Here is a 48363-nt window from a genome sequence, read left to right on the forward strand (position 1 = left end):
CACCAAGCCGTTCCCCTGCGGGGGCGCGGCAAGCGGCGCCCCTACGTGCGCATGTCCTCGGTTCGTGCGGGAACACCAAGCCGTTCCCCTGCGGGGGCGCGGCAAGCGGCGCCCCTACGTGCGCATGCCTTGGGCATATGGGAAGACGCTAGGGAATCCTCCGTAGGGGCGCCGCTTGCTGCGCCCTCTTCTTTCGCGGCATAACCCGGCCTGCCGGCCCTCCATCCAGCGGTCAGGGCCCTTGCTATTTCCGGCTTTTCGGGGTAACATTCAAAAGGATGCCCTTTTTTGGTGCTTCGTGCCCGCAATTAATAGAGGAGCAACTGAATATGAACAGGTTTTTTTGTCTCGTGTTTGCCCTGATGGTGGGGACGTGGTGTTTTGCCGCCTTCGGGGAGGGCCAGCCGGCGGCGATCGGCAGCATCACGAAGGTGGAGGGGCCGGTTTCCGTGGTTCGGGGGGACGGGGAGATCGCGGCCGAAAAAGGCGCGCGCCTGTTTCCGTCGGACGTGATCCGGACCGGGGAGGGCGGCAGTATTGGGATGGTGCTGCGCGACGACACCACGCTGTCCCTGGGCCCGTCCAGTGAGCTGAAGATGTCGGAGTTTGAGTTCAAGCCGGCGGAGGGCATTTTTGGCCTGACGCTCGGGGTGGCAAAGGGCACCCTGGTGTATATTTCCGGCCAGATCGCCAAACTCGCGCCCGGCTCCGCCCGCATTGAAACGCCCGCCGGCGTGGCCGCCGTTCGCGGCACCAAGCTCCTGGTGGAGGTGCCCGGGTCCGAAACGGCGAAACAGAAGAAGGGGTGATCGGAATGAAACACCTTTCTTTTCTTGTGATCGGATGCGCGGTGTTTGTTTCGGGATGCGCCACGACGACACCCACGACCAATTTCTACCTCGTGCCCGACCCCGAGGGGCACACGGGCGAGGTGGTCATAAGCAACGAGACCGGCGACGTGACCCTTAACAAGCCCGATGAAACCGTCTCCACGGAATCCGCGGCCACGCCGTTTTCGGCCTCCAGGCAGGCCGACCCGGCTGAGATCCAGACCAAGTTCGGCGCGGCGCTCGCGGTGATGCCGGCGCCCCCAAAGGCCTTCAACATCCAGTTCGAAACGGCGTCAAGCAAGGTGGACGCCGAATCGCAGGGGGTGATCGGCGAGGTCGCGGAGGAGTCCCGGAAACGCGACTCGCGCGACATCAGCCTGAACGGCCACACGGACCGGCAGGGCGACGACGCGGCGAACATGAAGCTGAGTCTGGAGCGCGCCGAAGCGGTGAAAGCGGCGCTCGTTCAGGAGGGAATCAACCCCGAGCACCTCACCATCGAGTACTACGGCGAGAGCAAGCCCGTCGTTCCAACCGCCGACAATGTGAGCGAACCCAAGAACCGCCGGGTCGAAGTGGTCGTACGGTAGGCGGGACCGGGGTCAACGGCAGGGCATTTCCGTGTCATTTCAACGCGGCAACGAGCGGGCGGCCGGGAAGCGGGCGTCCAGGCGCAGGGTCATCGCGCCCCGTCATATCATGCTCATTGGGGTGGGGCTCGTGGCGCTGGGCCTCTATGGCGTGCTGCACCCCCCCTCCTTCGTCGGCGCGCTCGGCTACATGGGCTATGACGAGATGGTGCGGTTTGTGGGGGGGGCGCTGCCCCCTCCGGAGGTGGCCGTTGTTGACGTGGACGAGGCCAGCCTCGCGGCGCTGGGGCAATGGCCCTGGCCCCGCTTCAGGATCGCCGCCCTCATTGACGGGGCGGCGGCTCTGGGCGCCCGCAGCATCGCGGTGGACTTTCTCTTCTCCGAGAGGGACCGCCTTCCCCTGGACGCGGCCGGCAGGCTTTACGAGGAGGAGCACGGCCGTTCCCCCGGCCCCGGCGCGGCCCCGGACGATGTTCACGGCAATGACCGCATCCTTGCCGCGGCGATTGCCCGGCACAAAGCGGTCCTGGGATCGAGCCTGATGTTCGGTGAGGGGGTTCAGGCGACGCCCGGTGACTGCGGGACGCCCCTGAAGGTCGTTCTGCGGGCGTTGCCGGGAACGGACGGGGCGCCGCCGGTGTCCCAGGCGGCCGGGGGCGCGTGTCCTTTGCCGGAACTTGCCGCCGGGGCGCGGTTTGTGGCCGCAGCCAACAGCCTGCCCGACAGTGACGGACGGGTGCGCCGGATGCCCCTCGTGCTGCGTTCCCGGGAGGGCTATGTCCCCGGCCTGGCATTGGCCGCGCTGCTGGCGGCATGGGACGAGGACCAGGTCTCGATTCTATGGGCCGCGGCCGGGGTCCTGGAGCTGCGCATCCGGGACGTCGTCATCCCGACGGATCTCCGGGGAAACCTGCTGATCCCCTACCGGGCGCTGCCAACGGACCGGTTCCGCCACATTTCCGCAGTGGACCTGCTGGAGGGGCGGGTTCCAAGGGAACGCCTTCAGGACAAGATTGTCTTCATCGGCTCGTCCGCCGACGGGCTGCATGACGCGCATCCCACGCCGAACCTGCGGCGCTGCCCGGGGGTTGACCTCCATGCCTTTGCCGCCGACGCCGTGCTGCGCCGGGACTTCTTCGTCGAGCCGGCGTGGGTCACGGGGATGCAGGCGGTGATCGTCCTTGTTGTGGGACTCCTCGTGAGCGCCCTGATGGCCTGGGCGCCCATCACCGTCGGCGCGGGGGTTTCCGGCGCAATGTCGGTGGCGCTGACGGCCGGCTCATGGATGCTGCTCAAACACGGGGGCGTCTTCTTTTCCCCGGTTCCCGGCCTGGGCATGCTGCTTGGCGGATGTCTCCTGCTGACGCTTCTGCGCCTTCGCCAGAAGGAACAGCTCATTCTGGAGGATCTTCGGGAACTGTCCCTCGCGCAGAACTGCGCCCTCCTTGGCCTTGTGTCCATCTCCGAAATACGGGATCCGGAAACCGGCCAGCACATCACGCGAACCCAGCATTTTGTCCGGGTACTGGCGGAGCATCTGGGCAAGACCCCCAAGTACCGCCGCCAGCTCACGGCGAGGAACATCGAAAGCCTTTTCAAAAGCGCGCCGCTGCACGACATAGGAAAGGTCGGCATACCGGACAGCGTCCTGCTGAAACCCGGCCGCCTGACCGATGATGAGTTCAACATCATCAAAGGGCACACCCGTCTCGGGTATACGACGCTCGCACGGGCCGAGAAGATGGCCGGGCTCTCCCACGACGTCTCTTTCCTGCGGTTTGCCAAGGAAGTGGCCCGGTCCCACCATGAGAAATGGGACGGAACCGGGTATCCCGACGGCCTGAGCGGAGAGGAAATCCCCCTATCAGCGCGCCTGATGGCCCTGGCCGACGTCTACGACGCGCTCCGGGCGAAACGGGTCTACAAGGAGCCCATGACGCACGAGAAGGCCCGGGAGATCATCTGCGAGGGCAGGGGCAGGCACTTCGACCCCGATGTTGTGGACGCGTTCCTGGCCCTGGAACAGCCATTCCAGGACATCATCAGCGAACACGCGGATTCCGAGGAATCTGAGGAGCTGTGACCCTCCCGCCCCGGGGGTTCACCTGGCGGAGATTCGAGTAGGCCGCGCCCGCGCTCCCGCCGGACCCTACGACTGCGCGGGGAAGGCCTCCTCGTAGAGCACCTTTCCGTCCACATCGTGGAAACGGGCGGTGAGGGTGGGCACGCCCCCGGGGCGGTCCACCTCAAGGGAGAGAAAGCCGCCGACCACGTTGAGGTAGAGGTGCTCGGGGCGGCGGTCATCGGGGGGCCAGCCGCCGGCGTGCTCGTTGGTGGCCGGGCCGCAGGAGAACTCGCGCAGGCCGGTCTCGGGGTCTTTCGACGTGTACTGCCAGTGGCGGTCGCCGTTGCAGGTGATCATGTTCTTCTGCGACGCGAGGAAGGCGCGCAGCTCGCGGCCCTCGTGGGCGAAGCCGTCGTTGGCGTGGTTGTCGTTCTTGTTGTCACGGTCGGGCCCGACAACGGGGGTGGGGCTGACGAGGACGCGGAAGGTGGCGTCGGACGCGGCGACGGTGCGCTTGAACCACGCCTTCTGTTCGGCGCCCCAGATGCTCTTTTCGGGGCCGTCGCGCAGGTCGTTGGGGCTGCGGAAATCGCGGCCCTCGACCATCCACACCTCGAGGTCGCGGCCCCAGCGGGCGCTGCGGTACGTCTTCTCGCCCATGGGCACCTGCTCGCGGAAGACGCCGAGCCCCTGCCCAAAGGTGAAGGTCCCCATGTAGGGGTTCTTCATGGACGGCCAGCAGTCGTTCTGCCAGGTGTCGTGGTCGTCCTTCATGAAGTACGCCGCGATGTTCCGGTGGAAGGCGACATTGGACGGCAGGCTGTACTGCTGCTGCCAGTGCCAGCGGGCGAGTTCGATGGACTTCGCGCGCTCGTCGTAGTAGAGGATGTCCCCCGTGTGGATGAAGAAGTCCGGGTCGAGGGCGGCCATGGCGGCGTACACCTTGTAGCCCTGGTCGCCGAGGTCGCGCCGCGGGTAGCGGTGGCAGGTGGTGATGATGGCGCGGACCCGCGCGGGGGCGTCGGCGGGCGGCGCGGTGCGGAAGCCGCCGTCCATCGTCTGGCCCGGCGCGCCGTCCGGCCCGCGCGTCTCGACCGTGAGGGCGTGCTTCGTGGCGGGCTTCAGCCCCACGAGGGGGAAGGCGCGCGTGAAGTCGCGGTCCGGGTCCACGGGCAGCCAGTCCGTCGCCGTCGCGTCGCCGCCCTCGGGGGTGACAACCACGCGCGCCTCACCCGGAGCGCCGGGCACCGCGCCCGCGATGGTGTCCACCGTGGACCCGTTGGGGAACTCGACCACGGGGGCGCAATGGCGCAGCTTCTGCTTCTCGTCCTCCAGGAGCCTGCCGGTCTTCGGGTCTTTGTAGCGGAAGACGGGCTCCGGGTGGTCCGAGCCGACGCGCTCGGCGTCGCGCGTGAGGCGCACCCAGACGATGGCGGAATCCGGGGTGACCTCGCCGATCTTGATGCCCGTGGCGAGATACGGCCCGTCGGCAAAGGCGGCGGCGCAGGCCAGCAGGGCGAACAGGGGGAACAACAGGGAGAACAGCACGCGCGCACGCTGGGACCGCCAGGCTCCAGCCTGGCCTCTTCTGCTTATGCGTGAAAAAACGCCGCCGGCATGCCGCCCGGTGAGCCAGGCTGGAGCCTGGCGATCCCAGGGGGGCACCGACCGTTGGCCTTCTTGTGGCTCCGGGCCGTGGGGAACGAAGGGGCGGCAACGAAGGTCTGTGTTCATGGTCAGTTCACCTCGTTGGTTTCGCCGGTGAGGGTGTTCACCGCGTGGTTGGCCACGCGGGCCACGTACTTGTTCGCGCCGTCGTTGACCGCGGCGCGGAGCGCGCCGAGGGCGGGCCGCGCGCGCCGGCCCAGACCGTCCAGCGCGAGGGCCGCCTGGAGGCGTATCCACTCGTCGCCGTCGGCGAGGGCGGCCTTCAACACCTCCAGCGCGGGGGCCGTGTCGTCCGGCATGCGGCGGACAACGCCCGCGGCGGCAGCCACGCGCACCACGGCCAAGGGGTCGCCGAGGGCCTTCAGAAGGGCGGCGCGGACTTCGCGGGGGGCGGCGGGCAGGGTGTCCAGCCCGGTCACGGCCCACCACCGCACGGACGGGTGGGGGCTGTCCTTGGCCGCGGAGAGCAGCTGCATGACGCTCTCGGGTGCGCCCGCCCCCGCCAGCGCCGCCACGGTGCGCAGGGTGTCCCAGAAGGTGGGGTCCTCCGCCGCCAGGGCGGCGTGCACCGCGTACCGCGTGCCGTGCACGTTGCCCAGGCGGTTCAGCTCCGCCTCGGGCAGGAGTCCCAGGTCGCGGCTGTCGGCGGCCCATTTGTCGTGGGCGGCGCGCAGGCGCGCGAGGGTCCCGGCGTGGGCGGGGTCCTCCGCGAGGCTGGCCAGCTCGTGCGGGTCGGCCTCCGTGTCGTACAGCTCCTCGGCGGGCTTGCGGTCGCCGGTCATCCAGGCGGCCCCCTCGGGCAGGGCGCCCTCGCGCTTCAGGCGGTTCAGCTCCTGCTTGACCGGGCCAAGCTCCGCGCTGTTCATGAATTGGTCGCGGGGCTTCCACGGCTCGTAGTTGCGGATGTACTTGTACCGCCCGTCATGCACGGCGCGCATCATGTCGTGGCGCTCGTCCATGCGGTCGCGGCCCGCGTGGACGTGCTCGCGCGGCGGCGGCAGGTCCGGCCCGGCGAAGGGGCGGCCCTGCAAATGGGCGGGCAGGGGCACCCCGGCCAGCCGCAGCGTGGTGGGCGCGAAGTCCACCGAGCTGACCAGCTCGTCGGACACGCTGCCCGGCTGCACGGGGGCCAGGCCGCGCCACTTCTCCGGCACGCGCAGGATCAGCGGCACATGAAGCCCCGAGTCGTAGAGCAGGCGCTTGCAGCGCGCCATGCCGGGGCCGTGGTCCGACCAGAAGAGGACGAGGGTGTCCTCCGCCAGCCCGTCGGCCTCCAGCTCGGCGAGAAAGCGCCCCGCCCACGCGTCCATGCCCGCCACGAGGTCGTAATAATGCGCCCACTGCTCGCGGATCACCGGGGTGTCGGCGTGGTACGGCGGCACGGTCACCGCCGCCGGGTCGGTCTTCGTCCCCGTCTCCTCCGCATCCGCCTTGTCCGCCCCCTTGCCCCATCGGGCCACTTGGCTCTCGTGCGTGCCCGTGTAGTTGAACACGGCGAAGAAGGGCTGGCCCGCGTCCTTCCGGTTGCGCCAGTGGGCCTGCCTGCTGGAGTCATCCCACACGTTGTCCGGACGGGCGAAGTTGTAGTCCTCCTTCTCGTTGTTGCAGCAGTAGTAGCCCGCGCGGCGCAGGAGCGCGGGGAAGCACTCCACCTCCGGCGGCAGCGCGGGCCTTGCGGAGCCTTTCTTCCCCTCGCCGCCCGAGCGCATGTGGTGGGAGCCGAGCGTCGTCGCGTGGACCCCCGTGATGATGGACGACCGGTTCGGCGAGCAGACCGGCGCGGTGGTGTAGCAGTGCGTGTAGCGGCAGCCCGCCGCGGCCAGGGCGTCCAGCACCGGCGTGCGCGCGACGGTGTCGCCGTAGCACCCGAGGTGCGGGCCCGTGTCCTCGCAGGACAGCCAGAGGATGTTGGGGCGTTTCGCGGGCTGCGGCGGCGCTGCGACGCGGGCGGCCCAGGCCGCCCACGCGGCGGAGAGCCGCCCCACCACGTCGGGATGCGCCGCGGCGAGGTCCTTCGTCTCCGTGCGGTCCGCCGCGAGGTCGTACAGCTCCCAGGGGGCGTCCCCCTCGCGCACCGCCTTCCAGTCGCCGCTGCGCACGGCGCGGCTCGTGCCGAACTGCCAGAACAGCTCCCGGTCCGCCGTCTCCGCGCCGCCGCGCAGGGTGGACACGAGGCTCCTGCCCTCGGGCGGGGGCACGGGTTCGCCCCGGTGCTCGGCGGGGTAGGCCGCGCCGGAAAGCTCCAGCGCCGTGGGCATGAGGTCAATGAGGTGGGCCACCTGGCGGACAATGCCGCCTGCGGGGGTGTGCCCCGGCCAGCGGGCGATGCACGGCGTGGCGATGCCGCCCTCGTGGTCGTAACGCTTGAACTTGCGGAAGGGCGTGTTCTGCGCGTTGGCCCAGGGCGGATCCACGGAACGGTAGGAGTCCATGGGGCCGGGCAGGACGTCCGGCGTCTCGTTGCGCAGCTCGGCGCAGCCGCCGTTGTCCGAAAGGAACAGGACCAGTGTGTTCTCCGCCGCGCCCATCGCGTCCAGCTTGTCCAGCACGCGGCCGATGTTGCGGTCCATGCGGTCCACCATGGCGGCGTAGACCGCCATCTTCAGGTCCCACAGGTCGCGGTTGACGGCGTCCTCCAGGGACAGCTTCTTTCCGGCGTAGGGCGCGGCCTTCCAGGCCTCGGGGTTCTCCACGTCGTCCCACGCGGGGATTTCGGGGTCGCGCGGCGAGAGTTCCCAGCGCGGGTCGAGGAGCCCCATGTCGCGCATGCGCTGGAAGCGCGCGGCGCGGACTGCGTCCCACCCGCACAGGTATTCTCCCCGGTACTTCGCGATGTCCTCCGGCGGGGCCTGGAGGGGGTAGTGCGGGGCCGTGTAGGCAAGATAAAGAAAAAACGGCTCCGGTTTTCCGGCGTGGCCGTCGAGGTACTCCAGCGCGGCGTCCGTGAAGGCGTCGGTGGTGTAGAAGTCCTTGTTCTCCGGCGTGAAGGGCTGGATGACCTCCGTGTCCCGCGCCCATTTCCGGGGGTACTTCTGCTCCACGGGCTGCGGTTCTCCGGGGCGCTGTTCGCCGGGGTTGAAGTAGTTGCAGCAGCCGTCCACCAGGCCGAAATGGCGGTCAAACCCGCGCTCGACGGGCAGCTCCTCCGCGTGCCACTTGCCCGCCATGCAGGTGGCGTAGCCCGCGCCGCGCAGGACCTCGGCCAGGGTGGCGCAGTTGCGCATGACGACCGGCGTGTCCGTGCAGCCCGCCTGCTGCGAGTAGAGCCCCGTCAGGAGCGATGCCCGGGTCGGGGCGCACTTCGCGTTGTTGTAGAACTGCGTGAAGCGGGCGCCCTCGTGGGCGAGGCGGGCGAGGTTCGGCGTGTCAATCTCGCCGCCGTAGGGCGCGATGTCCGAGTAGCCCATGTCGTCCGCCATGATGACGACGATGTTGGGCCGGGGGGCGGGGTCCGCCGCCCGCGCGCCCCGCGCGGCCAGCACGCCCGCGCCCGCCAGGGCCGCCCGTTCCAGAAATTCGCGGCGCGTGTGCGCCCGGTGAAAATGCCCGTTCATGGAGAGACCTCCGCGCCGCTGGAACCGTCCAAAAGAAACCGCCCCCTACCATACGGGACGCGGTGGAAAAAGTCCAGCCGGGGCGCTGGCGGGAACGGGATCGCTTCGCAACGAAGAAAGCGCGGGGGTTGCCGGGGCCGCCGACACCATGGGAACGCGGCGGCACCTCTCTTTGGAGTGCGGCGGCAACGACGCCGCTTTGGCGTTCCGAGAAAGGGCCGCCGAGAGGGGGGGGGCGCGTGGATCATCCCCGGCCAAAGCGGTGTCGCCGCTGCGCTCTGCCACCGCACTCCACATAATGGACGGACCCGCCAAGAAAGCGCGGCGTCTCAGCGGCCACGGCCCTTGCGGGGGGTGTTGGCGAGGTGCTTGAGGTGGTAGAGGAGCTGCTGGGCCTCGCGGGGCGAGAGGGCGTCGGGGTCCACGCGCTTCAGCTCCTCCTCCACGGGGCCGGGGCCCGCGTCCTGCGGGGTCTGGAAGAGCCAGAGCTGCTCGGGGAGCCCGGCGGGGGCGGGGGAGCCCGCCTCCAGAGACTCGAGGATGTTCCGCGCCCGCGCGATGACCTCCTCCGGGAGCCCAGCGAGCTGGGCCACATGGATGCCGTAGCTGTGGTCCGCGCCGCCGTCCTCAATGCGGTAGAGGAAGACCACCTTCCCGCCCCACTCGCGCACCGCCACGTTCACGTTCTTCGCGTGCTCCAGCTTGTTCCCCAGCTCGGTCAGCTCGTGGTAGTGCGTGGCGAAGACGGTCTTCGCGCCGACCCGGTCGTGCAGGTGCTCCGCGACGGACCACGCGATGCTGATGCCGTCGAAGGTGCTGGTGCCGCGGCCGATCTCGTCGAGGACCAGCAGGCTGCGCTCCGTCGCCGAGTTGAGGATTTCCGCGGTCTCGATCATCTCGACCATGAAGGTGCTCTCGCCGCGGACCAGGTTGTCCGACGCGCCCACGCGGGTGAAGATGCGGTCCACCACGCCGACGCGCGCCGAGGCGGCGGGCACGAAACTGCCCATCTGCGCCATGAGCGTGATGAGGGCGACCTGGCGCAGGTAGGTGGACTTGCCGGCCATGTTCGGCCCCGTCACGATCCACACGCGCGCGCCGTCCGGGTCGAGCAGGGTGTCGTTGGGCACGAACTGCCCCGACTTCATGAGGTCCTCCACCACGGGGTGGCGCCCCTCGCGGATTTCGAGGACGCCGAAGTCGCCCACCTCGGGGCGGCGGTAGTCGCGGGCGGCGGCGGTCTCGGCCAGCGAGAGCAGCGTGTCGAGCACCGCCAGCGTGTCCGCCGTCTGCTGGATGCGGCGCGCCTGGGCGGACACCTCGTCACGCAGGGCGGCGAAGAGGTCGTGCTCCAGCGTCTGCGCGCGCTCCTGCGCCGTGAGCATCTCCTCCTCGCGCTGCTTCAGCTCGGGGGTGACGTAGCGCTCAGCGTTGGCCAGCGTCTGCTTGCGCTGGTAGTCCGGCGGGGTCTGCTCCGACTGGCCCCGGCTGACCTCGATGTAGTAGCCGAAGACCCGGTTGTAGCCGATCTTGAGTTTGGCGATGCCCGTGCGTTCGCGCTCGCGCTGCTGGAGCGCGGCGATCCAGTCGCGGCCGCCGCGCAGGAGCCCGCGCAGGCGGTCCAGCTCGGGATCGAAGCCGTCGCGGAGGATGCCCCCCTCGTTCATGGCCAGCGGCGGCTCGTCCACGATCGCCGCCCCAATGCGCGCCGCGAGGTCGTCCAAGGGGTCGAGGGCCTCCAGCAGTTCCCGGAGCAGGGCGCATTCCGCGCGCGCCAGCAGGGCGCGCAGCCCCGGCAGGCGCTCCAGCGACGCGCCCAGGGCGCGCATTTCCCGCGCGTTCCCCGCGCGCGACGTGAGCCGCCCGGTCAGGCGCTCCAGGTCGGCCATGCCGCGCAGTCCCTCGCGCAGGGCCATGCGCGCCTCCACGCCCTCCACCAGCTCCTGCACCGCGTCCAGCCGCAGGTTCACCGCCGCGGGGTCCACCAGCGGGTGCAGGATCCATGCGCGCAGCTTGCGGCCGCCCATGCTCGTGAGCGTGCGGTCGAGCACGCCCAGCAGCGACCCGCGCCGCCCGCCGCCCGCCAGCGTCGCCGTCAGCTCCAGGTTTCGCTGCGTGTTCTCGTCCAGCACCACATAACCCGAGGGGCTGTAGCGCCGGGGCAGGCGAAGGCGCGGCACGCCGTCGCGCTGGGTCTCGCGCACATACTGGAGCCCCGCGCCGAGGCAGCCCAGGGCGTTCGGGGCGTCGTCCAGCCCCACGCCCTTCAGCGTGCCCAGGCCGAACACCGCCATGACCAGCCCGCCCGCCGTGTCCGCGTCAAAGCGCTCCGCGGGCCGCGCGGTGAACGAGATGCCGGGGAAAATCCGGCGCAGCTCCGCCAGCAGCGGCGGGTCCAGGTCGTCCGGGTGGAGCACCTCCAGGGGGGCCATGCGCGTCAGCTCGTCGCGCAGCGTGCGCAGCGCGCCCGGGCCCAGCTCCGCCGCCAGGGTTTCGCCCGTGCTGATCTCCAGAAAGGCGGCGCCCCCCGCCGTGCCGTCCGGCGCGGCCGACAGCGCGCACAGGTAGTTGCTCGCCCGCTCGTCCAGCAGTTCCGGCTCCAGCACCGTGCCCGGCGTGATCGTGCGGACCACGGCCCGCTTCACGATGCCCTTCGCCGCGCGCGGGTCCTCCATCTGGTCGCACAGCGTGACCGTGCGCCCCGCGCGGATGGCCTTCGCCACATACGCGTCCACCGCCCGCACCGGCACGCCGCACATGGGCGCGCGCGCCGCCTTGTCCGCGCTGTCGCGCGAGGTCAGCGTGAGGCCCAGCAGCTCCGCCGCCTCCAGGGCGTCTTCGAAGAACAGCTCGAAGAAGTCCCCCATGCGGAAGAACAGCAGCGAGTCCGGGCATTCCGCCTTCGCCTGCAAATACTGCCGCACCATCGGCGTGATCTCCGACGGGGACAGGTCTTCCACTTTCGCCCACACACTGGCCATGCGCGCGATTATAGCAAGCGGCGGGGGGTGGACGGGATGGACGGAATGGACGGAGTGGACAGGGGTGCCGCCAAGGCCTCCGGGGGAGAACGTGCGAAGCACCTTGGAGTGCGGCAGCTTGCTGACGCCTTTCTTCGCGCGGGCTTGCCCGCGCGCGGCGCCCCGCGACACCCGCAAAAAACACGGTTACCCAGGGGTGTCACAACGCCCCGGTCTCGAAGGCGGCAGCAAGCTGCCGCACTCCAAGGCGCGCTCCGCGCGCGTTGCCCGCAGACGACCGGGTGATGAAACCCCTTGTGGCCCGCGCGCCGCCCGCGCGGCTTGGGGTACACTCCCCGCATGGTCGAACCCCCGGGAACGCCCCATGCCTTTGGTGTACATAGACGCCGACGCCTGCCCCGTGAAGGGCGAGACCTGCCGCGTGGCCGCGCGCCACGGGGTGGGGGTGCGCGTGGTGGCGAACACCTTCATGGCGGTGCCCGCGGGCGCGGAGCTGGTCCGCGTGGGCGACGGCTTTGACGAGGCGGACGACTGGATCGCGGCGCACGCGGGCCCCGGCGACGTGGTGGTGACGGACGACATCCCCCTGGCGGGGCGGTGCCTGGCCGCCGGGGCGCGCGTGGTGGGGTCGCGGGGCCGCGAGTTCACGGAGGCCTCCATCGGCGACGCCCTGGCCACCCGCGAGGTGCTTTCCCAGCTCCGGGAGCACGGACTGGTCAGCGGCGGCCCCGCCCCCTTTGGGCCGAAAGACCGGTCGCGGTTCCTCGACCGTCTCGACACGATGCTCCGGGCGGCCCTCCGGGGCGGCTGAACCGGGGCGGACTATTTCTCGAACTGGGCCTCGAAGGCGGTCTTTCCGGCGGGGAAGGTGAAGATGAGCCAGCGGTCGCCGGCCTCGGCCTTGACGCGCTCGCCGCCGGCCTTGACGGTCTTGGCCTTCCAGCCGCCCGCCAGGGCAATGTAGCCCCGGGTCTCCCGGGAAAGGGCGGCGGTGAGCGAGAAGGTGAGGATGCCCTTTTCCTCGTTCCACGCGAGGGACTTGGTCTTGTCGAGGCCGAAGGAGCGCCCCTCGCCGAAGCCCATGAACGTGGGCCGCTCAAAGGTGGGGCAGAGGCCGAAGGTGGTCAGCTCGTTCACCGGGGGAATCGTGCCGTCGGGGAAGGTGACAACCTTGTCGCCTTCGGGACGCCACAGGAGGGCGTTTTCGGCATTGTCGGCCTCGAGGCTGGCGACGGGGGCGGGCTCCGCGCCGGGGAACGCGAGGACGACGGCGCCCAGGCTGCCCACGGTGGCCGCGTAGATGCGGGACACCCACAGGAGCGGCGCCGTGTTGTCCGTGTCCTGCGGGGAGGCGTAGAGCACGTCGGAGGAGAGGGCGCGCGTCAGGGCGGACCCGGCGCCGGGGGCGGGGTCGCCCAGGAGCTCCACGGGCCCGCGCCACAGGCGGATGGCGGTCTCCACCTCGGGGTCGAGGCGGGAGAGGCCGGCGACGTTGAACCGGACCGGGCCGGCGTTGAGGCGGTAGTCCACGGCGCGCCCGAGGACGGCGGAGGCCTCCAGCCAGGCGTCGCGGGTGGCGTCGAGGGTGGTCTCGGCGGCGGGGAAGACGGGCAGCGGGCGGCCGCCCTGGGCGGCGGCGGCGCAGACAGCGCCCAGGGCGCGCCAGTCGGCCTCGACACGGCTGACGCCGAAGGCGGCGAGCGCCTCGTCCGGAATGCGGGACGGCTCGACAACGAGGAAGCCGAAACCCTTCTCCACCAGGACGGCGGCCTGTTTGCGGGCGTATTCCGCGCCCTCGGGGTGGACGGGGTTCACCCAGGTCTGCCCGTCGGCGGACTTTACGGTCCAGGCGTCGCCGCCGCCCTGCACGGCGAGGGGGTCCAGGGTGACGCCGGGGGTGCAGCCGAGGCTGCGCAGCTCCTTGGCCACCTTCGCCATGTCCCTGGGCCAGCGGGGCGCGCCGCCCTCGCGGGTGCCGGGGCGGGCCTCCCATCCGGCGGGGACCAGGGCATGCATGACGCCGAGGGCCATGGCGTCGGTGGCGGCTTTCTTGAGGGCGTCAAAGCCCTCCGTGTCGGGCACGGCGGCCCAGGCGCGCGGGCTGCCCTCGGCGGCCAGGGGGAACCCGGCCGCGTGCAGGGACTGGCTGTACAGGCGCTCCATCTTCACGGGGTCCGTTTCCAGGGCGAGCCAGACCGGGTCCGCCTCCAGGGTCTCGCCCGGGGCCACGACATGCCCGGGGGCGTAATCCGCCGTGACGAAGCCCTGCCAGGTGCCGCCGCCGGGCGCCAGCTCCACCCCGGCCGCGCTGCGGCCGTTCGGCACCACACCGACGGTCAGGTCCAGGCCCGACGCCGTGTCGTGGAAGACCATGCGCGTGGGCTTGGCGTCCCTGTCGTACAGCGGGAAGCCGCCGGTGACCCGGAGGGCGCGGCCGGCCGTCTCGACGGACGGGGAGAATCCGGACATGCTGCCCGCGTTCAGGGCGGCGGTCACAATGCGCTTCACCGTCACGGGGGCCTCCGTGCTGTTGTGCAGCGTCACGGTCATGGTGACAAAGGGCCAGCGCTCATAGGAGGCCATGTGGTGGGTCACGATGAGGCCGTCGGCCGGGGCGAAGTTCACTTTGTACACTGTGCCCGGCCCCAGCAGCTCCGAGGAGAACTTGTCGCGGCTGCAGACGGCGGGGCCGCGCAGGCCCAGCTCGTCGTGCTTCAGCACGCGGCCGTCGGCCAGCTCGATGAAGAAGCCCGCCTCGCGCACCAGCAGCGACGGGTTCAGCAGGTCCTCCTGCTCCTGCACCCGGCGGATGCGCCATTCCCCGTCCGCTTCCGAGTAGTCCAGGCTCAGGTCGCCCACGGTGATGGTGTATCGGGACCGCAGATTCCAGGGGGCGCGCTCGGGCTTGGCCGGTTCGGGGGCCTTTTTCGCGGCCTTCTTCGGGGCGGCATGGGCCGGGGGGACGGCGGCCACCGCCAGGAAAAAAGCCGTCAGGGCCGCGGCCGCACACCACGCCAAGCGCTTCGGAAACTGGTTCATGGGGTTATCCTCATGGGTTGTTCGGAGGGGACTCCCGGGGTAACGCCGGGCTCCCCCGGATTTCTTCCTGGGCGCGGACTGCGCGGCCAAAAGTATACCCCAAATCCCCGCGCCGGATGCCGGGCGGAAGACACGGACCGGCACGGACGAAACACGGACGGACACGGACAGGGCGCGTCTGTCCTCGGCGTCTTTGTCCTGTCCGTGCGCGTCCGTGTCTGTCCGTGTCGGTCCGTGCCGGGGCGCGGGGCATGCTGTGCTACAATCGGCGTGTCGGCCCCGTAGGGGGGCCGCGAACCATGCGGGGGTTTTCCAGGGCGATGGACGACGCCGGGAACACACGGCCGGACGGGGATGAGACGGCCCCGCGCCGTCCTTTCCTGGACGCCTTTTTCAAGCCGCGCTCGATCGCCGTGGTGGGGGCTTCGGAGCGCCCGGGCACCGTGGGCCGCAAGGTGTTCCGCAACATTCTGGACAGCCGTTTCGGGGGCGCGGTCCACGCGGTAAACCATGCGCGGCGGCAGGTCTTCGGCCTGCGCGCCCACGGCCGGGTGTCCGACATCGGGTTTCCGGTGGACCTGGCGGTCATTGTCACCCCGGCGCCGACGGTGCCCGCGGTGCTGGACGACTGCATCGCGGCGGGGGTTCCCGCCGCCGTCATCATCTCGGCGGGCTTCACGGAGACGGGGGAGCGGGGCCGCGCGCTGGAGGGGGAAATCCGGGCGCGGGTGCGGGCGGGGGGCATCCGGGTGATCGGTCCGAACAGCCTGGGGCTCATGAACCCGATCCTCGGGCTGAACGCGGCCTACTCCTCCGAGACGGCGCTGCGGGGGTCGGTGGGCTTCATCAGCCAGAGCGGGGCCATCTGCGCGTCCGTGCTGGACTGGAGTTTCCGGGTGCGGACCGGGTTCAGCGTGTTCGCCTCCTTCGGCGCCATGGTGGACGTGGGCTGGGGCGACCTCATCTACTACCTCGGCAACGACCCGAAGACCAAAAGCATTGTCATCTACATGGAGTCCGTGGGCGACGCGCGGTCCTTCCTGTCCGCGGCGCGCGAGGTGGCCCTGGTCAAGCCCATCATCGTCATGAAGGCCGGCCAGACGCCCGAGGGCGCCCGCGCCGCCCGCCATTCCGCCTACACCTCCGCCGACACGGGGGACGACGCGGTGCTCTCCGCCGCCCTCATGCGCTGCGGCGTGCTGCGGGTGGACGACGTGGAGACGCTGTTCTCCCTGGCCGACGTGCTGGGAAAGCAGCCGCGCCCCCGCGGGCCGCGGCTGGCCATCGTCGGCAACGCGGCGGGGCCGAACATCCTGGCGACGGACGCGCTGGCGCGGGAGGGGGGCGCGCCCGCGGCCCTCTCGCCGGCCACGCTGGAGGCGCTCAACGGGGTGCTGCCCCCCTACTGGAACCATGCGAACCCCGTGGACGTGGTGGCGGACGCCGACTCGGAGCGCTACGCGGACGCCGTGGCGGCGCTGGCGCGCGCGCCCGAGACCGACGGCGTCCTGGTGCTGCTCGCGCCGCAGACAACCACGGACCCCACGGGCACGGCGGAGGCCCTCGCCCGCCTGGACCGGGACCACGGCAAGCCCCTGCTGGCGAGCTGGATGGGCGGCGACGCCGTCGCCCAGGGCGTGCGCATCCTCAACGAGCACGGCATCCCCGCCTTCCCCTACCCGGACACGGCGGCGCGCGTCTTCGCGGCCATGTGGCGCTACAGCTATGTCCTGCGCGCCCTCTACGAGACCCCGCAGTCCCTGCCCCCGGAAACCGAGGCGGGCCGCGCCACGGCGCGGGCCGTGGTGGACGCCGCGCTGGCCGGGGGCCGGGTCGTCCTCACGGAGACCGAGGCCCGCGCGGTGCTCGCGGCCTACGCCTTTCCCGTGGCCCCGGCGCCGCTGGCGCGCACGGCGGACGAGGCGGCGGCCCACGCGCGCGCCCTGGGTTTCCCCGTGACGGTGCAGGCGAACGCCGCCCCCGCGGTCTGCGGCCTCGGCGGCCCCCCGCATTTGCAGGCCCTGGTCTCGGAGGAGGAGGTGCGGCGGGCCTTCGGCGTCCTCGCGGCGGCGGCGGGAGGCGATGCGGGGGTGGTGGTGCGCCCGTCCGTGCGCGACCAGGGCTACGAGCTGCTGCTGGGCGCCTTCATAGACCCCCAGTTCGGCCCGTGCGTCGAGTTTGGCGCGGGGGGCGCCCATGCCCATGTGCTGCGCGACCGCGGCATCGGCCTGACGCCGCTCACCACGACCCTGGCCCGCCGTGTCATCGAGCGCTCGCACACGGGCCGCGCCCTGCGGGACGCCCCCGGCGGCGTGGCGGTGGACCTGGACCGGCTCGAGGGGCTGCTGGTCCGCCTGGGCGACCTCATGATCGAGCAGCCGCGCATCCGCGAGATCGGGATCAACCCGCTCTTCGCCGGGGCGGACAAGATCCAGGCGGAGGACGTGCGGATCGTGCTGCACGACGCGGAGGTGCCCGACGCCGCCCTGCCGCGCCCGGCCATCCGCCCCTACCCCGCGCAGTACACCCGCGCCGCGGCCCTGCGCGACGGCGCCCCCGTGACGCTCCGTCCGGTCCGCCCGGAGGACGAGACGCTCATGGTGGACTTTCACCGCGGCCTCTCCAGCGACACGGTCTACTTCCGCTACCTGCGCCTGCTCTCCCTCGACCAGCGCATCCAGCATGAGCGCCTCAGCCGCCTCTGCTTCATTGACTACGACCGCCAGCTCGGCATGGCGGCGGTCACGGGCGGCGACACGCCCCGCATCCTCGCCATCAGCCGCCTCGTCAAGCTGCACGGCGACCGCGAGGCCGACTTCGCCGTCGTTGTCAGCGACAGCGCGCAGGGCCGCGGCCTCGGCGAGGCCATGCTCCGCCACCTGGTGGACGCGGCGCGCAGCGAGGGCATCATGCGGATCACCGGCGTCATCCATTCGGAGAACACCCCCATGCAGCGGCTCTGCCGCAAGGTCGGCTTCCATCTCCTCAAGCCCGCCGGGGACGATGTCATCGCCACGCTCGACCTGTGACTGCGGGCCTTATAGGCGGACAACGGGGTGGTCGCGCAGGAGAGGGACGCCGCGGAGGCGGTCGGTGACGGTGACGAGGAGGCGGCGCTGGCCGTCCACCTGGAAGGCGCAGAGGAAACGCTGGGCGTCTCGGCCCGTGTCAATGGGGGGGTCGGCCTCGATGAAGGTGGGGTTGTCCCGGTTGAGGCAGATGAAGACGTTTTCCGTGGCGACGCGGGTCTCGTCCGCGGCGGCGGCGCCGGGGCGGGAGAGGGAGACGGCGGCGGCGCGGCGGCGCATCCGGGAGACCTCGAAGATGCGCAGGCCGACGCGGGTCTGGCCGTCGTAGGCGCCGCGGCCCCACAGGCGCACGGTGTCGGGGGGGGTGGGGTATCCTGTGCCGTGCGGGAGGAGGGGCTGAAACTCGTAGGCGTCATGTGCCGGGTTGTAGCTCTCGATGGCGTAGTCGTGCTGGAGCAGGGGGATGACCACGGCGGCGCAGGCGCCGCGGGCGACGGTGTCGAAGGGCCGGTCGAAGAAGACGCGGTCGCCGAAGCGGGCGCGCAGGAAGCGGCGCAGGGCGGGGATGAGGCTCGTGCCGCCGGTGACCAGGACGCGCTTCAGCTCCACGTCCGCGCCCCCGTTCGCCGCGCGGGCGTTCTCCAGGGCGCGGGTGAGGGTCGCGTCGAGGACGGCGGCGAACCCGCCCGCATCAAGGAGGCAGCCAAGGCAGGCGCGGTCCCGGCCGGGATGGCCGCCGCGTCCGCCATCGCGGCAGGCGTCGCAGTCGCGGGCGTAGACGGTGCGGTGGACCACGGGGGCGGGGCCGAGGTCGTTGACCAGGGTGAGGGGCTCCTCGGCGATGTCGGGGTTCGACAGGGCGATCTTGCACTGCTCGGCCAGGCGCAGGAGCATGGGCTCCATGGCGCGCAGCGCGGCGGCGTCGAGGCCGTGCCGCGCGCGGAAGTCGTCGGCGATCCAGTGGTCCACGTCCATGCCGCCGAGGTTTTCGCCCGCCCGGCCGAGCTGGACCGCCTTCTTCTCCGTGGCGGAGGAGGGGTCCATGCGCACCACGGAGACGTCGAGGGTGCCGCCGCCGAAGTCCACGACCATGAAGGCCTCGCCCGCGCCGGGCAGGCCCTCATAGCCGAACACGCTGGCGGAGGCCTCGTCGAGCAGCCGGCAGCGCCCGGCGCCGGCGCGCGCGGCCGTCTCGCGGAGCCAGTCCTCGAAGTCCTCGAAAGACTCCACCGGCGCGGTGAAGGTGACCTCCCCCGAGTCCAGCGGGAGGGCCTCGCCTGCGTAGCGCAGGGCGAGCAGCAGGAAGTCGGACGAGGCGTCCACGTACCCCTTGTGGCCCTGGGGGGTCTTGCGGCGGTCGGTGTTGCGTCCGGCGACGGCGCGCTTCATCCAGCGGAAGGTGTCCGGGTGGTCGAGGAGGCCGCGCGCGAGCACCTGGGCGCCGATCAGGGTTTCCTCCGCGCCGTAGTGGATGAGGGAGGGCACGACATGCACCGTGAGTTCCGGCGCGTCGGCGGAGGCGCGGTAGACGACGGGCACGGTGATCCCCGGCAGGGCGACGGTCTCCGTCTGCCCGCTGCTCTCGTTCACCCGCGCGAGGAGGGTGTTGCAGGTTCCAAAATCCACCGCGGCGAGGGCCATGGGGCGTCTCCTTTCAGGGTTTTCGCGACACCACGGCCTTCAGCAGGGTCCTGCCGTGGGTGCGGTATCCGGGAACGCGGACGACCACGGGCGCGCCGCAGGGAATGGGCGACCCGTCCATGGACTCGTGCGCCGTGTCGTCGTAGGCCGTCTCGGCGCCGGCGGCGCCGATCCGCTGGAGCCCCTGGCGTTCCAGTTCGTTGCGGAGCTGCTCATGGACCGTCCGCACGTCCTCCGGGGAGGCGGGCCGCCCGGCAGCGGCCAGGTCCATGAGCATGTCGAGGTTGGCCAGGGGCGGGGCGAGGCGGGCGAAGAGGCGGTCGCGCTCGCGTTCGGCGGCTTCGGAGACCTGGCGGGTGCGCTCGGACTCGAGGCGGGCGTACTCCCCGCGCATGGTGTGCATGCGGCGTTCCCGGTCCTGCAGCTCCATGGCGAAGTCGGCCATGCGCGCGGTGCGGTCCAGCAGCTCGGATTGGAAGTCCGGCGGGGGCGGGGGCGGGGTGTTCCACAGACCCGCGCGGTCCAGCAGACGCCTCAACCAGTAGGGCACGATCATGGGGCGGTCTCCCCTTTCGCGCCCCGGGGGGGCGCAAATTCACCGTCCTTGATCAGCACCAGATCGAAGGAGCCGGCGGTGATGCGGAAGGTCAGCAGGGCTTCCAGGATTCTCCGGACCCGGCCCGCCGCGCCGAGGCGCGCCTCGGCGGGGGCGCGGCGCAGGATGTCCAGGTCGGCCGGGGTGGCGTGGGCGGGCCAGAACTCCATCAGGTGACGCGCGCCGAGCAGCATGCGGGAGAAGAGGACGGGCTCGTGCGGGGGCGGCGCGCCGGGGTCGAGGGGCGTGAGTCCGGCCACATAACCCGCCAGGCGCACCAGCCAGTGGGGGTGCGCGGCCACGGCGTCAGCGGCCCCCTCCGCGCCGCGGGCGGCCAGCGCGGCGGCCAGGCGGACGGCCTCGGGCGGGTCGGCTTCGTGGAGCCGCCGCAGCAGCTCCTCCGCGGGAACGGCCGCCAGTTCCGGCCCCGCGCCGTCGGCCAGCCAGGCGGCGAGGGGGCCGCCGGAGGCGTCGGCGCCGGCCCCGCCCGTGTCGCGGGTGATGCGGTCAAACAGGGCGGCGCGGTCCGGGTCCGCCGGCCGCCAGCCCGATTCCGCGAGCCCCCCCATCAGGGGAAGGGTGAAGTCCAGGGGGAGTTCCAGCAGGGCCTGGAAAATGCGGGGCCAGTCGCCGTGGCGCACGGCGGAGTCGAGGGCGATGCGGATTTCCTGGTCCGTGCAGTCGGGCAGGCGCTTGCGCGCGCCGAAGAAGCCCATGCAGCGCAGGTCTCCGGAGTTCACCAGGGCGCGCACGAGGGCGCGCACGGGCTCGGCGGCGCGGTCGTAGGCCTGGCGCAGGTTTTGAAACTCGTAGTCCTCGGCAAAATACGCGTCAAACTGGCGCGTCACGAAGAGGTAGAGGCAGCAGTCCTCCGGGTCCGCCGGCCGGTACCCCTCGCGCAGGCAGAGGGCCGCGGCCGCGCCCGACGGGTCCTCCACGGCCAGGGCGCACAGGGCGTCGCGGTTCTCCGGCCGCTCCAGCGACGAGAGCAGCGTGTCCGCGCGGCGGGCGACCACGGGGTCCGGGTCGGACAGGGCCCCGGCCAGCAGTTCGACGCCGCCGGGCATCTCGGCGAGGCGGGTGGAGACGCCGGTCTTCAGGGCGGACAGGAAGTGCAGTTCCGGGGGCGCGTCGGCGACGAAGTTTCCCTGCTCCATGAGCTCGCCCAGGACCGGGTGGCGGGTTTCGGCCCAGCGCCGGCACAGCAGGTTGACGGCCTCCTGCGCCTGGAGCAGGCGCAGGCAGCCGGCGGCGCGCCGGGCCTCCTCCGCGTCCGCCCCCCCGGCGATGGTAATCAGGATCCCGGCGGCCTCGGGCTCGTCCAGAATCTCCCGCTCGCGGCCCGCCTGGAACGCGGAGCGCACGCGGAGGAGGGGGGGCGCCGAGGCCACGATGCGCGCGCCGGCGATGATGCCGCCGAGGCGGGGGTCTTCCGTCCGGGCCCACAGGGCGCACAGGGCGTCGGCGGCCTCCTGCCGCGCGGGCCGGCCCAGGGCCTTTTCCGCCCCCGCGCGCACGTCCGGATCGGGGTCGTCCAGCAGACAGGCCAGGACGCGCGCGTCCTCGGGGGTGGCCGCGAGGCCGTCGGTCCGCCCCGCCCACACGGCGGTGAGCACGCGGAGTTCCAGGGGCGCCCGCGCCGTCATGGACCGCGCCCGCAGCACCGCGCCGAGTTCCGGGTCCCGGGTTTCGGCCCAGACCGCGCACAGGGCGTCCACCGCCGCAGGCTGGCGCAGCGCCGCGACGGCCTCCCGCGCGCGCGCCGCCATTTCCGGGTCGTCCCCGCGCAGGATGTCCAGAAGCGCCGCGACCCCGGCCTCGTCGGTGACGCAGGCGTCGGGCGCCTTCGCCAGGAGCGCGGAGAGGACGCGGACGGGCAGCGGCTTGCGGGCGATGTAGTTCGACCGGGCGATGTACTCGCCGAGCCGCGGATCGCGGGTTTCGGCCCAGACCCCGCACAGGGCGTCCACCGCCACCGGGCTGGTCAGGGACATGAACATGGTCCTTGCCTGACGCGCCCAGGCCGCGTCCGGGCTGTCCAGAAACCCGGCGAGAATGCGCACCGCCTGCTCCCCCTCCACCACCCAGCCGCCGAGCCCGGCCCGCAGCGCCGAGGCCAGACGCACCTCCAGCGGGCGGCGCGCCACCTGCCCCCCGGCGACAACCTCCTCCAGCGCCGGGTCGCGCGTCTTCCACCAGAGGGCGCAGAGGGCGTCCACCGAGTCGGGGTTCTTGAGCGAGTGGATCGCGCGGCGCGCGGTGTCCCGCACCGTCGCGTCCGGATGGTTCATGGCGGCGCACAGGACCGGGACCGTTTCGGGGCCGGCGTCCTCCGCGAGCCGCCGGCAGGCCTTGCGCTGCAGTGCCGTCCCAAGCACGGGGACGGTGCTCTGCAGTTGGCGCTCGCACTGCCTGACTTCTTCCTCGCGCATGCCGGAACAGCCTCCCTAAGGTTCTTCCACGGGACGCGCCTGCAGGGCCGCATACCATTATGCCCGTTTTTGGGGCGGGTGTCCATCCGGCGCGTCCAGCCCGGGGGAGGCTCTGGGGGTTGGGGGGGGGAGGGGAAGCGCGGGATGACCGCGGAATGTGCGCGGTTCTGGAAAGGGGTGCGCCACGCGGACCGAAGAGCAGTCCCCCCCGGGCCGCATGGTTTCGTAAACATCCGCCTGGCGCAGCGTCCCGGCAAGCCCCCGCATGCCGTCAGCCCCCCGGCGGGGCGGGGCGGGCGCCGGGCACGGTGCGGACGGTTTCCAGCCGCAGCTCCCCGCGGGGGCCGTCGGCGCGGACGATGAGCACGTCGCGCGGGGCGCCGGAGAGGTTTTCCAGCGCGAAGCCGCCGTCCGCGGCCGGGGTCACGCGGACGCTGTCCACGCCGAAGCCCAGGCCGCGCGCGGGGTCGAGGTACACGTCGCCGTAGTGGTCGCGGATGCGGTTGCGGGCCTCGGCGGCGGCGCCGTTGCCCCAGTCGTAGATGGTGAACTCGCCGATGCCCTCGCCGTCGCCGCCCGCCGCGCCGCCGTGGCCGTAGTTCTCCATGGTGAAGCCGTGGTCCGCCGGGCCGAAGAAGGGCCACACCTTCTCCCACAGCCGCTTCGCCCGGGGGTTTTCCGGGCAGTACATCATGACGAAGGAGGACTTGAGCGCGGCGACGCCCCGCTCGAAAAGCTCCGCCTCGCCGGTGGCGCGGTAGTAGTCGAGGAACAGCTCGGCGAAGAGGCACTGGCGCGAGTCGTTCCACTCGCCGTCGCAGTTCATGACGCCGAAGCCGCCCAGCGCGGGGATGTGGATGAACGGCGGCTGCCACGTCTGCTGGAGCATGGACAGCTCGTCCAGGGTGCGCCGCCCCCACGCGAGCCAGCGCGGGTCCCCCGTGGCGCGGTGGGCCGCGAGCAGCGCCTCGGCGGTCCAGAACATGGAGAAGCTGCACTGCTTGTGCAGGGCGTTGCGGGGGATCTTCTTCCCGACGAACTCGTCGCGGCCCCAGCCGCAGCAGGACCAGAAGGTCTCGAAGTCCTCCCAGCGGCCCTGGGGCACGGCGTCGGCGAGGAGGGCGTCGAGCGCGCGGAGCGCGGCGTCGCGGTACTTCGCCTTGCCGGTCACGTCGGCGAGTTTCAGCAGGAAGGTGGCGCTCATGCTGTTCTCCGGCGAGTCGCGCAGGATGTCATGGGGCTTCTGCGTCTCCGGATGCAGCCACGCGGGGAAATACCCCCTGTCGTCCTGGAGGGTCAGCAGGCGGTCGCCGTAGGCGCGGGCGTGGTCCAGCAGCCGGGGGTCGGGGTCCAGCTCCCCGTGCCAGCGCAGCATGAGCAGGCAGGTCCAGCTCGCGTCGAGGACGTGGAACCACTGGTCCGTCACGCCGCGCTCCCAGGGCACGCGGTTGGAGTTCATCCAGCGGCCCGTCGCCCAGCCCTTCGACCGGTTCACCTTCTTCCCGTCAACCTCCACCTTCTCCATCTCCGTGCCGTAGACGCCGGGGAAGAGGCCGTCGGTCCTGGGCGCGGCGAGGGCGAGTTCCTTGGTCAGGTTCGCCTTTTCCGCGAGCGCCGCGTCGTTGGTGCGGCGCGCGAAGCGCAGCACGCCGGACGCCCCGCGCAGGGAGGAGAACCATGCCTGGTTCCAGATGGAGAGGAACTCGCGCATGTCCACGGGGCCGGGATGGTTGGGCGACTGGGTGACGTTGACGATGAAGGCGGGCGCGCCCACGCGGCGGCCGTCGAGGTCGAACTCCTGCCACACGGCGTCCTTCCACGTGTCGAAGGCCCACGCGTAGGTGTGGCGGACATAGGCGTCCATGGGCACCGTCAGCGGCTCGCCCTTTTCAAACAGCGGGTGGCCGTGGCGCCGCCAGAGGAAGCGCGCCGCGTCGTGCCAGGGGTTCACCGGGTCCTCCGGCGCGTCGCGGAGGGCCGCATAGAAGCCCAATTGCACCGTGCCCGGCCCCAGCACCATGCCGGGCTTCTTCTCGTAGAGCACATGGGTGTAGATGTTCGTAAGCGACATGCCCACGGTGAGCGTGCGGCGGGGCGCGTCGAGGTCGAGGAACCACGGGGCGCCCGGCGTCTTGCCGCACAGGTCGAGGTCGGGAATGAGGGTCAGCACGCGCCCGCCCTTCGCGGCGATCAGCGCGGGCGACCGGAACACATGCTGCGCGGCGCAGTCGCCGTCGCGCGGCGAGAGGTGGGGCGTCCACCAGAAGTCCGGGCCGAAAAGCGCCTCCACCGGCACCGACAGCTCGTCCAGCGGCGTTTCGCGGTCCGGCGCCCAGGTCAGGCGCACGTGCCGCCACGCGCCATCCACCACGTCGGACACTTCCACCGCCGGCGCGCCCAGCGCCTCCGGCGCGGGCCAGGCCGCGCGCGCCACCGGTTCGCCGTCCACCGAGAACACCCCCGTCGCCGCGTCTATTGCGAGGGGTTCCGCCCCCGCCCCCGCCGCCGCGCACAGCAGCGCCGCCGCCAGCATTCCGTACCGCTCCATGACAACCCTTCCCGGGAGGCGGGTTCCGCCGGCTCCCGGCGGGCCGGCGCGCCAGAGGCCTCCCGGGGTCCATCTTTGCCCGAACGCCCCCCGGGGTTCAACCATCCGCCGTTCCGGCCCGGCGTTTTCCAGCGGCGCGGCGGCGGTGGATACTCCGCGCCGGGAGAGGGGGCACTCCGGAGGCCCCCAATGACCAGGGAAGACGCGCCCGTGTTTGTGCGGAAGATCATCAAGACCAGCGGCGACATGTGGATGAAGGGCTGGGCCGAGGCGAACGGCGGCAACATCAGCCTGCGCCTGAGGCCGGAGAAGACGGGCGACCTGTCGGCCTTCGGCCTCATTGACATGGCGGACAAGGCCGCGCTTGCATGTTCGGATTCTGCTTCCCCTTCGGGGGCATTTGCCCTGAAAAGCCTCGCGGACGGGCGGCGAACCCTCGTTGGCGCCATCATGGGACTCGCGACGTCGGCCCCAGTTTGCCTTTGTCTGCCCTAGAAGTACCAGGTGAGGGTGGCCTGGATGTAGTCGTCCTTGCGGACGAAGGTGAGGAGGTCGTCGGCGGGGACGTTGCTGAAGATGCGCATCTCGACGCTGAGTTTCCAGTCCTCGCCGAGGCGGCGCTCGCCCTCGAGGCCGAAGGCGAGGGCGGCGGACTCCAGGTCCACGAACACGCCGCCGAGGAGCGAGGTGCTCTGGACGTCGTTGAGGGCGAGGCGGCCGCCGAGGAAGAGGTCGTTCTGGAAGTTGGTGAGGGCCTCCTTGCCGCGGCTGTCCCAGTTGTACTCGAGCAGGGTGCCGAGGTCGGCGCCGGTGCCGAAAATCCCGCCGAAGGTGTACTCAAACCCGGCGCAGACGGCGCCGTAGTCCTTGTTCATCCCCGTGCGGTAGATGCTTTCGGCCTTCCAGATCCAGTTGCCCGCGGTGTACTGGACGTCGAGCCCGGTCTGGTCTATCTGGTCGTAGTAGGGGATGAGCCGCGCGAAGGGCAGGGAGAGGAAGAGGCGGGTGAGGCGCGAGTTGATGTTCGCGCCGGACCAGCTGGAGTAGGGGGAGCCGGGGGTCAGGCGGATGGGGCCGATCTCGGGCACGTAGCGGTGGTCGCGGCTGGTGCCGTGGAAATGCGAGAGGCCGAAGTCCCAGCTTCCGATGTAGTGGGCGTAGCGGACCGCGAAGTCCTGGTTCCACTCCTCCGCGCCGGACTCGTACAGCGGCTCGTGATGCATGGGCACGGGGGTGCGGAAGCGGCCGTGCCGCCCGGTGAGGGTGCGCCCGCGGAAGTAGGGGAGCCAGAAGAGGTCGAGGGTGCCCCAGGGGTTGATCCAGGCGAAGTTGGCCATGGGCTGGCCGAGCTTCTCATCGCCCGTGAGCGCCTCGATGGTGTCACGCTGGTTGATGACGTCCACGAGGCGCTGGGACTCGGCGACGCCCCAGTGGACCTTCCGCAGGCCGAGGCGCAGCTCCCAGCGGGGGGCGGCCTTCTGCCAGTAGAGCTCGCGCAGGTCGGCGTGGGTGCGCCAGTTGTCGTGCTGGTCGAGCCGCCCGAAGGGCGTGAAGACCAGGCTCTGGCCGCTGTCGGGCCACTCGTGGACCCAGGTGGCCGTGCCCGAGAGGGAGAGGTTGGTGTGGCCGGACTGGTCGCCGTCGCGGGGGTCGTCCAGAAACACGCGGGACTCGCCGGACAGGCTTCCGGTCCAGTCTCCCGCCCCGGCGGCCGCGCAGACGGCGCACAGAAGCAGGAAAACCGCCCCCAGGGGGAGGGGGCGGCTGAAAAGGGTCAGGGGGCGGACGGTTCCCGGGTCACCGCACGTTCTTGAGGCTGTTCTGGTCAAAGTCGCGCTCCGTCAGTCCCGTCCGGAACTGGTAGTTCTTCCATTCGAGGAGGGTGGACTTGCCGGTCTGGTGGTTCACCATCTCCATCCGGCCGGGCCGCCAGTTTTTCTCCTGGTGGAGTTTGTACTCGGTCATGGAGAGGGTTTTCAAGAGGGTTTCCTTGCGGTCGTAGTACTCGACCTTGGGGATGCAGTGGGTTCCCTGCTCCATCCAGACGACCTGCCTGGAGTAGCCGGAGGCCTTGTTCACGGGGTAGCGCTCGAACACGTCGCAGGGCTTGCCGCCGACCTCCTCCTCGCGCAGGTGCTTGTAGGTGAACTTCTCGAGGCGCTGGCTGGCCATGTCCTCGAAGGCGAACTCGCTGCCCATGAACGGGCCCGACTGGCCGCCGCCCGCGATGCGCTTCACCCGGTTGACCGCGGGCAGGAAAAGCCACTGCTCGTCCTCCTTGTCCGCGTAGGCATAGGTGAGCAGCGCGGTGCCGCGGACATCCTTGGGCGTGTCGAACACGACCAGCGCGCGCGTGCTGCCGTCGGGCATCTCAAGGGACTTGATGCGCAGCTCGCGGCTCGTCGCCTCGTTGTTCCGGTTGCGCAGGGTCATCACCAGCTCGGAGCTGGTGTCGCCGTAGCCCTTGTCGGCCTCAGAGGCCTCGGTGGCGATGCGCAGGCCCTTCTCCTCGGGGGTTTCGGCGGCGCCGGCCAGGGGGAGCAGCGCGATCAGCGCGGCGGCGAGGGCGGCCAGGCTAGGCCTCGGCGACAATGACCATTTTTTCATCGGCGGTTTCCTTCTCTTCGGCGTCGTCCTTCCCGTTGTCCCCGTCGGCGATGAGGAGCATTCCGGGAAGCATGACAAGGTTGGCGATCAGGGACGAGATGATGACCACGGTGCTGAGCACGCCCATGTTGTCGCAGAACATCATGGGGGACAGGGTGAGGACGCCGAACCCGGAGACGAGCACGACGGCGTTGGTCCACAGGGGCACGCCCACGCAGGAGTAGGCGTAGCGGACGCTCTGGCGCGCGGAGAGGCCGGCCTCCTGGTGCGCGCGCAGGTATTTGCTCATGAAGTGGATCGTGTTGTCCACGATGATGCCGATGGTCATGGAGACGATGGTGGTCATGCTGAAGTTCATGTCCCAGCCCATCAGGCCCCAGAGGCCGAGGCCCACCGCCATGGGCGCGATGTTGGGGAAGATGGCGAGGATGCCCATGCGCAGGGAGCGCAGGGAGACGATCAGCGCCAGGATCACGAGGACCAGGGAGAGCGGCGCGCTGACCATCATGCTCCGGATCATGGACCGGGAGATTTCGCAGAACATGACGGACGGCCCGATGGCGTCGCTGTACATGCCCGCGGGCAGGTTGGCCCGCTGCCACTCCTGCGCCCGGTCAATGAGCACCGCCATCTTTTCCGAGGGCAGGTTGGCCGTCGTCACGATGAGGCGCGTCGCGGACTTGTCCACGTTGATCTCGGTGTTGAGGTCAATGCCCATGGGCAGGGACATCTCGTAGAGCAGCAGGTACTGCGCGGCCAGCTCGCGGCTCTCCGGCAGCCGGTACATGGCCGGGTCGTCCCCGTTCATGCTCCGGTTCACCCGCTTGAGCGTGTCCACCACCGTGCCCACCTGCACCACCCCCTCCTGCGCCCGCAGCCAGTTGGCGAAGGTGTCCACGTTTGCCAGGTATTCGGGGTCGCTCACGCCGTCGCTCTCGCCCGCCTTCAGGCTGAAGGCCACCTGGTAGATGCCCGTCAGGTTCTCCATCAGGTACTGCGTGTTCTTCCGGATCGGGTAGTCCTCCTCGAACCACTCGGCGAACTGGTTGTTGATGTGGATGCTGGGCACAAAGGCGCCGAAGAAGATGCCCACGGCGGCCAGCGAGACGACCAGCGGCGTCTTCCAGCGGATGACCAGGCCCGCCATGACGGACATGGCCCGCTGCATCCGCTCGTCGCGGGTGCTCGCCTTCACGCGGAACGGCATCACCGCCAGCAGCGGCGGCAGCAGCAGCACGGCGAGGAGCCACGCGATGGCCACGCCCAGGCTCACCGTGTTGCCCATGAGCTGGACCGGCGGCGACGAGTTGAAGTTCATGCTCAGGAAGCCGATGACCGTCGTGAAGCTCGTGAGGAACACGGCGTTCATGTTGATGCGCATGCTCTCGACAATGGCCGCGTTCCGGCCCATGCCCTCGCGGAGGTTGTGCTGCGTCGCCATGATGATGTGGACGCAGTCCGCCACCGCCAGCGTCAGGATGATGAGCGGCGCGGGGGTCACGGGGCCGGAGATGTGGTAGCCCATCCACGACACGATGCCCACCGAGGTGGCGGTCGAAAGGAGGACAATCAGGGAGACCGCCCCCATGAGCCAGGCGGACTGGAGCATGACATACATCATGAACATCAGCACGACCAGCATCACCGGCACCAGCGTGGTCAGGTCGTGCAGCGTGGCCTGGTAAAACGCGTCGTTCAGCGGGATGAGCCCCGTCAGGGCAATCTCCACCCCGGGGTGGTCCCCAATGATCCGCGCGGCGAGCGCCTCCGCCTCCGCCGTCAGCTCCGCCCCCCGGTTCTTCCCGTCCTCCGGGATGTGCACCGTCAGGTTCACCCCCGTCACCGGGCTCCCCGGCTTCACCAGCCGGTTCAGCAGGAGCGGCTCGTTCAGCGCCGTTTCCTTCGCCTTGGCCAGCGCCTCGTCGCTCATCTCCGCCGGGTTCACCACCAGCGGCTGCACCCGCAGCTCGTCCCCCTCGGAGGAGACGTACTGGAAATTGGTCACCGAGTCCACCCGGAGCACGTGCGGCAGCTGCCACGCCGCCTCCGTCAGCTCGCCCAGGGCGGTCAGCGTCTCCCGGTCAAAGACCTCCCCGGACTTCGCCGTCACAATGAAGAAAAGCGTCTCGTCCTTCGTGTAGGCGTTCTGAAGCGCCTCGTAGTCGAGCAGTTTCGGGTCGTCGTGGGAGAAGAACACCCGGTAGTCGTTGTCCAGCACGAAATACCGGAACCCGTAGCACGTGACGGCCGACGCCAGAAGCACGGTGATGATGATGGGCCAGCGCCACCGCAGCACCCACTGGGCATAACGGATGGTGAGTGCTTCGGCCCGCAGTTCAATGCTTTTCGACAAAACAGGTTCCCTCTCTCAACACTTTCCCGGACAAGTCCCCGCGCAAAGCGGGGTTCCGGGGGCTCGGCCGTCCGGCCCACCAAGGGGGGTGGGTATTATGGCACACTTTCCCGGGGCGTTTCCCGCACGCGGAATCCGGCCCGTGCGGCGGCCTCTCTCACCCCCCCCCTCTCCAATTACCAGCGACTCCCAATAATGTCACCGCCAAAGACCGGGAACGTCCCGCGCCGGCGGCGAGTTTGCGCGGGTTCCGCCCTGCCCGGTATCCTGTGGGGCCCGGCGATGCGGCCGGCACCCCAAGGGCTTGATGAGCATGGTGTTCCCCCCCGACCGAGACGAAGCATCCCCCGGCAGGCGGCGCGAGGCCCTCTGGCTCGCCCTCATCCTGGTGCTGGCGGCCCTGCTGCGCGTCTGGTACCTCGCCGAGGTGGTCCGCGCCCCGGATTTCACCGCCCTGCGCCAGGACATGGAGGTGCAGGACTACCAGGCCCGCGCCATGCTCAGCGGCAACTGGACCCCGCCAACGCCGAACTGATGAACGGCCTCGGGTGGCGCCACGACCGCGCCGGGAACGCGGAAAAGGCCCTCCACTGGTACGGGCGCGCCCTCGACACCGCCCCCCGCTACGCCCGCGCGCGCCTCAACCGCGCCGGCCTGCACCTGCGCGCGGGAAGGCTGGACGAGGCGGAGCGCGACGCCCGCGAGGCCGTCGCCGCCGCGCCCAACGCGCCGCAGACCCGCCACGCCCTCGGCGAGGTCCTCGCCGCGCGCGGCGACACGGAGGGCGCGCGCGCCGCCTTTGGGGACGCCCTGGCCCTCTCCCCGGATTTCGCCCCGTCCCGGGCCGCGCTGGACGCGCTCCCCCCCGCCCCCGCAATGTAACGTGGACATTACATTGCTATGTATGACACTTATCCTTGATTCTCGCCGCCTGTTGTGGTAAATTAAACCACATGAAGTCCCGCTATGTAGTAGAGAATAATGTCCGGAAGTATCGGCTGGAGGCGGGGAAGACCCAGACCGCGCTGGCCGCCGAGGTCGGCGTGTCGCGCCAGACCATCATCACCATTGAGCAGCGCCCGGTGGACGCCTCCCTCTCCCTCGGACTCCGGATCGCCCGGGCCCTCGCGCGGCCCGTGGAGGAGGTTTTTCTGCTCGACGGAAAATTCGGCGGAAAATGACCCGCCCCGCTCAGGGGCGGTTTCATCCGGCCCGGCACCCTGTCCGGGCCGTCTTTCACAGGGGCCGGATCATTTCAGCGCGTCCAGCAGGCGCGCCATGTCCGCGCGCAGCGTCTGAATGGTCTGCCAGCGCCGGTCCTCGATGACCCGCTGGGCCGTCACGCCGCCGGGGCCGGGCAGCTCGCCGTCCTCGTCGAGGCCGCAGAAGCGGGCCACCTCCCCGGCGCGTTCGCCCAGCAGGGCGCGGGCTTCGGCCACGGCGTCGGGCGTCTTTCCGGCGGCCTCCGCGGCGTCGGCGGCGGCGCGCAGGGCCGTGAGCATGGCGTGGTCCTCGCTGCCGTCGCGGACGGCGTGCCAGCGCTTGCTGGAAACGACGGCGTCGCCGGGGTAGATGAGCAGGTACTCCGACTCGCCGTTGTTGAACCACGGGTCGTACTGGGAGGTGCAGTAGGTCCAGAACCCCATGGCCTTGAGCTGGTGGTGCCAGCAGAGCCACGCCTGGCCGCGGTAGTAGCCCAGGGGCGACCGGTGCTTCACATTGTCCTGGCACTCGTAGGTGAAGACCGTGCCGCCGGCATTCTGGATGAGGGCGAACTTCTCCGGGTCGGGCTTGTTCACGATGCCGTTGCGGTGGGGGCACCAGAGGTCGGTGACCGGGAGCATGGCGCGCAGGTCGTCCAGGGACGCGTCGCCGACGGGGTCGGTATAGACGCGGATTTCCGGGTCGGCCTCGCGGGCGAGTTTCCCGAGGTTGACGTGGATGTCCACGAGCCCCGGGCGCAGACCGGGCTCGTCTATGGTGTAGAGCGCCCAGTCGTCATAGGTCATCCCGCGGGCCTTCAGGTGCTCCACCCACGCGCGCAGGTAGGCGACGTGCGCCTTGTTCCACGGCTCGGAAAACTTCTCCGCCGGCCCCTTGATCGCCGAGTCGTAGGTGTAGAAGAGCATGAGCCCGTGCTTCGCGTGGGCGTCGAGGTAGGCGTCGTGCTCGGCGAAGTCCAGGGGGCCCGTCAGGTTCCCGTCGGCGTCGAAGGCCGCCTTCGGCGGGTGCAGGCAGACAAAGACCGTCGTGCCGTGGCGCACCTGGTCCGCCAGGGCCTCCTCCGGGTGCTCCTTGATGAGCGAGGACCCGACGTAGCCCCAGTGGCACAGGCCGAGGGTGCGCTTCTCCGGCAGGGTAGGAGGCCACACGGTGAGTTTCAGGACCGCCTTCGCCTCCGTGCCCGCGACGTCCAGGCCGCGCAGGCGGATTTCGGCGGTCCAGTCGCCGGGGGCGAGGCCCGCCGTGTCCACCTCGAAGAAGAGCTGGCGCGCGTCGAGGGCGGGCACGACCAGGGTGCGGCCCTCGCCGAGCCGGGGGATGGCGTCGGCGACGGTGTCGGAGAGCTGCGTGGGCACGGCGACGGCCTCGCGCGCGATGAGGGCGGTCTTCGGGGCCTCCGCGCCCTCCGGGTCCTTCAGGGGGCCGGCGTCCACGCGCACGGTCAGCGCGGCGGAGGAAAGGTTGAACACGTTGAGGGCGGCGGACTCAATCTCGCCGGAGAAGGCCGCGACGGCGACCTCGGGGCCGGTCCAGCGACCCTCGGCCAGCTCGTCCGTGCCGGCGAAGGTCGCCCAGGGGTTCGCCGCGCAGACCGCCAGGGGCGCGCCGGTCTCGGCGCGCTTCGCGGCGACGGCGGCCATGCGCCCGGCGGCGGCGCGCGCCTCATCGAGGTCGCGCCCGAGGACGTAGAGCTCCTGGGCGGACAGCAGGGCGGTGAGGGCGGCGCGCTCGCGCAGGCCGGGCAGGCGCGCCTGCCAGTAGAGGGCCTCCTTTTCCAGGGCGGGGGCGATGTCCGGCGGCAGGCTTTTCGCGTGGTCGGCGATGCGGGCGACGGCCAGCCCGGCCTCGGCCAGCTCGGAGGAGAAGGGCGCGGCCTTCAGCGCGCGCTCCTGGCGCAGCACCTCGGCGCCGTCGCGCAGGACGGCGCAGGTGAAGCGCAGGTCGGCCTCGCCGCGCGCGCCGATGACATAGGCCAGCACGGCGCGGATCTCTTTGGCGGAGGAGGCGGTCTCCTTCCGCGCGGGGCGGCCGTTCTGCGTCACCTCCAGCGCGACGGTCAGCGCCTCGCCGTCGGGGTTCTCCACGACCACGGCCAGCTCGTTCCGCCCCACATGCGCGCGGCCCGTGTCCATTTTCACGAGGCGGACGCCGGGCTTCCGCGCCGCCCAGCGCACCTCGCCTGTGCGCTCCGCGTTGAACCGGTACTCGGGGAAGAGGATGTCGCCGCCGTCGCTGCCGGGCCACTGGTGCGCGTACAGGGTGCCGGTCACGGTGGGGCAGAGCACGGTCAGGGGGCCGCCGTCGGCGAGGCGGACCACCGCCGCCGAGGCGTTGCACGGCCCGCCCAGGGCCACCCGGTCCGCCAGCGCGCCCGTGGCCTTGAAAACATGAATCTGTCCGCTGTACCCCGCCACCAGCACCTCGGGCGACCCGTCGCCGTCGAGGTCCGCCACCGTCGGCGACCGGCGCGTGCGCGCCTCCACGTTCGCCGTCCAGCGCGGGCTGCCGTCCGCGCCGAACACCGCCACGCCGCCCTCCAGGTCCGCCGCGATGACCTCCGGTTTGCCGTCGCCGTCCAGGTCGGCGGCGGACACGCCGCTGTCCAGCGCGCCCGACAGGGGCGCCGACCACTTCACCACGCCGTCGTGCCCGGCGGCGTACAGGGTGTCGCCCGTGCCGCCGAGGATCTCCGGCAGGCTGTCGCCGTCCAGGTCGCACAGAAGCGGAGCGCCGCCGCCCGGGGTGCCTCCGGCCATGCGCCAGAGCGGCTTTCCGTCATGGGAGAGGCACAGCAGGGGCGCGGCCTCGCCGGCGAAGAGCACCTCCAGGTTCCCGTCGCCGTCCAGGTCGCCCACCGCCGGGGCGGATTTCAGGCCGCCGGCCTCGTGGTGCGTCCAAAGCTCCGCCCCGTCGCCGCGCTTGGCCGACACCTCGCCCGCCGCGTCGGCCATGACAAACTCCAGGTTTCCGTCGCGGTCGAGGTCGGCGGCGGCGATGCCCGCCGCGCCCCAGGTGATGCTGCTCGACAGGGAGTCCAGCCAGAGAATCTCGCCGTTGCCGCCGTTCAGGCAGTAGACCCGGCCCGTGTTCGTGATCACCAGCACCTCCGGCCCCGGCGAGGACGCCATCGCCTCGGCGATGGTCGGCGACACGCTGATGGGGTCCGGCTGCCGCCACCGCCACAGCTCGCCGCCCTGCGCGTTCAGGGCGATCACCGCGCCCTGGATCGTCGTGGCCACGATTTCCGGCGCGCCGTCGCCGGTGAGGTCGGCGACGCCCACGGAGCCGTCGAACTGCTCGCCCACGGGGGCGAAGGTCCACACAGGCAGCAACTCCGCCGACGCGGGAAGAAGGGACAGCACCCCCAGCAGGGCGGGAAGGGCGGAAGAAAGACGGCGCATGACGGGTCCTCCGGCGGAAATACCGCGTGGCGGGCCCGCTGGACATCCGGGGGCCCATCCCCCAAGGATACCCCATGGCGGCCCGCGACGGCCAGCGGCGCGGCGCGCGGAGGCAGGTGGTGTTGATCGCCGGACAAGACGCCGGGAGAACCGAAGCCGCGGCGGGAACGAGATTGCCACAGTCGCTCCGCTCCTTCGCAATGACGTTTGTTTTCGCGGTCATTGCGAGGAGGCCGCCCCGGCCGACGCGGCAACCTCTTGTCGGAAAGCCTCCGGTTCCCCGCATGCATTGGGTGAACGGACACCTCTTCACACCCTCGGGGCCTTCACCGTGAAGCCGCAAGGCGGCGCGCGGCGCCGACATTGCGCGCGCGCGCCGTCCGCGGCGATAATAGACGGCCCCGGCGCGTCCGGGACCACCCCAACCAGGAGACCCGTCATGTCCCAGTGCCCCGAATCCTTCGCGAATGTCACCGCCGTCTGCAAGGCCAACGTCTATTTCGACGGCAAGGTCGTCAGCCACACGATCCTGCTGGCCGACGGCGAGAAGAAGACCCTCGGCCTGATCTACCCCGGCGCGTACAACTTCGGCACGGGCCTGCCCGAGCGCATGGACGTCATCGCCGGCGCCTGCCGCGTGAAACTCGCGGGCGCGGCCGACTGGTCGGAATACGCGGCGGGCACATTCTTTGAGGTGCCCGGCAATTCGTCGTTCGACATCGCCGTCGCCGACGGCGCCCCCATGGAGTATGTCTGCTCGTACATCGGCTGAAACGGCGGTCCGGCGGCGCCGGACACGCGGGAGAACTGCCATGAAACGGATGATCCTTGCCGCGTTGTTGGCACTGTCCTGCCTCCCCGCCCTCGCGGCGGGCGTGGACCCCTTTGTTGGACGCTGGGCCCTCGGCCTCCCCGGCAACGCCGCCGGATGGCTCGAGGTCAAACAGGAGGACGGCTGGCTGGACGGCAGCGTGCTCTGGGGCGGCGGCAGCGTGCTGCCTCTGGACAGCGTCTACCTGGACGGCGACACCCTGCGCGCCGCGCGCGGGAAGGCCGTGGAGCGCAAACTGCCGTCTGGCGAGGTCCGCAACCAGTACGTCTCCGACCTCTACGCCTTCACCGTGGACGGCGACACGATCACGGGCACGCGGACCAGTCCGCGGGGCGACGGCACCGGCGTGGCCACCGTCGAGGTCACCGGGAAGCGCATTCCCCCGCTGCCCCCCGCCCCTGACCTGTCCAAGCTGAAATTCGGCGACCCCGTCACCCTCTTTAACGGGAAGAACCTCGACGGCTGGAAGCCCCTCGGCCTCGGCAAGAACGGCTGGAAGGCGGAGAACGGCGTCCTGGTCAACGATGCGCGCCAGGAGGAGGGCAAGCCCAAGGTGCACTACGCCAACCTGCGCACGGAGGCCGAGTTTGAGGACTTCAACCTCACGCTGGAGGTGAACGTGCCCAAGGACGGCAACAGCGGCGTGTACCTGCGCGGCGTCTACGAGGTGCAGGTGTTCGACAGCTTCGGCAAACCCCTGGACCCGCACAACATGGGCGGCATCTACAGCCGCATCACCCCCTCGGCCGCCGCGGAGAAACCCGCCGGCGAATGGCAGACCATGGACATCACGCTGGCGGACCGCCATGTGACGGTCATCCTCAACGGCGTGAATATCCTGGACAACGCCCCCCTCGCCGGATGCACCGGCGGCGCCCTCTGGGCCGACGAGTTCCGTCCCGGCCCCCTCTACCTCCAGGGCGACCACACCGGCGTCCAGTACCGCAACATCGTCCTGAAGCCCGTGGTGAAATAGGGCTGTTCAAGATGGGCCGTGGTCGCCCGCATGTGCGGAATCTGCTCCCCGGAGGGGAAGAAGGCGCGCAGCCGGAGGTGACCGAAGGGAACCTCCGGACAGAAGCGCGCAGAACCATTCCCAAGCCGTCGCACGGCAGGCTCCCGCCGGGCGAACCGGCGGTCCGAATTGCGCAAAGAAATAATAGTGCGCTGGCGGCGGGTTTTGTGGTATGATTCCCCCGTGCGGCAATCAGCCTATGTCACTCCGGGGACATTGTGTTCCCCCTCCTGCCATGCTTTCCAGCCTTCGACCCGGGGCGTCCGGGGGCTGCGAACCGTCGCCGCATGCCGCACGGGCCTTCGGCCCGGCCCGACTTTCCAAGCCGGCATTGCGCGCCAGATAACCTGACCATTGTGTATCCCGCCCCCAAGGAAAGTGTTTGAATGAGATTTGAAGACCTGAACGTGGACCCGCGCTGTTTGCGGACCCTCCACAAGAACAACATCACCGAGCCCACGCCGGTGCAGGAGCAGGCCATTCCGGTCGTGCTCTCCGGGGGCGACCTGATCGCCACGGCGCAGACGGGCACGGGGAAGACCCTGGCGTTCACGCTGCCGGCGATGATGCGGCTGGCGGACTCGAAGCCGGGGCCGGCCCGGATGCTGGTGCTCACGCCGACGCGCGAGCTGGCCCAGCAGGTGGAGACTGTCATGGCCCCCATCGCGCGCGCCCTGCGCCTCACCAGCGTGGTGGTCTACGGCGGCGCGGGCATGCAGCAGCAGGCCGACCGCCTGCGCCGCGGCTGCGATGTCATCGTGGCCACGCCGGGACGCCTGCTCGACCACATGAGCCGCAAGGCCGTCCGGTTCGACGGGCTGCAGATCCTCTGCTTCGACGAGGCGGACCGCATGCTGGACATGGGGTTCCTGCCGGACATCCGCCGCATCCTCGCGCACCTGCCCAAGGAGCGCCAGACGCTGATGTTCTCGGCGACCTTCGCCCCGGAACTCCAGCGGCTGGTCGGCGAGATGATGCACGACCCCGCCCGGATCGGCATCGAGGTGACCGCCCGCCCCGTGGACACGGTGCGCCAGGTGGTCTACCCGGTGCGCCAGGAGGAGAAGGCCGGCCTGCTCCTCAGCCTGCTCAAGGAGCAGGCGGCGGAGATGGAGTCCGTCCTCGTGTTCATGCGGACCAAGTCGCGGACCGACCGCGTCGGGCGCATGCTCAAGGCGGCGAACATCAAGGCCGCGGTCATCCACGGCGACCTGCCCCAGGGCGCGCGCCAGCGCGCGCTGGAGTCCTTCCGCGCGGGCAAGTGCCCGATCCTCGTGGCGACGGACGTCGCCGCGCGCGGACTGGACGTGGACGGCATCAGCCATGTGATCAACTACGACATCCCGCAGACGGCGGACGACTACATCCACCGGATCGGCCGCACCGCCCGCGCCCAGCGCGAGGGCGACGCGATCACCTTCGCGTGCCCGTCGGACATCTCGCCCCTCGGGAGCATCGAGAAGACCCTGGGCTACAACCTCCCGCGCATCGAGCGCGAGGGCGCGCCCGTCGTCCTCTCCACCTACCGCAAGACGGCGGCGGCCGGGTCGTCCCGCAACCGCCGGCCCCGCAGCCTCCTGCGCCGCCGCTAGGCGCCCCTCCTCCCCGTATTACCGACGGCGCGGACCCCCGGTCCGCGCCGTCTGTGTGTCTTTTCTCCCCGCCCCCCTTCCTCCACCGGGACAACTGAGCCAGCTTGACAATGGCGACTAACCCGATTATAATTAGGAAGATTATCGCCGGCACGCTTGTTTCCAGGAAGAACGGAGCAGCGGAAAGACTTACAGGAGACCCCGCACCATGGCAGACTGGACAGACGGCATCAACGTGGATGAACTGGCCGCGATGGGCCCCGGGGAGCTGCTCCGGTGGTCCTGGGAGACGCGCGGGGCGCGCGCCGCAATTTTCACCAGCTTCCAGAAGACCGGCTGCGTGATGATTGACATGGCCCGAACCGCAGCCCCGGATTTGCGGGTGCTGACGGTGGACACCCTCCGGCTGCCGCAGGACACGCACGACCTGATGGCCGCGCTGGAGAAGAAGTACGGCATCCGGATAGAACGCTTTCAGCCGGACCCGGAACGGGTGGCGCGGATGGTGGGCGACCACGGGGAGTACCTGTTCTTTGACAGCCGGGAGAAGCAGGAGCACTGCTGCGCGGTGCGGAAGGTGGAGCCGAACCGCCGCGCGCTGGCGACGGTGGACATCTGGATCACCGGGCTGCGCCGCGACCAGTCGGCATTCCGGAAGGCCACGCCCAAGGCGGCGGTCGTCGAGCAGAACGGACGGACGCTGCTGAAACTCTGCCCCCTCATTGACTGGACGGAGGAGGATGTGGACGGGCACATTGCCGCCAACGCGGTGCCCTACAACAGCCTGTACGACAAGGGATACACCAGCATCGGGTGCGTGGTGTGCTCGACGCCGACGCGTCCGGGCGAGGATCCCCGGGCGGGCCGGTGGCGCTGGATGAACCAACTCGCCGGGACGGACAAGAAGGAGTGCGGCATCCACATCCAGGGCAGCGGCATCTAGGTCCCGGCGGGCGGTTACCGCTTTGCCGGCCACCTCCTTTTCGGCCTGCCGCTTTCCGTGGTGCTGGCTGCCGGCGCGCAGCGCATCCTCCCCGCCGTCCGGCCGTTCTGGCCGGCCGGGCCTTTCTTCGCGCGGCGCGCGGTTGCTACAATGCGCCGGTCCTCCATGGAGATCCCTCGCATGACATCCTCCCCAAACCACAGCATGCCCCCCGCGCCGGGGCTGGTATCCCTTGTGGGGGCGGGACCAGGCGACCCCGGCCTGATCACCGTGCGCGGGCTGGATCGCCTCCAGCAGGCCGATGCCGTGGTCCACGATGAGATGATCGCCCCGGAACTGCTCGCCCGGGCCCGGCCAGACGCCGCGCTTATCCCCGCAGGCAAGCGGCGCGGACATCACTGCATGGAGCAGGACGCCATCAACGCCCTGCTGGCGGCGCTGGCCCGCCCCGGAAAGCGCGTGTGCCGCCTGAAGACGGGCGACCCCTTCGTGTTTGGGCGGGGCGGCGAGGAGGCCCTGTTTCTCGCCGCGGCCGGCATCCCCTTCGAGGTGGTGCCCGGCGTCACCTCCGCCGTCGCCGTGCCCGGAGCCGCGGGCATCCCCGTCACCCACCGGGGGCTTGCCGCCGTCTGCACCGTGGTCACCGGCCACGGCGACCCGGACGGCGAAGGCCGGGTGGACTGGGAGGCCGTGGCGCGGGCGGGCGGCACGGTGGTGGTGCTCATGGGCCTGAAACACCTCGCGAAGATCGCGGAGCGCCTGCGGCGCGGCGGACTGGCCGGGGACACCCCCGCCGCCGTCATCACCCGCGGCACCCTGCCGGAGGAGCGGGTCGTCCTGGGGACCCTGGCGGACATCGCGGCGCGCGCGGAGGGTGCCGGGGCCGCGCCGCCGGGCATCCTGGTCGTCGGCGACGTGGTGACCCTGCGCGGCGGTAAGACACCGGGTTAGCATATCGGCGGGAACAGTCGGCGCCGTCTTGGAGGTGGCACGGGCTTCCAGCCCGTGAGCTGCGGGCGGAAGGCACATGGGCAGGATGCCCATGCCACCTCCAAGACGGCGCCGGTTCCCGTCCTGAAAGGAGATGCCCATGGGATACCTGCCCGTGTTCCTGAATCTCACCGGCCGGGACTGTCTCGTGGTGGGCGGCGGCGCGGTGGCCCTGCGCAAGGTGGAGACCCTGCTGGAGGCCGACGCCCGCATCACCGTGGTCAGTCCCGCGTTCGCCCCCGCCCTCGACGCGCTGGCCGCCACGCATCCGGACCGGCTGCGCGTGGTCCGGCAAGCCTACACCCCCCGCGACCTGTCCCCCTTTTCCTTCGTCATCGCGGCCACGGACGACCCGGCGGTCAACGCGGCCGTCGCGGCGGACGCCGAACGCGCGCGGGTGTGGGTCAACGTGGTGGATGTGCCGGAACACTGCACCGTCCTCGCCGCCGCCACCTTCCGGCGCGGCCCGGTGCAGGTGGCCGTGGGCACGGGGGGCGTGTGCCCCGCCCTGGGCCGGACCCTGCGCGACGAGTTGGAGGCCGCCTGCCCGGAGGCCCTGGGGGACTACGCTGCCGCCCTCGGCGCCGAGCGCGCGCGCCTCCGGAGGGAATGCCCGGATCCGGCACTCCGCGCGCGGACCCTCGACCACCTGTGCCGCCGCGAAACCCGCGACCGCCTCCTGCGGGAGACCACCGGCACCCTGGAGACCCGCCTGCGCGAAGAGACCGGCCGGTTCCTCGGCGAAGACATGCCGCCCGCGCGTCCGTAGGGTTCGGAAGAGACCGGCCCCCGCCCCGCCTTTGCGCCTACTGGTCCCGGCAGGTTCCCGTGCAGCGTTCCATGCGGCGCAGCGAGATGGCGCCGACGGGACAGATGCTGATGCAGTTGCCGCAGCGGATGCAGTTGTCGCTGTCTATCCAGATGTAGGTGGCGGCGGCGGGGTCGCCCGGGGGCGTCTCCTCCCACGCGACGGGCTCGCCGTCGGGGCCGCGCTCGAGGCTGGCGAGGCGGCGGATGCAGTCGCGCGGCGAGACCTTGATGCACCAGTCGCAGTGGATGCACTTGTCCTGGTCAATCTCGAACTTGTGGTTGCACAGGTAGCAGCGCCAGGCGTGGGTGTCCGCGTCCTCCGGGCCGAAGCCCCGCTCCACCTCGTCCCCGGCGCCGCGCGCCGCCGGCGGCAGCACGGGCATGGGCGGGGGATACACGAGGTCGTGGTCGCGCGTGCGGTCGGTGAGCCCGGCGGGCTCCACGCGCACGCCGGTCCTGCGCCTCTGGGCGCCCATGAGGAAGGCGTCCATGGCCTCCGCGGCGGCCTTGCCGCCCGCGACGGCGTGGATGACGTCGCCGCTGCCGCCCGCGAAGTCGCCCGCCACAAAGAGGTTGGGGGCCGAGGTGCGGCAGCCGTCCGCCTGCGCCACGCCCCCGGGCAGCAGCCCGCGCTCGGGGTGCTGGCCGATGGCGAAGATCACGCTGCGGCAGGGCACGTCAAACTCGCTGCCGGGCACGGGAATGAACCGGGGCTTGCCGCCCGGCTCCGGCTCGCCGAGCAGATTGCGCTGGAAGCGGATGCCCGCGAGGCGCCCGTCCTCCACCAGCGCGCAAACCGGGGTGACCAGCGTCTCCACGGCGACCCGCTCCTCGTGCAGCTCGCGCAGCTCGTCCTCGCTGGCCGCCATCTGGGCCGTCCCCCGGCGGTAAAGGATGGACACCCGGCCCGCGTCCCCGACGAGGCGGCGCGCGGCGCGCGCGCAATCCACTGCCGTAAACCCGCCACCGATGACGGCCACATCCGGCGCCAGGCCGGAGAGCATGCCCGCGTTATAGCGCATCATGAAGTCCAGCCCCTCGATGCCCGCGCCTTCCGGCAGGCCCTCCAGGTCCAGACGCATGGGGCGCGACGCCCCGGCGGCCAGCAATACGGCGTCGTATTCGCGCCGGAGTGCGTCCACCCCGCCCGCGTCCAGCCGGGCGCCCAGCCGCACCGTGACCCCGCTGTCCACAATGGCCGCGATGTCGGCGTCCACCGCGTCCGGCGGCAGGCGGAACGCGGGGATGGCGCGCATCTGGCCGCCCAGGCGGTCCGCGCCGTCGAAGACGGTGACCTCGTGGCCGCAACGCTTGAGTTCGCGGGACGCCGCGAGGCCGGCGGGGCCGCCGCCGACCACGGCCACGCGTTTGCCCGTCGGCCCGAACCATGCGGGCAGGGGGCGGGGCGGCGCGGACGCGCCGTCCGATGCGGCGCGCTTCAGCGAGCAGATGCGGACGGGGCCGCGGGTGCTGGTCCACTGATAGCGGCAGCGGCTCTCGCAGGGCCGCGTGCAGACGCGCCCCAGCACGCCGGGGAACACGTTGTCCTCCTGGTTGACGAGGTGGGCGGCGTCCAGGTCGCCGAGGGCGATGCGGCGGATGTACTCCGGCACGTTTGTCTTTGCGGGGCAGGCCTCCTGGCAGGGGATGTCCCGCGCCACGGTTTTCAGGTCGCCCGGCGTCTCCCCGAAACCCTCCGTCACGGACAGCTCGGCGGGGTTTTCCGCCAGGGGACGGGCGGGGAGGTTCAGGGCCGCGACGGCGTCGCGGTAGGGGGCCAGTCCGGCGCGGCGCACATGCGCGGCGAGACGCTCCATCGTGCCCGCGGCGAGGAAGGTGTCCAGCAGGGCCCCCATCACGCGGACACAGTCCTCCGTCCGGAATTCGCCCAGCACGGTGCCCGGGGCATCCTCCGTGCCGCCGAGCGTTACCTGGTACGCCTCCGAGGAGCCGCGCAGGTCGCGCACCCGCATGCCCCGGAACCCGATGTCCGCAATGCTGTACTGCGAGCAGGAGTTGGGGCAGCCGGAAAGGTTCACCAAAACGCGCGCGCGGATGGATGCGTACCTGTCGTCGTGGACCACCGCCTGGAACCGGTCAAACAGCGCGTGGGTCGCGCCGACGGCGAGGGGGCAGTAGGTCGTGCCCACGCAGGTGACGATGTCGCGCAGGCCGTGGAATCCCTCCGCCGCGAAGCCAAGCGCGGCGATTTCCGCCCGCAGTTCCGGCAGCCGCTCCGGCCGCACGCCGTGCAGCTCCAGGTTCTGGCGGTTCGTGGCGTAGACATGCTTGTCGCCGTAGATTTCCGAAAGCTCGGCAATCCGCGCGAGGGCCGCCGCGGCCATCTCCCCCTTGGGGATCATGATCCGCTGGATGGCCAGCCCGTCGTCCCCCCGGGGGTCCGGGTCGGCCATCGGGTTCTCTGGCGGCGCGGGGGCGCACTCTTCAAAGGGCCGCGTGTCGAAGCCGCCCCGGTCCACGCCGGCGGCGTCCAGCAGTCCGTCCACGATCTCCCGGCAGCGGTCAATGCCCAGCCGGTGCACCACGAATTTGAGGCGCGAGTGCATGCGGACGCGCCGGTCGCCGTGGTCGCGCAGCAGGACGCCGACGGCGCGGCACAGCTCCACCGCGTGCTCCGCCGGGAGGAAGGTGTAGAGCGTCTGGGCGGTGAAGGGCCGCCAGCCCAGGCCGCCGCCGATCTTCACGCGGAACCCCGCCTCCCGCGCGCCGTCCTTTCCGGCGCGCGCGACGGCCACCAGGCCCACGCAGTTGATGTGCGGCTGGCCGCACCCGGCGGCGCACCCGGAGTAGGTGATTTTGAACTTGCGGGGCAGGTTGTCCAGGCTGCGGTCCGCCGAGAGCACCCGCGAGGTCTCCTCCGCGAGGGGCAGCACGTCCAGCCGCCGGTTCGGGCAGATGGCGGCCCAGGGGCACGCCGACACATTGCGCGTGACGTCGCCGCAGCCGTGGAAGGAGGTCATGCCCGCCGCATGGAGGTCGCGCAGCACCCGGGGCAGGTCCCGGAGCTGGAGACGGTGGAACTGCGCGCACTGGCGCGTGGTGAAGGAAATCAGGCCCGTTGCGTAGCTTTCCGAGAGCCGCGCCAGCGCGCGCGCGCGCACCGAGGTAATGCGCCCGCCGGGGATGACCACGCGCATCATGTGGTTGCCCGGCTGCCGCGACTGGTAGATGCCGTACCACTTGGCGATGGACAGCTCCTCGCGGGCCATGGACCCCTTGCGGGCCATCTCATCGAAGTCCAGAACGAACCCCGCGTCCTTGATGATTTCCTCGTCGCTACGGAGACGTTTTTCCAGTTTTCGCTGCATGGCCACCTCGCGTTAAACGCCCGCGCGCGGCCCCGACGGGTCGCGCGCCCCAGTTTCCGCCATTATACCCGACACAGCCCCCCGCGTCGGCGCTGGAGGACGACCGCACGGGGCCGTTCTTGTTTTTTCGGGCGTCCCGCGTGACTCCGGACCCGCGCATGCGGTATAACATGCGACCATTCCCCCCGCGGACAACACCGGAGAAGGAGCGTCATGGGCCGGAACACCGTTCATTTCAAATGCCATCACTGCGACCACTGCTGCCGCGACGTCGTGTGCCTGCCCACGCCGTGGGACGTGCTCCGCATCGCCCTGACCACGGGGCAGGACCCCCACGACTTCCTGGAGTTCCTCACACCCGACGAGATCACGGGCGTCGCCAAGAACGACCCCGCCTGGCTGCTGGCCGGCGGACAGAAGCACATGATGGCCCTGCGCCGCACGGCCAAACGGGGGTGCCACTTCCTGGACCGGAAGACGGGCTTCTGCGGCATCTACGACGCGCGCCCCATCCTCTGCCGGCTCTATCCCTTCAAGCTCCAGGAAACCCGCGACGGGGACTTCCGCGGCTTCACGCTCCACAAGGACGTGGGCTGCCCCCGCCACCGCGACGGCGTCTACGACACCGGCCCCCTTTACGACCTCTACCTCAACGACCGCATGCACCATGAGGACTACGACACGATGGTCGAGGCCTTCAACCGGAAGGACCGCCCCGGCCGGGAGCCGCAGGAGTTCCTGGACCTGTTCATCGAGGTCGTCGTGGAGGGGTAGGGCCATCCGACCGATCGGTCGGATTTGTCGGGCCATCGGACCGATCGGACCGATCCGACGGATCCGACCGATCCGACCGGTCCGACTTGCCCCTTCGCGCCGCCTGCCGGCCTTGCCCTCCCCCCCCTCCGTCCCTATAATGGACGGTTCCGGCAATTGTGCCGGAGGCCCCTTGGCGGGGCCGCGCCGCCTGGTTGCGGTGACCAACCGGAAAAGGAGGACGGAGCCATGCCCAAGAGCCTGTACATCAAGGACGACTTTCTGCTGACGAACGAGCCCGCCCGGCAGCTGTTCCATGAGTTTGCCCGGGAACTCCCCATCATTGACTATCACTGCCACCTGCCCGCCGGGCTGATCGCCGAGGACCACCGCTTCGCCAACCTGGCGGAGGTCTGGCTGGCCGGGGACCATTACAAATGGCGGATCATGCGCGCCAACGGCATCCCGGAGCGCTACTGCACCGGCGACGCCCCGGATTTCGAGAAATACATGAAATGGGCGGAGACCGTGCCGAAGTGCGTGCGCAACCCCGCCTACCATTGGACCCACATGGAGCTGAAGCGCCCCTTCGGCATTGCGGACCGCGTCTTCGGCCCCGACACCGCCGAAAGCATCTGGGAGGAGTGCAACGAGAAGCTGGCGAAGCCGGAGTTCTCCGCGCGCGGCATCATGCGCCAGATGCGGGTGGAACTGGTCTGCACCACGGACGACCCGGTGGACGACCTGGCCGCCCACCGCAAGATCGCGGCGGACAAGGACTTCGACATCCGGGTGCTGCCCACCTGGCGGCCCGACCGGGCCCTGGCCGTGGACGATCCGGCAACCTTCACCGCCTGGGTGGCGAAGCTGGAGGAGGCGGCGGGCATGGACTGCCCGACCTGGGAGGCCTTTCTGGAGGCCCTGCGCAAACGCCAGGACTTCTTCCACGACTGCGGCTGTCGCATCGCCGACCACGGCCTGGAGGTTCCCCATGCGGCGGACTTCACCGCGGCGGCGGTGGAGGCGGCCTACCGGGCCGCCCGCGACGGGAAGACGCCGGACGCGGACGCGGCGCTCCAGTACAAGTCGGCCACCCTGCTGGAGCTGGGGCGCATGAACCACGCCAAGGACTGGGCGCAACAGCTGCACATCGGCCCCATCCGCAACCTGAACTCGCGCATGGCCGGCCTTCTCGGCGCGGACGCGGGCTATGACTCCGTGGGCGACACGCCTTTCGCCCGGCCCCTGGCGAAGTACCTGGACCGCCTCGAAAGCACCGGCCAGCTCACGCGGACGGTCCTGTACACCATCAACCCGGCGGCCAACATGGTGCTGGCCACCATGACCGGCAATTTCCAGGACGGGTCGGCGCCCGGCAAGATGCAGTTCGGCAGCGGATGGTGGTTCAACGACCAGATGGACGGCATGATCCGCCAGATGGAGATTCTGTCGCAGACGGGGCTGCTGAGCCGCTTTGTGGGGATGCTCACGGACAGCCGGAGCTTCCTGAGCTACACGCGCCACGAGTACTTCCGGCGCATCCTGTGCAACATGATCGGCTCGGACATCACCGCCGGCCTGCTGCCCATGGGCTACAAGACCTACGGCGCGCTGATCAAGGACATCTGCCACAACAACGCGAACGCGTATTTCGGGTTTGGGCTGCCGGACCACTGACCGGCAACAAAATGAGCGCGGAAGCGGCGTCGTGAAAGGCGGTCGCCCTCTCCTGGGCGTCGGCACTTGGGCCGGTGAGGGCCCTTGTTCGACTGTCGGGCCTTTTCGCCACGCCACTTCCGCGCAATGCCACCGGCGCGCGGTGTCCGCGGGTCCTGCGCCCTCTTTTGGGCTGAGCGGCCCTTCTTGCGTTCCCTGCGGGAACTTCGGCGCGCTCCGGAACACCGCCGCCTGTCCGTCCACCCGTGATCAGGGTCGCCGCCCCGGTTTTGCCCGTGGGTCAACGCCCGGACCGGGTCACCACCTGCCGCAGCCGCCAAAACCGGGCGTCTTCACTCCGTTTCGCCCATCACCTCACGCCGGATCCCGAGTCCGGCCCTGCGGCTCGCCAGGCCACCTGAATTGTACCATGCCCGCGCGGGAATGCAAATCGTTCTGGCCAAGATGCCGCGCGGCCGCCGGACGAGGTGGACGAGGTGGACGAGGTGGACGAGGTGGACGAGGTGGACAGACTGGGGGGCTCTTGTCCGTGCGGGTCCGTGTGTGGGTCCGTGTTTGTCCGTGCCGCCGCAGTGCGCGGCACTCAGACGGGGGGAGCGTCGGCGGGGGGCATGTCCGTCTTGAGGTTTTGGGCGAGGGAGATCACGGCGAGGGCGTCCTCGTAGTCCTGGCTGTGGCTGAGTGCCTGGGCGGTGGCCACCAGCACGAGGTGCAGAATCTCCTCCGTGGTCAGGCCGGCGGCGAGAATCCGCTCGGCGGCGTCGGCCGACGGCCCCTGCATGCGCAGGAACTCCGACAACTCCAGGGCGCGCGCGGCGGTCTGCCAGTCCACAATCCGCTCGCCGCCGGCCTCGTGGAACCGGGTCATGGCGGCGTGGCCCGTCCACTTGCACCAGACCACGCGGGCGCCGAGGCGCGCGGCGGTGAGGTGGAAGAGGGCGGCCAGCAGGGCGGGCACCCCCCCGCCGGTGTCCAGGATGCGGCCTGCGTCCGCGTGCGCGGTTTCCGAGCGGTCGCCGGGCACGGGCCTCCAGCCCCGCTCATCGGCCAGCCAGGCGGCCAGGGCCGAGGGGGTCTGCTCCCTTCCCGACTGGACGAAGTCCGCGGCCAGGGCGTCGAGGCGGTCGCCGAGGTCCGGGCGTGTCCGGGGCCACCCCAGGAACTGCGTGAGGGCCGCCAGGGCCCGCTCGAGGCGCGCCACATCGTCCGGGGCGTCCCGCCAGCATTCCCACTGTTCCGGCAGGCACTCACGGACCGATTCGCCCGTGAGCTCGCGCAGGAGCCCCCAGTCCCCGGAGGCGGGGGGGGCGGGCAGCAGGCGCAGCGCCTCGGGCAGGGCGCCGCCCAGGCCGCACAGCTCCCGCTTCACGGCGCCGCGCACCACGGGCGAGGCGTCGTCGAGCAGGCGGAGCAGGGCGGCCAGTTTGGCCGTCTGCGCGGCGTCGGGCTTGGCGCTGAGGGCGCTTTGGTTCAGGCTCACCATGGGGTGCGTCAACCCTTCCGAAACCCCGGTGTTGTGCGGGGTCCCGGGGGGATTATACAGCAACACGCATGACCATCGCGCACAGGCGGTTCATGGCATCCGGATATCCCGGCGCGATGCCCGTCCGTTGCGCCGATGCCCCCGTTTCGTGCAGAGAAGGAAGGCGGCCACGCGGGCGCGGGGCGGTCCCGGGAGAGGGCATGCGCTTTCTCTCTCCGCGACGACGCTCCTTGACGGCCTGCCGGGGCTTTGATAGACTGGTCGGCGGGACGGGAAAGTTGAATCGGTTTCGGGAATCCCTTGGGGGCATGGGGAGGGCTGGTGCCTACCTTGCCTTTCCTTTGCGCCGTTGCGCCTTTGCGTTAAAGCCTCTTTAACGCCA

The 48363-nt window shown here is 70.8% G+C and carries 31 protein-coding genes; 17 read left to right on the forward strand and 14 right to left on the reverse strand.

Annotated features, from left to right (window positions below; all coding sequences use genetic code 11):
- Positions 1–329 precede the first annotated feature (329 nt).
- From GXY15_02210 to GXY15_02220, 3 genes are read left to right on the forward strand one after another with little or no spacing between them, the layout of a single operon-like run.
- A complete protein-coding gene (locus tag GXY15_02210; protein ID NLV40026.1) occupies positions 330–809 on the forward strand; it encodes a hypothetical protein in 480 nt (159 codons plus the stop codon).
- Positions 810–814: 5 nt separating this feature from the next.
- Complete coding sequence (locus tag GXY15_02215) at positions 815–1420, forward strand: OmpA family protein (GenBank protein ID NLV40027.1); 606 nt, start codon at positions 815–817, stop codon at positions 1418–1420.
- Between the two features lie 31 nt (positions 1421–1451).
- On the forward strand, positions 1452–3503 hold the full coding sequence (locus GXY15_02220) for a CHASE2 domain-containing protein (protein NLV40028.1): 2052 nt from the start codon (positions 1452–1454) through the stop codon (positions 3501–3503).
- Between the two features lie 66 nt (positions 3504–3569).
- Here the strand turns inward: GXY15_02220 and GXY15_02225 are convergent, their stop codons facing one another.
- The 3 genes from GXY15_02225 to mutS all read right to left on the reverse strand — a co-directional run bounded on the left by GXY15_02225 (position 3570) and on the right by mutS (position 11688).
- The gene (locus tag GXY15_02225) at positions 3570–5033 is read right to left on the reverse strand and encodes an alkaline phosphatase (GenBank protein ID NLV40029.1); all 1464 of its coding nucleotides are present in this window, start codon (positions 5031–5033) and stop codon (positions 3570–3572) included.
- A gap of 188 nt (positions 5034–5221) precedes the next feature.
- Positions 5222–8707 carry a sulfatase-like hydrolase/transferase gene (locus GXY15_02230; protein ID NLV40030.1) on the reverse strand — a complete coding sequence of 1162 codons (3486 nt, stop codon included), beginning with the start codon at positions 8705–8707 and terminating at the stop codon, positions 5222–5224.
- Between the two features lie 329 nt (positions 8708–9036).
- Positions 9037–11688 (reverse strand): DNA mismatch repair protein MutS, encoded by a 2652-nt coding sequence (mutS, locus tag GXY15_02235; protein NLV40031.1) that lies wholly within the window; start codon positions 11686–11688, stop codon positions 9037–9039.
- Between the two features lie 364 nt (positions 11689–12052).
- Between mutS and GXY15_02240 the strand changes: the two genes are divergently transcribed.
- Complete coding sequence (locus GXY15_02240; protein NLV40032.1) at positions 12053–12499, forward strand: YaiI/YqxD family protein; 447 nt, start codon at positions 12053–12055, stop codon at positions 12497–12499.
- Positions 12500–12510: 11 nt separating this feature from the next.
- On the opposite strand, the gene GXY15_02245 is transcribed toward GXY15_02240, so the two are convergent.
- Complete coding sequence (locus GXY15_02245; protein ID NLV40033.1) at positions 12511–14727, reverse strand: hypothetical protein; 2217 nt, start codon at positions 14725–14727, stop codon at positions 12511–12513.
- Positions 14728–14978: 251 nt separating this feature from the next.
- On the opposite strand from GXY15_02245, the gene GXY15_02250 reads away from it, so the two are divergent.
- Positions 14979–17756 carry a GNAT family N-acetyltransferase gene (locus GXY15_02250; GenBank protein NLV40034.1) on the forward strand — a complete coding sequence of 926 codons (2778 nt, stop codon included), beginning with the start codon at positions 14979–14981 and terminating at the stop codon, positions 17754–17756.
- Positions 17757–17765: 9 nt separating this feature from the next.
- On the opposite strand, the gene GXY15_02255 is transcribed toward GXY15_02250, so the two are convergent.
- The 4 genes from GXY15_02255 to GXY15_02270 all read right to left on the reverse strand — a co-directional run bounded on the left by GXY15_02255 (position 17766) and on the right by GXY15_02270 (position 24972).
- Complete coding sequence (locus GXY15_02255; GenBank protein ID NLV40035.1) at positions 17766–19397, reverse strand: Hsp70 family protein; 1632 nt, start codon at positions 19395–19397, stop codon at positions 17766–17768.
- A gap of 13 nt (positions 19398–19410) precedes the next feature.
- Positions 19411–19953 carry a nucleotide exchange factor GrpE gene (gene grpE / locus GXY15_02260; protein NLV40036.1) on the reverse strand — a complete coding sequence of 181 codons (543 nt, stop codon included), beginning with the start codon at positions 19951–19953 and terminating at the stop codon, positions 19411–19413.
- Positions 19950–22424 carry a hypothetical protein gene (locus tag GXY15_02265; GenBank protein ID NLV40037.1) on the reverse strand — a complete coding sequence of 825 codons (2475 nt, stop codon included), beginning with the start codon at positions 22422–22424 and terminating at the stop codon, positions 19950–19952. Before GXY15_02265 ends, grpE begins: the two co-directional genes overlap by 4 nt.
- 271 nt (positions 22425–22695) lie before the next feature.
- Positions 22696–24972 (reverse strand): hypothetical protein, encoded by a 2277-nt coding sequence (locus GXY15_02270; protein ID NLV40038.1) that lies wholly within the window; start codon positions 24970–24972, stop codon positions 22696–22698.
- Positions 24973–25161: 189 nt separating this feature from the next.
- On the opposite strand from GXY15_02270, the gene GXY15_02275 reads away from it, so the two are divergent.
- Entirely contained in the window at positions 25162–25467 is a 306-nt protein-coding gene (locus tag GXY15_02275) for a hypothetical protein (protein NLV40039.1), read from the forward strand.
- On the opposite strand, the gene GXY15_02280 is transcribed toward GXY15_02275, so the two are convergent.
- From GXY15_02280 to GXY15_02290, 3 genes are read right to left on the reverse strand one after another with little or no spacing between them, the layout of a single operon-like run.
- Positions 25464–26801 carry a hypothetical protein gene (locus GXY15_02280; protein NLV40040.1) on the reverse strand — a complete coding sequence of 446 codons (1338 nt, stop codon included), beginning with the start codon at positions 26799–26801 and terminating at the stop codon, positions 25464–25466. The two genes, GXY15_02275 and GXY15_02280, sit on opposite strands and share 4 nt — an antisense overlap.
- Entirely contained in the window at positions 26770–27579 is an 810-nt protein-coding gene (locus tag GXY15_02285) for an outer membrane lipoprotein-sorting protein (GenBank protein ID NLV40041.1), read from the reverse strand. Before GXY15_02285 ends, GXY15_02280 begins: the two co-directional genes overlap by 32 nt.
- Positions 27548–29932: an MMPL family transporter gene (locus tag GXY15_02290; GenBank protein ID NLV40042.1), complete on the reverse strand. Its 2385-nt coding sequence runs from the start codon at positions 29930–29932 to the stop codon at positions 27548–27550. The genes GXY15_02285 and GXY15_02290 overlap by 32 nt, the downstream gene beginning before the upstream one ends.
- A 313-nt stretch (positions 29933–30245) precedes the next feature.
- Here GXY15_02290 and GXY15_02295 point away from each other — a divergent pair, with 313 nt between their 5' ends.
- From GXY15_02295 to GXY15_02305, 3 genes are all read left to right on the forward strand, one after another.
- Positions 30246–30467, forward strand: a complete 222-nt coding sequence (locus GXY15_02295; GenBank protein NLV40043.1) for a hypothetical protein — start codon at positions 30246–30248, stop codon at positions 30465–30467.
- Positions 30467–30814: a tetratricopeptide repeat protein gene (locus GXY15_02300; GenBank protein ID NLV40044.1), complete on the forward strand. Its 348-nt coding sequence runs from the start codon at positions 30467–30469 to the stop codon at positions 30812–30814. Before GXY15_02295 ends, GXY15_02300 begins: the two co-directional genes overlap by 1 nt.
- Before the next feature lie 71 nt (positions 30815–30885).
- Positions 30886–31113 (forward strand): helix-turn-helix transcriptional regulator, encoded by a 228-nt coding sequence (locus GXY15_02305; protein NLV40045.1) that lies wholly within the window; start codon positions 30886–30888, stop codon positions 31111–31113.
- 69 nt (positions 31114–31182) lie between these two features.
- Here GXY15_02305 and GXY15_02310 read toward each other — a convergent pair whose 3' ends face one another.
- The gene (locus GXY15_02310) at positions 31183–34557 is read right to left on the reverse strand and encodes a PQQ-binding-like beta-propeller repeat protein (GenBank protein ID NLV40046.1); all 3375 of its coding nucleotides are present in this window, start codon (positions 34555–34557) and stop codon (positions 31183–31185) included.
- A 439-nt stretch (positions 34558–34996) separates the two neighbouring features.
- Here GXY15_02310 and GXY15_02315 point away from each other — a divergent pair, with 439 nt between their 5' ends.
- The 6 genes from GXY15_02315 to GXY15_02340 all read left to right on the forward strand — a co-directional run bounded on the left by GXY15_02315 (position 34997) and on the right by GXY15_02340 (position 40698).
- Positions 34997–35329: a pyrimidine/purine nucleoside phosphorylase gene (locus GXY15_02315; protein NLV40047.1), complete on the forward strand. Its 333-nt coding sequence runs from the start codon at positions 34997–34999 to the stop codon at positions 35327–35329.
- 40 nt (positions 35330–35369) lie between these two features.
- Entirely contained in the window at positions 35370–36365 is a 996-nt protein-coding gene (locus GXY15_02320; GenBank protein NLV40048.1) for a DUF1080 domain-containing protein, read from the forward strand.
- Positions 36366–36790: 425 nt separating this feature from the next.
- Positions 36791–37996 carry a DEAD/DEAH box helicase gene (locus GXY15_02325; GenBank protein ID NLV40049.1) on the forward strand — a complete coding sequence of 402 codons (1206 nt, stop codon included), beginning with the start codon at positions 36791–36793 and terminating at the stop codon, positions 37994–37996.
- A 208-nt stretch (positions 37997–38204) separates the two neighbouring features.
- A complete protein-coding gene (locus GXY15_02330; protein ID NLV40050.1) occupies positions 38205–38939 on the forward strand; it encodes a phosphoadenylyl-sulfate reductase in 735 nt (244 codons plus the stop codon).
- 222 nt (positions 38940–39161) lie between these two features.
- Entirely contained in the window at positions 39162–39890 is a 729-nt protein-coding gene (cobA, locus tag GXY15_02335; protein ID NLV40051.1) for a uroporphyrinogen-III C-methyltransferase, read from the forward strand.
- Between the two features lie 139 nt (positions 39891–40029).
- A complete protein-coding gene (locus GXY15_02340) occupies positions 40030–40698 on the forward strand; it encodes a bifunctional precorrin-2 dehydrogenase/sirohydrochlorin ferrochelatase (protein NLV40052.1) in 669 nt (222 codons plus the stop codon).
- 37 nt (positions 40699–40735) lie between these two features.
- Here the strand turns inward: GXY15_02340 and GXY15_02345 are convergent, their stop codons facing one another.
- The gene (locus GXY15_02345) at positions 40736–44068 is read right to left on the reverse strand and encodes an FAD-dependent oxidoreductase (protein NLV40053.1); all 3333 of its coding nucleotides are present in this window, start codon (positions 44066–44068) and stop codon (positions 40736–40738) included.
- A 213-nt stretch (positions 44069–44281) separates the two neighbouring features.
- On the opposite strand from GXY15_02345, the gene GXY15_02350 reads away from it, so the two are divergent.
- The gene (locus GXY15_02350; protein NLV40054.1) at positions 44282–44842 is read left to right on the forward strand and encodes a YkgJ family cysteine cluster protein; all 561 of its coding nucleotides are present in this window, start codon (positions 44282–44284) and stop codon (positions 44840–44842) included.
- 228 nt (positions 44843–45070) lie between these two features.
- On the forward strand, positions 45071–46498 hold the full coding sequence (gene uxaC / locus GXY15_02355; GenBank protein ID NLV40055.1) for a glucuronate isomerase: 1428 nt from the start codon (positions 45071–45073) through the stop codon (positions 46496–46498).
- 583 nt (positions 46499–47081) lie between these two features.
- Here the strand turns inward: uxaC and GXY15_02360 are convergent.
- Complete coding sequence (locus GXY15_02360) at positions 47082–47981, reverse strand: hypothetical protein (GenBank protein NLV40056.1); 900 nt, start codon at positions 47979–47981, stop codon at positions 47082–47084.
- Positions 47982–48363 lie beyond the last annotated feature (382 nt).

This window comes from Candidatus Hydrogenedentota bacterium (assembly GCA_012730045.1).
Classification (GTDB): domain Bacteria; phylum Hydrogenedentota; class Hydrogenedentia; order Hydrogenedentales; family CAITNO01; genus JAAYBR01.

What these genes read in the sequence shown, in the direction of transcription:
- GXY15_02285 (NLV40041.1), bottom strand. Translation starts at nt 27,579, where the DNA reads ATGAAAAAATGGTCATTGTCGCCGAGGCCTAGCCTGGCCGCCCTCGCC.
- GXY15_02255 (NLV40035.1), bottom strand. Translation starts at nt 19,397, where the DNA reads ATGGCCCTCGCCGCGGTGGATTTTGGAACCTGCAACACCCTCCTCGCG.
- GXY15_02215 (NLV40027.1), top strand. Translation starts at nt 815, where the DNA reads ATGAAACACCTTTCTTTTCTTGTGATCGGATGCGCGGTGTTTGTTTCG.
- uxaC (NLV40055.1), top strand. Translation starts at nt 45,071, where the DNA reads ATGCCCAAGAGCCTGTACATCAAGGACGACTTTCTGCTGACGAACGAG.
- GXY15_02320 (NLV40048.1), top strand. Translation starts at nt 35,370, where the DNA reads ATGAAACGGATGATCCTTGCCGCGTTGTTGGCACTGTCCTGCCTCCCC.
- GXY15_02345 (NLV40053.1), bottom strand. Translation starts at nt 44,068, where the DNA reads ATGCAGCGAAAACTGGAAAAACGTCTCCGTAGCGACGAGGAAATCATC.
- GXY15_02295 (NLV40043.1), top strand. Translation starts at nt 30,246, where the DNA reads ATGGTGTTCCCCCCCGACCGAGACGAAGCATCCCCCGGCAGGCGGCGC.
- GXY15_02245 (NLV40033.1), bottom strand. Translation starts at nt 14,727, where the DNA reads ATGAACCAGTTTCCGAAGCGCTTGGCGTGGTGTGCGGCCGCGGCCCTG.
- GXY15_02360 (NLV40056.1), bottom strand. Translation starts at nt 47,981, where the DNA reads ATGGTGAGCCTGAACCAAAGCGCCCTCAGCGCCAAGCCCGACGCCGCG.
- GXY15_02310 (NLV40046.1), bottom strand. Translation starts at nt 34,557, where the DNA reads ATGCGCCGTCTTTCTTCCGCCCTTCCCGCCCTGCTGGGGGTGCTGTCC.
- GXY15_02300 (NLV40044.1), top strand. Translation starts at nt 30,467, where the DNA reads ATGAACGGCCTCGGGTGGCGCCACGACCGCGCCGGGAACGCGGAAAAG.
- GXY15_02230 (NLV40030.1), bottom strand. Translation starts at nt 8,707, where the DNA reads ATGAACGGGCATTTTCACCGGGCGCACACGCGCCGCGAATTTCTGGAA.
- GXY15_02270 (NLV40038.1), bottom strand. Translation starts at nt 24,972, where the DNA reads ATGGAGCGGTACGGAATGCTGGCGGCGGCGCTGCTGTGCGCGGCGGCG.
- GXY15_02250 (NLV40034.1), top strand. Translation starts at nt 14,979, where the DNA reads ATGCTGTGCTACAATCGGCGTGTCGGCCCCGTAGGGGGGCCGCGAACC.
- GXY15_02275 (NLV40039.1), top strand. Translation starts at nt 25,162, where the DNA reads ATGACCAGGGAAGACGCGCCCGTGTTTGTGCGGAAGATCATCAAGACC.
- GXY15_02265 (NLV40037.1), bottom strand. Translation starts at nt 22,424, where the DNA reads ATGCGCGAGGAAGAAGTCAGGCAGTGCGAGCGCCAACTGCAGAGCACC.
- GXY15_02340 (NLV40052.1), top strand. Translation starts at nt 40,030, where the DNA reads ATGGGATACCTGCCCGTGTTCCTGAATCTCACCGGCCGGGACTGTCTC.
- GXY15_02210 (NLV40026.1), top strand. Translation starts at nt 330, where the DNA reads ATGAACAGGTTTTTTTGTCTCGTGTTTGCCCTGATGGTGGGGACGTGG.
- grpE (NLV40036.1), bottom strand. Translation starts at nt 19,953, where the DNA reads ATGATCGTGCCCTACTGGTTGAGGCGTCTGCTGGACCGCGCGGGTCTG.
- GXY15_02330 (NLV40050.1), top strand. Translation starts at nt 38,205, where the DNA reads ATGGCAGACTGGACAGACGGCATCAACGTGGATGAACTGGCCGCGATG.
- GXY15_02350 (NLV40054.1), top strand. Translation starts at nt 44,282, where the DNA reads ATGGGCCGGAACACCGTTCATTTCAAATGCCATCACTGCGACCACTGC.
- mutS (NLV40031.1), bottom strand. Translation starts at nt 11,688, where the DNA reads ATGGCCAGTGTGTGGGCGAAAGTGGAAGACCTGTCCCCGTCGGAGATC.
- GXY15_02315 (NLV40047.1), top strand. Translation starts at nt 34,997, where the DNA reads ATGTCCCAGTGCCCCGAATCCTTCGCGAATGTCACCGCCGTCTGCAAG.
- GXY15_02240 (NLV40032.1), top strand. Translation starts at nt 12,053, where the DNA reads ATGCCTTTGGTGTACATAGACGCCGACGCCTGCCCCGTGAAGGGCGAG.
- GXY15_02305 (NLV40045.1), top strand. Translation starts at nt 30,886, where the DNA reads ATGAAGTCCCGCTATGTAGTAGAGAATAATGTCCGGAAGTATCGGCTG.
- GXY15_02325 (NLV40049.1), top strand. Translation starts at nt 36,791, where the DNA reads ATGAGATTTGAAGACCTGAACGTGGACCCGCGCTGTTTGCGGACCCTC.